This window comes from Nocardia sp. NPDC051756, from assembly GCF_040681495.1.
Taxonomy (GTDB): domain Bacteria; phylum Actinomycetota; class Actinomycetes; order Mycobacteriales; family Mycobacteriaceae; genus Nocardia.
Genome location: NZ_JBFAYV010000006.1, coordinates 798,781 through 853,320, shown reverse-complemented (window position 1 = coordinate 853,320; position 54,540 = coordinate 798,781). Strand labels below are relative to the sequence as shown.

The 54,540-nt window shown below is 67.8% G+C and carries 61 protein-coding genes (2 of these 61 cut by a window edge); 27 read left to right on the top strand and 34 right to left on the bottom strand.

The features are described from left to right. The 8 genes from AB0M22_RS30110 to AB0M22_RS30075 form a co-directional block, all read right to left on the bottom strand. On the bottom strand, positions 1-1,199 hold the 5' portion of the coding sequence (locus tag AB0M22_RS30110) for a GuaB1 family IMP dehydrogenase-related protein (protein ID WP_364733921.1). The gene continues 241 nt to the left of window position 1, outside the view; 1,199 of the gene's 1,440 nt are visible here — the first part of the coding sequence; it begins with the start codon at positions 1,197-1,199; the stop codon falls past the left edge of the window. Between the two features lie 456 nt (positions 1,200-1,655). Beyond that, a complete protein-coding gene (locus AB0M22_RS30105; protein ID WP_364733918.1) occupies positions 1,656-2,501 on the bottom strand; it encodes a DMT family transporter in 846 nt (281 codons plus the stop codon). A 5-nt stretch (positions 2,502-2,506) separates the two neighbouring features. Then, positions 2,507-4,150: a DEAD/DEAH box helicase gene (locus AB0M22_RS30100; protein WP_364734060.1), complete on the bottom strand. Its 1,644-nt coding sequence runs from the start codon at positions 4,148-4,150 to the stop codon at positions 2,507-2,509. A 216-nt stretch (positions 4,151-4,366) separates the two neighbouring features. Further along, entirely contained in the window at positions 4,367-5,305 is a 939-nt protein-coding gene (locus AB0M22_RS30095; protein WP_150401656.1) for a M56 family metallopeptidase, read from the bottom strand. 40 nt (positions 5,306-5,345) lie between these two features. Then, positions 5,346-5,735: a BlaI/MecI/CopY family transcriptional regulator gene (locus AB0M22_RS30090; RefSeq protein WP_150401655.1), complete on the bottom strand. Its 390-nt coding sequence runs from the start codon at positions 5,733-5,735 to the stop codon at positions 5,346-5,348. A 78-nt stretch (positions 5,736-5,813) separates the two neighbouring features. Continuing rightward, positions 5,814-6,686, bottom strand: a complete 873-nt coding sequence (locus tag AB0M22_RS30085; RefSeq protein ID WP_364733913.1) for an ABC transporter ATP-binding protein — start codon at positions 6,684-6,686, stop codon at positions 5,814-5,816. Next, complete coding sequence (locus tag AB0M22_RS30080; protein ID WP_364733910.1) at positions 6,683-7,765, bottom strand: iron chelate uptake ABC transporter family permease subunit; 1,083 nt, start codon at positions 7,763-7,765, stop codon at positions 6,683-6,685. Before AB0M22_RS30080 ends, AB0M22_RS30085 begins: the two co-directional genes overlap by 4 nt. Beyond that, positions 7,762-8,808, bottom strand: coding sequence for an iron ABC transporter permease (locus tag AB0M22_RS30075; RefSeq protein ID WP_364733907.1), 1,047 nt, complete (start codon positions 8,806-8,808; stop codon positions 7,762-7,764). Before AB0M22_RS30075 ends, AB0M22_RS30080 begins: the two co-directional genes overlap by 4 nt. Before the next feature lie 107 nt (positions 8,809-8,915). Here AB0M22_RS30075 and AB0M22_RS30070 point away from each other — a divergent pair, with 107 nt between their 5' ends. The 5 genes from AB0M22_RS30070 (at position 8,916) to AB0M22_RS30050 (ending at position 12,790) form a co-directional block, all read left to right on the top strand. After that, positions 8,916-9,626 carry a hypothetical protein gene (locus AB0M22_RS30070; protein WP_364733905.1) on the top strand — a complete coding sequence of 237 codons (711 nt, stop codon included), beginning with the start codon at positions 8,916-8,918 and terminating at the stop codon, positions 9,624-9,626. A 242-nt stretch (positions 9,627-9,868) separates the two neighbouring features. Next, positions 9,869-10,258, top strand: a complete 390-nt coding sequence (locus tag AB0M22_RS30065; RefSeq protein WP_364734057.1) for a PaaI family thioesterase — start codon at positions 9,869-9,871, stop codon at positions 10,256-10,258. 82 nt (positions 10,259-10,340) lie between these two features. Continuing rightward, complete coding sequence (locus tag AB0M22_RS30060; RefSeq protein WP_107656465.1) at positions 10,341-10,643, top strand: urease subunit gamma; 303 nt, start codon at positions 10,341-10,343, stop codon at positions 10,641-10,643. A gap of 84 nt (positions 10,644-10,727) precedes the next feature. Continuing rightward, positions 10,728-11,045, top strand: coding sequence for an urease subunit beta (locus AB0M22_RS30055; protein ID WP_364734054.1), 318 nt, complete (start codon positions 10,728-10,730; stop codon positions 11,043-11,045). A gap of 23 nt (positions 11,046-11,068) precedes the next feature. Next, positions 11,069-12,790: an urease subunit alpha gene (locus AB0M22_RS30050; RefSeq protein ID WP_364733901.1), complete on the top strand. Its 1,722-nt coding sequence runs from the start codon at positions 11,069-11,071 to the stop codon at positions 12,788-12,790. Here the strand turns inward: AB0M22_RS30050 and AB0M22_RS30045 are convergent. Beyond that, positions 12,787-13,317: a DUF3558 family protein gene (locus AB0M22_RS30045; RefSeq protein ID WP_364733898.1), complete on the bottom strand. Its 531-nt coding sequence runs from the start codon at positions 13,315-13,317 to the stop codon at positions 12,787-12,789. The genes AB0M22_RS30050 and AB0M22_RS30045 overlap by 4 nt on opposite strands. Positions 13,318-13,410: 93 nt before the next feature. After that, positions 13,411-13,749, bottom strand: coding sequence for a metalloregulator ArsR/SmtB family transcription factor (locus AB0M22_RS30040; protein ID WP_364733895.1), 339 nt, complete (start codon positions 13,747-13,749; stop codon positions 13,411-13,413). A 391-nt stretch (positions 13,750-14,140) separates the two neighbouring features. Here AB0M22_RS30040 and AB0M22_RS30035 point away from each other — a divergent pair, with 391 nt between their 5' ends. From AB0M22_RS30035 to AB0M22_RS30025, 3 genes are read left to right on the top strand one after another with little or no spacing between them, the layout of a single operon-like run. Further along, positions 14,141-14,329, top strand: a complete 189-nt coding sequence (locus AB0M22_RS30035) for a hypothetical protein (protein WP_364733893.1) — start codon at positions 14,141-14,143, stop codon at positions 14,327-14,329. Between the two features lie 2 nt (positions 14,330-14,331). Continuing rightward, positions 14,332-15,276 (top strand): CorA family divalent cation transporter, encoded by a 945-nt coding sequence (locus tag AB0M22_RS30030; RefSeq protein ID WP_364733890.1) that lies wholly within the window; start codon positions 14,332-14,334, stop codon positions 15,274-15,276. 57 nt (positions 15,277-15,333) lie between these two features. Continuing rightward, on the top strand, positions 15,334-16,062 hold the full coding sequence (locus AB0M22_RS30025; RefSeq protein ID WP_364733888.1) for a TetR/AcrR family transcriptional regulator: 729 nt from the start codon (positions 15,334-15,336) through the stop codon (positions 16,060-16,062). Here AB0M22_RS30025 and AB0M22_RS30020 read toward each other — a convergent pair whose 3' ends face one another. The 6 genes from AB0M22_RS30020 to AB0M22_RS29995 all read right to left on the bottom strand — a co-directional run bounded on the left by AB0M22_RS30020 (position 16,063) and on the right by AB0M22_RS29995 (position 22,324). Further along, entirely contained in the window at positions 16,063-17,106 is a 1,044-nt protein-coding gene (locus AB0M22_RS30020) for a ferredoxin--NADP reductase (RefSeq protein ID WP_364733885.1), read from the bottom strand. 11 nt (positions 17,107-17,117) lie between these two features. Beyond that, entirely contained in the window at positions 17,118-18,059 is a 942-nt protein-coding gene (locus AB0M22_RS30015) for an SDR family NAD(P)-dependent oxidoreductase (protein WP_364733883.1), read from the bottom strand. After that, the gene (locus tag AB0M22_RS30010; RefSeq protein WP_364733880.1) at positions 18,056-19,594 is read right to left on the bottom strand and encodes an NAD(P)/FAD-dependent oxidoreductase; all 1,539 of its coding nucleotides are present in this window, start codon (positions 19,592-19,594) and stop codon (positions 18,056-18,058) included. The genes AB0M22_RS30015 and AB0M22_RS30010 overlap by 4 nt, the downstream gene beginning before the upstream one ends. Beyond that, the gene (locus AB0M22_RS30005; protein ID WP_364733878.1) at positions 19,591-20,454 is read right to left on the bottom strand and encodes a metal-dependent hydrolase; all 864 of its coding nucleotides are present in this window, start codon (positions 20,452-20,454) and stop codon (positions 19,591-19,593) included. Before AB0M22_RS30005 ends, AB0M22_RS30010 begins: the two co-directional genes overlap by 4 nt. A 42-nt stretch (positions 20,455-20,496) precedes the next feature. Next, positions 20,497-21,375, bottom strand: coding sequence for a metal-dependent hydrolase (locus AB0M22_RS30000; RefSeq protein WP_364733876.1), 879 nt, complete (start codon positions 21,373-21,375; stop codon positions 20,497-20,499). 124 nt (positions 21,376-21,499) lie between these two features. Next, positions 21,500-22,324, bottom strand: a complete 825-nt coding sequence (locus AB0M22_RS29995) for an amino acid-binding protein (RefSeq protein ID WP_364733874.1) — start codon at positions 22,322-22,324, stop codon at positions 21,500-21,502. A 167-nt stretch (positions 22,325-22,491) separates the two neighbouring features. Here AB0M22_RS29995 and AB0M22_RS29990 point away from each other — a divergent pair, with 167 nt between their 5' ends. From AB0M22_RS29990 to AB0M22_RS29980, 3 genes are all read left to right on the top strand, one after another. Further along, positions 22,492-22,872, top strand: coding sequence for a VOC family protein (locus AB0M22_RS29990; RefSeq protein WP_364733871.1), 381 nt, complete (start codon positions 22,492-22,494; stop codon positions 22,870-22,872). Between the two features lie 225 nt (positions 22,873-23,097). After that, positions 23,098-23,385: a hypothetical protein gene (locus tag AB0M22_RS29985; protein WP_364733868.1), complete on the top strand. Its 288-nt coding sequence runs from the start codon at positions 23,098-23,100 to the stop codon at positions 23,383-23,385. Between the two features lie 238 nt (positions 23,386-23,623). Beyond that, complete coding sequence (locus tag AB0M22_RS29980; RefSeq protein WP_364733866.1) at positions 23,624-24,544, top strand: trypsin-like peptidase domain-containing protein; 921 nt, start codon at positions 23,624-23,626, stop codon at positions 24,542-24,544. A gap of 122 nt (positions 24,545-24,666) precedes the next feature. Here the strand turns inward: AB0M22_RS29980 and AB0M22_RS29975 are convergent, their stop codons facing one another. Further along, positions 24,667-25,347 carry a TVP38/TMEM64 family protein gene (locus AB0M22_RS29975; RefSeq protein ID WP_364733863.1) on the bottom strand — a complete coding sequence of 227 codons (681 nt, stop codon included), beginning with the start codon at positions 25,345-25,347 and terminating at the stop codon, positions 24,667-24,669. A 182-nt stretch (positions 25,348-25,529) separates the two neighbouring features. Between AB0M22_RS29975 and AB0M22_RS29970 the strand changes: the two genes are divergently transcribed. The 3 genes from AB0M22_RS29970 to meaB are packed head-to-tail and all read left to right on the top strand — an operon-like array spanning position 25,530 to position 30,813. After that, a complete protein-coding gene (locus tag AB0M22_RS29970; protein ID WP_364733860.1) occupies positions 25,530-27,407 on the top strand; it encodes a methylmalonyl-CoA mutase family protein in 1,878 nt (625 codons plus the stop codon). After that, a complete protein-coding gene (gene scpA / locus AB0M22_RS29965) occupies positions 27,407-29,701 on the top strand; it encodes a methylmalonyl-CoA mutase (protein ID WP_364733857.1) in 2,295 nt (764 codons plus the stop codon). Before AB0M22_RS29970 ends, scpA begins: the two co-directional genes overlap by 1 nt. Continuing rightward, a complete protein-coding gene (gene meaB / locus AB0M22_RS29960; protein ID WP_364733855.1) occupies positions 29,698-30,813 on the top strand; it encodes a methylmalonyl Co-A mutase-associated GTPase MeaB in 1,116 nt (371 codons plus the stop codon). The genes scpA and meaB overlap by 4 nt, the downstream gene beginning before the upstream one ends. Before the next feature lie 10 nt (positions 30,814-30,823). Here meaB and AB0M22_RS29955 read toward each other — a convergent pair whose 3' ends face one another. Together AB0M22_RS29955 and AB0M22_RS29950 are read right to left on the bottom strand one after the other, a co-directional pair. Further along, complete coding sequence (locus AB0M22_RS29955) at positions 30,824-31,231, bottom strand: type II toxin-antitoxin system VapC family toxin (RefSeq protein ID WP_364733853.1); 408 nt, start codon at positions 31,229-31,231, stop codon at positions 30,824-30,826. Next, positions 31,228-31,530 (bottom strand): type II toxin-antitoxin system Phd/YefM family antitoxin, encoded by a 303-nt coding sequence (locus AB0M22_RS29950; RefSeq protein WP_364733850.1) that lies wholly within the window; start codon positions 31,528-31,530, stop codon positions 31,228-31,230. Before AB0M22_RS29950 ends, AB0M22_RS29955 begins: the two co-directional genes overlap by 4 nt. A gap of 352 nt (positions 31,531-31,882) precedes the next feature. On the opposite strand from AB0M22_RS29950, the gene AB0M22_RS29945 reads away from it, so the two are divergent. Then, complete coding sequence (locus AB0M22_RS29945; protein WP_364733848.1) at positions 31,883-32,350, top strand: hypothetical protein; 468 nt, start codon at positions 31,883-31,885, stop codon at positions 32,348-32,350. Position 32,351: 1 nt separating this feature from the next. Here AB0M22_RS29945 and AB0M22_RS29940 read toward each other — a convergent pair whose 3' ends face one another. Then, a complete protein-coding gene (locus tag AB0M22_RS29940; RefSeq protein ID WP_364733845.1) occupies positions 32,352-32,846 on the bottom strand; it encodes a MarR family transcriptional regulator in 495 nt (164 codons plus the stop codon). A gap of 106 nt (positions 32,847-32,952) precedes the next feature. Here AB0M22_RS29940 and AB0M22_RS29935 point away from each other — a divergent pair, with 106 nt between their 5' ends. The 3 genes from AB0M22_RS29935 (at position 32,953) to AB0M22_RS29925 (ending at position 34,734) form a co-directional block, all read left to right on the top strand. Further along, on the top strand, positions 32,953-33,594 hold the full coding sequence (locus AB0M22_RS29935; RefSeq protein ID WP_364733842.1) for an NAD(P)H-binding protein: 642 nt from the start codon (positions 32,953-32,955) through the stop codon (positions 33,592-33,594). A gap of 67 nt (positions 33,595-33,661) precedes the next feature. Further along, entirely contained in the window at positions 33,662-33,982 is a 321-nt protein-coding gene (locus AB0M22_RS29930) for a hypothetical protein (protein ID WP_364733839.1), read from the top strand. 2 nt (positions 33,983-33,984) lie between these two features. Further along, positions 33,985-34,734, top strand: coding sequence for a hypothetical protein (locus tag AB0M22_RS29925; protein ID WP_364733837.1), 750 nt, complete (start codon positions 33,985-33,987; stop codon positions 34,732-34,734). A gap of 21 nt (positions 34,735-34,755) precedes the next feature. Here AB0M22_RS29925 and AB0M22_RS29920 read toward each other — a convergent pair whose 3' ends face one another. The 3 genes from AB0M22_RS29920 to AB0M22_RS29910 all read right to left on the bottom strand — a co-directional run bounded on the left by AB0M22_RS29920 (position 34,756) and on the right by AB0M22_RS29910 (position 38,100). Beyond that, on the bottom strand, positions 34,756-35,664 hold the full coding sequence (locus AB0M22_RS29920; protein WP_364733834.1) for an amidohydrolase family protein: 909 nt from the start codon (positions 35,662-35,664) through the stop codon (positions 34,756-34,758). After that, positions 35,657-36,679, bottom strand: coding sequence for a nucleoside hydrolase (locus AB0M22_RS29915; RefSeq protein ID WP_364734051.1), 1,023 nt, complete (start codon positions 36,677-36,679; stop codon positions 35,657-35,659). Before AB0M22_RS29915 ends, AB0M22_RS29920 begins: the two co-directional genes overlap by 8 nt. Positions 36,680-36,753: 74 nt before the next feature. Then, on the bottom strand, positions 36,754-38,100 hold the full coding sequence (locus tag AB0M22_RS29910) for a CoA transferase (protein ID WP_364733832.1): 1,347 nt from the start codon (positions 38,098-38,100) through the stop codon (positions 36,754-36,756). A gap of 40 nt (positions 38,101-38,140) precedes the next feature. On the opposite strand from AB0M22_RS29910, the gene AB0M22_RS29905 reads away from it, so the two are divergent. Continuing rightward, positions 38,141-38,914, top strand: coding sequence for an alpha/beta fold hydrolase (locus tag AB0M22_RS29905; RefSeq protein WP_364733829.1), 774 nt, complete (start codon positions 38,141-38,143; stop codon positions 38,912-38,914). A 34-nt stretch (positions 38,915-38,948) separates the two neighbouring features. On the opposite strand, the gene AB0M22_RS29900 is transcribed toward AB0M22_RS29905, so the two are convergent. After that, entirely contained in the window at positions 38,949-39,338 is a 390-nt protein-coding gene (locus AB0M22_RS29900) for a DUF2784 domain-containing protein (protein ID WP_364733827.1), read from the bottom strand. Positions 39,339-39,354: 16 nt separating this feature from the next. Beyond that, positions 39,355-40,134, bottom strand: coding sequence for a class I SAM-dependent methyltransferase (locus AB0M22_RS29895; protein ID WP_364733824.1), 780 nt, complete (start codon positions 40,132-40,134; stop codon positions 39,355-39,357). A 313-nt stretch (positions 40,135-40,447) separates the two neighbouring features. Between AB0M22_RS29895 and AB0M22_RS29890 the strand changes: the two genes are divergently transcribed. The 4 genes from AB0M22_RS29890 to AB0M22_RS29875 are packed head-to-tail and all read left to right on the top strand — an operon-like array spanning position 40,448 to position 42,911. After that, on the top strand, positions 40,448-40,780 hold the full coding sequence (locus tag AB0M22_RS29890) for a WXG100 family type VII secretion target (protein WP_364733822.1): 333 nt from the start codon (positions 40,448-40,450) through the stop codon (positions 40,778-40,780). 52 nt (positions 40,781-40,832) lie between these two features. After that, complete coding sequence (locus AB0M22_RS29885) at positions 40,833-41,135, top strand: WXG100 family type VII secretion target (protein WP_364733819.1); 303 nt, start codon at positions 40,833-40,835, stop codon at positions 41,133-41,135. Further along, a complete protein-coding gene (locus tag AB0M22_RS29880; RefSeq protein ID WP_364733816.1) occupies positions 41,132-42,610 on the top strand; it encodes a hypothetical protein in 1,479 nt (492 codons plus the stop codon). The genes AB0M22_RS29885 and AB0M22_RS29880 overlap by 4 nt, the downstream gene beginning before the upstream one ends. A gap of 10 nt (positions 42,611-42,620) precedes the next feature. After that, on the top strand, positions 42,621-42,911 hold the full coding sequence (locus AB0M22_RS29875) for a hypothetical protein (RefSeq protein ID WP_364733814.1): 291 nt from the start codon (positions 42,621-42,623) through the stop codon (positions 42,909-42,911). A gap of 125 nt (positions 42,912-43,036) precedes the next feature. Here the strand turns inward: AB0M22_RS29875 and AB0M22_RS29870 are convergent, their stop codons facing one another. The 5 genes from AB0M22_RS29870 to AB0M22_RS29850 all read right to left on the bottom strand — a co-directional run bounded on the left by AB0M22_RS29870 (position 43,037) and on the right by AB0M22_RS29850 (position 48,102). Beyond that, the gene (locus AB0M22_RS29870; RefSeq protein ID WP_364733811.1) at positions 43,037-44,467 is read right to left on the bottom strand and encodes an SDR family NAD(P)-dependent oxidoreductase; all 1,431 of its coding nucleotides are present in this window, start codon (positions 44,465-44,467) and stop codon (positions 43,037-43,039) included. A 95-nt stretch (positions 44,468-44,562) separates the two neighbouring features. After that, complete coding sequence (locus tag AB0M22_RS29865; RefSeq protein WP_364733808.1) at positions 44,563-45,354, bottom strand: hypothetical protein; 792 nt, start codon at positions 45,352-45,354, stop codon at positions 44,563-44,565. A 45-nt stretch (positions 45,355-45,399) separates the two neighbouring features. Further along, positions 45,400-46,923 (bottom strand): hypothetical protein, encoded by a 1,524-nt coding sequence (locus tag AB0M22_RS29860; protein ID WP_364733806.1) that lies wholly within the window; start codon positions 46,921-46,923, stop codon positions 45,400-45,402. Next, entirely contained in the window at positions 46,920-47,135 is a 216-nt protein-coding gene (locus tag AB0M22_RS29855; RefSeq protein WP_364733804.1) for a hypothetical protein, read from the bottom strand. The genes AB0M22_RS29860 and AB0M22_RS29855 overlap by 4 nt, the downstream gene beginning before the upstream one ends. Positions 47,136-47,172: 37 nt before the next feature. Next, positions 47,173-48,102 (bottom strand): alpha/beta fold hydrolase, encoded by a 930-nt coding sequence (locus AB0M22_RS29850; RefSeq protein ID WP_364733802.1) that lies wholly within the window; start codon positions 48,100-48,102, stop codon positions 47,173-47,175. Between the two features lie 210 nt (positions 48,103-48,312). Between AB0M22_RS29850 and AB0M22_RS29845 the strand changes: the two genes are divergently transcribed. The 3 genes from AB0M22_RS29845 to AB0M22_RS29835 all read left to right on the top strand — a co-directional run bounded on the left by AB0M22_RS29845 (position 48,313) and on the right by AB0M22_RS29835 (position 50,931). Continuing rightward, a complete protein-coding gene (locus AB0M22_RS29845) occupies positions 48,313-49,002 on the top strand; it encodes a TetR/AcrR family transcriptional regulator (protein ID WP_364733800.1) in 690 nt (229 codons plus the stop codon). Between the two features lie 131 nt (positions 49,003-49,133). Beyond that, positions 49,134-50,279 carry an acyl-CoA dehydrogenase family protein gene (locus AB0M22_RS29840; RefSeq protein ID WP_364733797.1) on the top strand — a complete coding sequence of 382 codons (1,146 nt, stop codon included), beginning with the start codon at positions 49,134-49,136 and terminating at the stop codon, positions 50,277-50,279. Beyond that, positions 50,263-50,931, top strand: a complete 669-nt coding sequence (locus AB0M22_RS29835; RefSeq protein ID WP_364733795.1) for a helix-turn-helix domain-containing protein — start codon at positions 50,263-50,265, stop codon at positions 50,929-50,931. Before AB0M22_RS29840 ends, AB0M22_RS29835 begins: the two co-directional genes overlap by 17 nt. A 19-nt stretch (positions 50,932-50,950) precedes the next feature. Here the strand turns inward: AB0M22_RS29835 and AB0M22_RS29830 are convergent, their stop codons facing one another. Next, a complete protein-coding gene (locus tag AB0M22_RS29830) occupies positions 50,951-51,304 on the bottom strand; it encodes a hypothetical protein (RefSeq protein WP_364733793.1) in 354 nt (117 codons plus the stop codon). A 195-nt stretch (positions 51,305-51,499) separates the two neighbouring features. Here AB0M22_RS29830 and AB0M22_RS29825 point away from each other — a divergent pair, with 195 nt between their 5' ends. Next, complete coding sequence (locus AB0M22_RS29825) at positions 51,500-52,264, top strand: DUF4190 domain-containing protein (protein ID WP_364733790.1); 765 nt, start codon at positions 51,500-51,502, stop codon at positions 52,262-52,264. A 4-nt stretch (positions 52,265-52,268) separates the two neighbouring features. Here AB0M22_RS29825 and ligD read toward each other — a convergent pair whose 3' ends face one another. The 3 genes from ligD to AB0M22_RS29810 all read right to left on the bottom strand — a co-directional run. Beyond that, on the bottom strand, positions 52,269-53,270 hold the full coding sequence (gene ligD, locus AB0M22_RS29820; protein ID WP_364733788.1) for a non-homologous end-joining DNA ligase: 1,002 nt from the start codon (positions 53,268-53,270) through the stop codon (positions 52,269-52,271). Next, a complete protein-coding gene (locus tag AB0M22_RS29815; protein ID WP_364733786.1) occupies positions 53,267-54,346 on the bottom strand; it encodes an ATP-dependent DNA ligase in 1,080 nt (359 codons plus the stop codon). The genes ligD and AB0M22_RS29815 overlap by 4 nt, the downstream gene beginning before the upstream one ends. A gap of 126 nt (positions 54,347-54,472) precedes the next feature. After that, positions 54,473-54,540, bottom strand: the 3' portion of a protein-coding gene (locus AB0M22_RS29810) for a cold shock domain-containing protein (RefSeq protein ID WP_364733783.1). Its footprint extends 337 nt past the window's final position; only the last 68 of its 405 coding nucleotides appear in the window; the start codon falls outside the window, past its right edge; it ends in the stop codon at positions 54,473-54,475.

Genomic DNA, 54,540 nt, shown 5'->3' with positions numbered 1-54,540 from the left:
TCGGTGGCGGTGCGGGCGGCGACGGCGCGCTTGGAGGCCATGCCGAAGCTTTCCTTGTAGGCGTTGCCGTCGCGGTCGGTGCGCAGGTCACCGGGGGATTCGTAGGTGCCGGCGAACCAGGAGCCGATCATCACGTTGGACGCGCCCGCGGCCAGCGCGAGGGCCACGTCGCGGGGGTGCCGCACGCCGCCGTCGGCCCAGATGTGCACGCCGAGCTCCTTGGCCGCGGCGGCGCACTCGGCGACCGCGGAGAACTGCGGGCGGCCGACGCCGGTCATCATCCGGGTGGTGCACATGGCGCCGGGTCCGACGCCGACCTTGATGATGTCGGCGCCCGCGGCGGCCAGGTCGCGAGTGCCCTGCGCGGACACCACGTTGCCCGCGACCAGCGGCACGCCGAGGCCGAGATCGCGGACGGCGCTGAGGGATTCGAGCATCTTGGCCTGGTGGCCGTGCGCGGTGTCCATGACCAGGACGTCGGCGCCGGCGTCGACGAGAGCCTTGGCCTTGGCGACCACGTCACCGTTGATGCCGACCGCGGCGGCGACGCGCAACTGGTTGCGGGCGTCGACGGCGGGCTGGTAGATCCCGGCGCGGACCGAGCCGGTGCGGGTCATCACGCCGGCCAGGGTGCCGTCCTCGGCGGTGAGCACCGCGAGCTGGGCGCGCTTGGTCTCCAGCAATTCGAAGATGTCGCGCGGGGAGGTGCTGGCCGGGGCCTGCACGAAATCGGTGATCGCGACGTCACGCAGCCGGGCGAACCGGTCGACGTCGGTGCACGAGGCCTCGGTGACCACGCCGATCGGACGGCCGGTCTCGTCCACCACGACGACCGCGCCGTGGGCGCGTTTGTGCATCAGGGCGACGGCCTCGGACACCGAATGCTCCGGGCCGAGGATGACCGGGGTGTCGGCGGTGAGCGAGCGGCTCTTGACGAACGCGATGGTGTCGGCGGCCGCGCTGATCGGCAGATCCTGCGGGAGGACCACGATGCCGCCGCGCCGGGCGACCGTCTCGGCCATCCGGCGACCCGCGACCGCGGTCATGTTGGCCACGACGATGGGAATGGTGGTGCCGGACCCGTCGACGGTGGAGAGGTCGACGTCGAACCGCGAGGCGACTTCCGTCCGATTCGGGACGAGGAAGAGGTCGTCGTAGGTCAGGTCATACGGCGGCTGATGGCCAGGGAGAAACTGCACTTAACCGATGATAACCAAGTCCGGGCGGTAGCGCGCAATTCTCCAGCACTCGGCGGAGACGAAGTTCACAGTGGGTGGGGCCTGCGTTGGCTGCGATGACGGGCCGGTTGGGCGGACCACTGCCGCCCCCGATGTCCGGCGTGCCCGCAGCGAACCCGGTCGCGTGGCACGCATGAATTCGCCTGTGGCGCGCAGACCCGCCGGCAATAGTGTCCGCGCCAGGCAAATAATCGCGGCGGGAGCGAACCGGTGCGCGAGCGGGTGGCTGGGGCAGTTCCCTCGCCGGCGATTCGGCGTGTCGGCGACGAAGCGACTCGCATGCATACGATTCGCCTGAGCGGCCGGCCGGCAATGTCTTGCGCGCCAAGGTAAGTGACCGCGCGGCCCGCGTCCGTTGGCGCTCGTGTCCGCTTGGCGCGGTCTGCATTGTCGGGCGGGGAGGGCGCGGCGGTTGGGTCAGGTGGCGGCTTGGGCGCGGGAGAGGCGGATTGTGGTGGCGCACATGACGATCACTGCCAGGGCGGTGATAACGAGGCCGAAGGTGTTGGTGCGGAAGCGTTCGTCGAGAACGGTGACGCCGATGAAGGCGGCGGCGAGGGGTTCGGCGATGGTGACGGCCGGTAGTGAAGCCGAGAGCGGTCCGGCTTGGAACGCACGCTGTTGCAGGTAGACACCAGTGATACCGGCGGCGACGAGGGCCCAGGTCTGCCAGCTGCCGAGTACTTCGCCGAGGCCGTGTTCGAACAACGAGGTGACGTAGGAGGTCAGCGCGGCGGCCAAGCCGTAGAGGGAACCGCTTGCGGCGCCGAGGAGTAGGGCACGCCGGCCGGGGTCGGCGCTGCTGCCGCCGACGATCGTGGCCGCGGCGATGAGGGCGACCAGGATGATCAGCGGAAGCAGCCAATCATCCAGGGGCGCATTGGTATTACCCTCGGAGGGATTGCCGACGACGAGGAAACAGACCAGCGCTGCGACGAGTGCCAGCGCGGTTGCCCAGGTGCGGGCGGTGATCCGGCGGCCGTTGAGTCTGGCCGCGAGCGGTAGGGCGAAGACCAACGCACTCACCAGGATTGGCTGCACCAGCAGTACCGCGCCCAACGCGAGCGCGGCGACCTGCATCGCGTATCCGCCGATATCGCCGACGATTCCGGCCCACCAGCGTGGGTTGCGCAGCAGTGCGCGAACGAGCGAGTCATCCTCGGGGACGGCCGCTGCCGCGCGCTGCTGCGCGACCGCCGCCACCGCGAAGAACAGCGCCGCCACCAGTGCGCAGACGATCGCGCCCACGGGATGGTTGGACACGACCGTCAGTTTGCCCCACGATTGCGGGTCCCCGGCGCGTGCTCCGGGCGCACGGCGCGTCGCCGTGCATTCCCGGGCGTGTCGCCGCTGGTCGCGCCGCCCGAGCGGCCGGATCCGCGTGCGGCACCCGATGGCCCGACCTTCGTCACACCCGTACCGCGTGTTCCGCCCCCGGTGCCGCTGTTCGCCGCACCTGCCCCGCGTGTCCCGGCTCCGGTGCTGCCGCTTCCCGAACCTGCCCCGCGTGCGCCGCCGGACCCCGCGCCGGAACCGCGCCCGCTCGTGGCGGACTTCGACGAGCCCGTGTCCCGCGAGGAGCCTTTGATGGACCCGTCTTTCCGGCGTTCACTCGCCGAGGCCTCCGCCCGCACGGGCGCACCGCCACCGCGAGTCTCCGTCGACCGCCGCCCCGAACCACCACGCCGCCGACCGGTCCCCGCCTTCGAAGTGCCTTCCGCCACAGGCTGCTTCGGCGGCGCGGGCGCGGCCACCGGAATCCCCGACGGCTGCCGCGCGCCGGTGATCTCGATCAACCGCCGATCCCCGGGCTGCACCTCGACGCCGACGATCTCGACGCCCGCCTTGCGGGTCATCGCCTCGACCTCGCGCCGCTCCTCGTCCATCACCAGCGTGACGACCACCCCGTCCTCACCGGCCCGCGCGGTCCGCCCGGCCCGATGCAGATACGCCTTGGACTCCGCCGGCGGATCGACGTGCACCACAAGGGAAATGTTGTCGACGTGAATGCCGCGTGCCGCGACATCGGTGGTCACCAGCACCGGAATCGAACCGTCGGCGAACGCCGCCAACGTGCGCGTCCGGTTGTTCTGCGCCTTGCCGCCGTGCAGCGCGCCGGTCGCGATGCCGGCCCCGCGCAACTGCTTCGCCAGCCGATCGGCCCCGTGTTTGGTGCGCACGAACATGATGGTCAGCCCGTCTCGCGCGGCGATCTCGGCGGCGACGGCCCGCTTGGCCAGCTTGTCGCGCACGAAGAGCAGGTGGTGGGTCATCGTGGTGACCGACGCGGACGCGGGCGCGGTGGAATGGGTGACGGGGGAGCGCAGGTAGCGCTTGACCAGCTTGTCCACCTCGCCGTCCAGCGTGGCCGAGAACAGCAGGCGCTGACCGTCTTTCGGCGTCTGATCGAGCAGCTTGGTGACCTGCGGCAGGAAGCCCATGTCGGCCATGTGATCGGCCTCGTCCAGCGCGGTGATCTGCACGTCGCCGAGCCCGGCGGAACCCTGGGCGATCAGGTCGGCGAGTCGTCCCGGCGTGGCGATCAGCAGGTCGACACCGCGCGCGAGCCGCTCGGCCTGTCGCCGGATCGGCGCGCCGCCGACCACGGACGCGACCCGCAGGCCGACCGCGAGCGCGGGCGCGTCCAGTGCGCGTTCGATCTGCGCGGCCAGCTCGCGGGTCGGCACCAGCACCAGACCACGCGGGCGGCCCGGCTTGGTCGACCCGGTGGCCAGCCGGGTGAGCATGGGCAGCCCGAAGGCCAGCGTCTTGCCGGAACCCGTCGGTCCGCGGCCGAGCACATCCTTGCCCGCCAGCACATCCGGAATGGTCGCGGCCTGGATCGGGAACGGTGCCTCGATGCCGTCGTTGCGCAGTGCTTGCACGAGCACGGCGGGCAGGCCCAGGTCCATGAAGGTCACGGGCGCAGCGGCGACAGGCGTCGAGGGGGTCACGGGTGGTGTGTGCCTTTCGTAAGACGACGCGCTCGGGCTGGTGAGCGCGCTGTTCGGTGGTTCGGCGACCGGCTCGGTGCGCCGCGCGCCGCGACGGAATCAGGGTGCGGCGCGAAAAGGCGAGGAGGCCGGCCGGGTAGCAGGCCAAGTGTTCAGGATACGTCCTACGACTGTCTAGCTGCGGAAGAGTCGGCCCAGCTCGACGAGCCAGGGCACCGCGACGGCCATGGTCGGCACGACGAGAATGGCGGCCGAACCGAGGTAGGCGGCGCTGGCGACCCGGACGTCGCCGATCCGCCCGGTCAGGCGCTGGATGCGAATCAGGGTGGTCGGCCCGCCCGCGGCGAGCGCACCCTGCGGCGCGGTGGATTTCGAGCAGGCGACGAGGGCGCGGGCCAGCGGCTTCGGGCCGGTCACCTTGACCGCGGAGTCGTCGGCGAGCAATTCGATGAGCAGTTTCACCGAACCGAGCGCGGCCTTGCTCCGGACGAATCGTGGAAACGCTTCGTGCACAGCGGTAAACGCTTCCAGCACAAGGTCGTGCCGGGCTCGCAGGTGCGAGCGTTCGTGGCTGACGATCGCGGTGATCTCGGCGTCGTCGAGGTTGGTCAGCGTGCCCTCGCTGATCACCACGCGCTGGCGCAGGCCGGGTAGGCAGTAGGCGATCGGCTCGGTCGCGGCGAGCACCCGGATGTCCGAGGCGCGCCGGCGCGGACCGCTCTGATCGAGCAGGTCGACCAGCATCCGATGCCGCGCCCGGCGCCGCCGCGTGTGCACGCCGACCCGCACGATGGCGTAGCAGAGCCGCGCACCGACCAGCAGCGTCAACGCGAACACGAAGACGTAGGCCAACCACAGCGGCAACCCGAGCGCGTCGATCTCGCGCGTGGGCTGGGTGGTCGGCCGACCGTCGGGACCCGGCACCAGCAGCTCGGCGGCGATGGCCAACCCGGACCCGAACGCGCTGAGCACGGCGGCCAGCGCGATGGCCTGCCAGAGCACGAGCGCGGCGCGGGGCGTCCGGTAAGTCCAGGTCGCCCGGCTGAGCAGGGCCGGGGCAGGCCCCGCGAGAAGCAATGCGAGTCCGGCGAATACCGGCGCGGTTGCGTTCATCGACTCAGCTCACTGCGTTGGGGGCAAGGTCGCGAGGAGTCTACTGCGGGGGCGGCGTGTCCTCGGTTGCTTCGAGCTTAGCGAGTGCCTCCCGCAAGGCGTCAGCCTCATCCTTGCCGACCTGTTCCACGAAGTGCACCAGCGCGGCGGCGCGGCTGCCCGCGGCGTCGGCCTGTTGCAGTGCGTCCACCATGAGGCTGGCGACCAATTCATCCCGGGTGTGCACCGGCGCGTAGCGATGAGCGCGGTCGTCGCGCTGCTGGACCACGAGATTCTTCTTCGCGAGTCGTTGCAGCACCGTCATCACCGTGGTGTACGCGAGCTCGCGGCGTGCGGCCAATGCCTCGTGCACCTGCCGGACTGTCTGCGGTTCATCGGTCGACCACAACTGGTCCATGACCGCTTTCTCGAGTTCACCAAGTCCTGCCATCCCACAATTTTACGGACTCAACGACGCGCATGCGTACTACAGGGTGTCGTAACTATGGAATAGCTGGTGTGTCATTTGTCATAGCGGCGCGGATTCGGGCATGACGGGCCCGCCTGCCTTGCCCATGACGTGCCGTGTTCCGATCGGCACCACCATCGGCCTGCCGGAGACCGGATCCTCCAGAACCGAGGCGTCGAGGTCGAAAACCTCGCGCAGCAACTCGACGGTGATGATGTCGGCGGGACGGCCCTGCGCGACGATCCGTCCGTCGCGCATGACGATCAGTTCGTCGCTGTAGCGGATGGCCAGATTGAGGTCGTGCAGCACCATCACCACGGTGCGTCCGAGTTCGGCGTGCAGCCGGTCGACCAGGTCGAGCACGTCGACGGCATGCGCGAGGTCGAGATAGGTGGTCGGCTCGTCGAGCAGCAGGATGTCGGTGCCCTGGGCCAGGGCCATGGAGATCCAGGCGCGCTGGCGTTGACCGCCGGAGAGTTCGTCGAGCGCGCGGTCGGCCAGGTCGGCGATGCCGGTCTGGGCGAGCGCGGACATCACCTCATCCTCGTCGGCGGCCGACCACTGGCGGAACCAGGACTGATGCGGATGCCGCCCGCGCGCCACCAGATCGGCGACGGTGAGTCCCTCCGGCGCGACCGGCGCCTGCGGCAGCATGCCGATCACCTGGGCCACGTCCTTGGTCTTCATGGTCGAAATGGCCTTGCCATCCAACAACACTCGGCCCTGCTGCGGACGCAGCAGCCGGCCGAGCGAACGCAGCAGGGTGGACTTGCCGCAGCCGTTCGGGCCGATCACCGTGGTGATCACGCCGGGCGCGATGTCGAGGGTGAGTCCGTCGATGATCACCCGGTCGCCATAGGCGAGCGTGACGTCGTCGGCGGCGAGCCGGCCGGGCTCCGGCGCCGCGTTGGTCGCGGTGTCCGTGGTCGTCACAGCGTCGCCTTCCGATTCATTCGCACGAGCAGATAGAGCAGGAACGGTCCGCCGAACGCCGCGGTCACGATGCCCACCGGCAGGTCCACCGGGAAGATCGTGCGCGACGCGATATCCGCGCCGACCACCAGGATGGCGCCGACGAGGGCCGAACCGATGAGGGGTTCACCGGGGGTGCGCAGCAGCCGCCGGGCGATCTGCGGCGCGGCCAGCGCGACGAAGCTCACCGGGCCGACCGCCGCGGTCGCCACCGAGGCGCCGATCACCGCCGAGCCGATCAGGATCGCCTGCTGGGTCTGGATTTTCACGCCGAGCGAGCGGGTGGTGTCGGCGCCCAGCCGCAGCGCGGCCAGGGTGCGGGCCGAGCCGAGTGCCACGACCACGACCACGGCCAGCGCGAATGCCGCGGGGAGCAAACCGGATCGATCGGCGTTGTTCAGTGATCCGCTGAGCCACAACTGCGCTCGTTGCGCGTCCTGCAAGGTTGCACGGGTGAGCAGCCAGCTGATGCCGGCGATCAGCACCGCGTTCAGGCCGACCCCGATCAGGACCAGGCGCAGTCCGGTGACGCCGCGATCGCCGGTCGGGCTGCGTCCCCAAGCCAGCAGATAGATCGCCGCGGCGGTGAGGAGCCCGCCCGCGAGCGCCGCCAATGGCGCGCCGAAGGTCGCCAGCATTCCGGTTCCGCCGCCGCCGACGACCACCACGACCGCGCCGAGGCTGGCGCCGGAGGTGATGCCGAGCATGTCCGGCGCGGCCAACGGGTTGTGCAGGATGGACTGGGTGATCGCGCCCGCAAGTCCGAGCGCCGCGCCGACGACCACCGCGGTGAGCGCGCGCGGCAGCCGGGAGTCGAGCACGATGAATCGCTGGGATCTGGTTCCGCCGCCGGTCAATACGTCGATCACCCGGCCCAGCGGGATGTGCGATTCGCCGGTGGCGATGTCCAGACAGAACAGCAGCAGCAACAATGCGGCCAGTGCAACGACGATGAACACCATCACCGGACGCAGCACCACCGACACCGGACCGACCCGCAGCGCCGGTCGCACACCCTCGGTCTTCAGCAACGCGGTCACAGGCTCACCAACTTCCGTCGCCGCACGAACGCGATGAAGAACGGCGCGCCGATCACCGCCAGCATCACCCCGACCTGCAATTCGCCGGGCCTGGCCACGACCCGTCCGAGGATATCGGCGAGCATCAGCAAGATCGCGCCGATCAACCCGGAATAGGGGACCAGCCAGCGATAGTCCGGTCCGGTGATGAACCGCGCGACGTGCGGCACTACCAATCCGAGGAACGCGATCGGCCCGACCGCCGCGGTCGCCGCGCCGGACAGCAGCACGATCGACGCCAGCCCGAGCGCGCGACTGCGCCCGATATTGACCCCGAGCCCGCGCGCGACATCATCCCCGAGGCTCAGCAGATTCAAACCGGGCGAGGCGATCACCGCGAGCAGCACGCCGAGCGTCAGGAATGGCAGTACCTGCCAGAACACCGTCACATCGCGGCCGGCGACCGTGCCGACCACCCAGAATCGGTAGGTGTCCAGCGCCGCGGGATCCAGCAGCACAATGGCATTCGTCATCGCCTGCAAAAATGCGGAGACTGCCGCGCCGGCCAGCACCAGGCTCAGCGGACTCGCCTTGCCGCCGCCGACGGCCGACGCGCTGAACACCACGATGCCCGCGATCAGCGCCCCGGCGAAGGCGAACCAGATGTACTGCTCCGGCGTGGTGAACGCGAACAGATACATGCTCAGCGCCGCGAGGAAGGCCGCGCCCGCGTTCAAGCCGAGCAGTCCGGCGTCGGCGAGCGGGTTGCGCGTGTAGCCCTGGATCAGCGCGCCGGCGATGCCGAGCGCGAGCCCGGTGACCAGCGCCAGCGCCGTGCGCGGCAGCCGGAGTCCACGTACGATCTCCTCGGCGGTGGAACCGGCCGGGCAGTTGAACGGCCCGCCCTGGCAGGCGAGCGCGTTGTGCACGGCGTCGTAGACGGTGCCCGGCGACAGCGACCTGGTCCCGATCGCCACACTCGCGACGACGGTGAGCAGCAGCAGGACGGCCAGCAGGAAAAGGCCGGACAGACGTCGCCGCCGTAGGTTGCCGAGCATGGTCACGGTGACGAACTACTCCTGAGATTCGTTGTAGCAGAGAACCGGTTGGTCTGGTAAGCCTAACCTATCTTGCGGTACGCACCGCTACGGCCAATCCTCGAGGAGGTTCGATGCCCGAGCTCATGACCACCCGTCCGCCGCGCCATAACCAGCTGGCGTTCGACCGCACATGTGACAGGTTGCGTGCGCTGCAACCTGAGCATCCGCGGGTGTATGCGGTGGCGGCGATGGTCGAGCAGGGCAAGCGCCGATGGTGGCGGCTGGCCGACGGGGTACGCGAGGGTCGGATCGAACGGATGTATCGCCGGCATGCCGCGGAGATGATCCGGGCCGATGTCGCGGCGGAGGTGGTGGCGACCGCGTTGATCCACGCCGTGGTCGGTCGGGTGATCGCGCTGCTGGTGGCCGAGGGGCGCGCCTGGGACCCGGGCCTGGAGAACCTCTGGATCCACACCGACAACGACGGCGGCATCGACTGGGCGGGCTTGGGCGACACCACGATTCGCGTGCTCGACGGCGATCCGCTGGCCGAGGAGTCCGGCGCGGTGAGCCTGCCGTGTGAGGGCGCGATGTACGTCTGGCTCGCGCATCGCTGCGAGCCCTCGCTGGCGCTGATCCAGTCGAGCATGGCCCGCTACTCGGGGCTGAGCGCGCGCCGGTTCTGGTTGCTCGTCGGCGAGTCCATCGCGGGCGCTTCGACTTACGTGCCAGACCTGGCCGGCACCGACGCGGTGGTCGGCACCCGCCGTGGTCAAGGCCTGTTGGCGGCACTGGAACAGCGCGGATTGCCGGTTCGTCGCGCGACGGCCTTGCTTAGTTAGGTAAGCCTGACCTATACTCATAACCGGCGTTAGGATTGGTCGAGAGTCCCGAGGGCTGCGGTGACCCCCGATCCATGCCGCGGTGGGCCCCGCTTCTAGCAGTGGGGCCCACCGCTTTGTCTTCCGGGCGGGATCAACTGAGCCAGCGGTAATCGGCCCCGAGTCGCTGTGCAAAAGTGGACCACATGACAGATCAGCAGACCCCGCCCGCCGACTGGCTGGCGACGATCACGCCCGAGCAGATGACCAAGGTCAGCGAAGGCACGTTCAGCGACCTGATCGGCCTGCGCTACACCGAGATCAGCCCGGACCGGGTGCGCGGCGAATGGACCGTCAAGCCGCACCTGTACCAGCCCGCGGGCCTGCAGAACGGTGGCGTCTGCTGCACCGTCGTCGAAACGCTCGCCAGCGTCGCGGGCGGGGTCTGGTACGGCGACCGGGGCTCGGTCGTCGGGGTGAACAACAACACCGACTTCCTGCGCGCGGTCCGCGACGGCAACCTGTACGGCGAGGCGACCCCGATCCATCGCGGCGGCATGCAGCAGCTGTGGCAGGTGGTGATCACCGACGAGCAGGAACGGGTGATCGCGCGCGGTCAGGTCCGGTTGCAGAACCTGCCCGTCCGGCGCTGACCAGGCGCGCTCGTCCCGCGTTCCCGGAACGGTCGTGCCAGAATGACCGTCACCCATTCACCCGACCCGGCGAGGAGCCCGGATGCGATTGTCGCCGCATGAGCAGGAACGCCTGCTGCTGAGCTACGCGGCCGAGCTGGCCCGGCGCAGGCAGGCGCGCGGGCTCAAGCTCAACCATCCGGAAGCGGTGGCGCTGATCAGCGATCACGTGCTCGAGGGCGCGCGCGACGGCCGCTCGGTCGCCGAGCTGATGTCTTCGGGGCGAACGGTTCTCACCCGCGCCGACGTGATGGAAGGGGTGCCGGAGATGATCCACGACGTACAGGTCGAGGCCACGTTTCCGGACGGCACCAAGCTGGTCACCGTCCACCATCCGATCGGCTAGGAGACCTGGATGAGCGAGCAGCGCGAAGTGGCCGAGGCGGTGCCCGAGGCCGAAACTCCGGTGGGCGACGACCCCCGTCCACGCATGATTCCCGGTGAATACCTCTGTGCCGAGGGCACTATCGAGCTGAACGCCGGTGCCGAGCGAATCGAACTCGACGTGGTCAACACCGGCGACCGCCCCGTGCAGGTCGGCAGCCACGTGCACTTCCCGCAGTCCAACGCCGCGCTGCGCTTCGACCGCGCCGCCGCGCACGGTCACCGGCTCGATATCCCCGCGGGCACCGCGGTGCGCTTCGAACCCGGCCTGGGCCAACGCGTTTCGCTGGTCCCCCTCGGCGGCACCCGCGAGGTCCACGGCATCAGCCTGCCGCCCCCCGGCCACCTGGACGAGACGCAGTGACCATGCAGAGCAGGAGGCCCTGAGTGAGTGAGTTGAGCCGGGCGCGATACGCGGAGCTGTTCGGGCCGACGACAGGCGACCGGATTCGGTTGGCGGACACCGACCTCTTCGTCGAGATCACCGAAGACCGCAGTGGCGGACCGGGACTCGCGGGCGACGAAGCCGTCTTCGGCGGCGGCAAGGTGCTGCGGGAGTCCATGGGGCAGGCCCGCGCGACCCGCGCGGACGGCGCGCCGGACACGGTGATCACCGGCGCGGTCATCATCGACCACTGGGGAATCATCAAGGCCGACATCGGCATTCGCGACGGCCGCATCTGCGCGATCGGCAAGGCGGGAAACCCCGACACGATGAACGGGGTGCACCCCGACCTGGTGGTCGGCCCGTCCACCGAGATCATCGCGGGCAACGGGCGCATCCTCACCGCCGGCGCGATCGACTGTCACGTGCACTTCATCTGCCCGCAGCTGATGGATGAGGCGCTCGGCGGCGGCATCACCACCCTGATCGGCGGCGGCACCGGCCCGGCCGAGGGCAGCAAGGCGACCACCGTCACGCCGGGCTCCTGGCACCTGGCGCGGATGCTGGAGGCCACCGACGGGTGGCCGATGAACATCGTGCTGCTCGGTAAGGGCAACACGGTCAGCGCCGAGGCGATGTGGGAGCAATTGCGCGGCGGCGCAGCGGGATTCAAGCTGCACGAGGACTGGGGCTCCACCCCGGCCGCGATCGACGCGTGCCTCACCGTCGCCGACGCCGCGGGCGTTCAGGTGGCGCTGCACTCGGACACGTTGAACGAGGCCGGTTTCGTCGAGGACACCCTCGGCGCGATCGCGGGCCGCGGCATCCACGCCTATCACACCGAGGGCGCGGGCGGCGGTCACGCACCCGACATCATCACGGTCGCGGCACATCTCAACGTGCTGCCCAGCTCGACCAACCCGACCCGCCCGCACACCGTCAACACCCTCGACGAGCACCTCGACATGCTCATGGTGTGCCATCACCTCAGCGCGTCCATCCCGGAGGACCTCGCGTTCGCCGAGAGCCGGATCCGCCCGTCCACCATCGCGGCCGAGGACCTGCTGCACGACCTCGGCGCGATCTCGATGATCGGCAGCGACTCGCAGGCGATGGGCCGCATCGGCGAGGTGGTCATGCGCACCTGGCAGACCGCGCACGTGATGAAGCGCCGCCGCGGCGCGCTGCCCGGCGACGGCGCCGCCGACAACGCCCGGGTCCAGCGCTACATCGCGAAATACACCATCTGCCCGGCCGTCGCGCACGGCCTTGACCACGAGATCGGTTCGGTCGAGGTCGGCAAGCTGGCCGACCTGGTGCTGTGGGAGCCCGCGTTCTTCGGCGTCCGCCCGCACGCGGTGCTCAAGGGCGGGGCCATCGCCTGGGCCGCGATGGGCGACGCCAACGCGTCCATCCCGACCCCGCAGCCGGTGCTGCCGCGGCCGATGTTCGGCGCCGCCCCACTCGTCGCGGCAGCCACCTCCCTGCACTTCGTCTCCGAACAGGCCATCGACGACGGACTGGCCGATCGGCTGCGGATCAACCGAAAACTGGCCCCGGTCAAGAACGTTCGCGATCGCAAGAAGACCGACATGCCGCACAACGACGCCATGCCGCGCATCGAAGTCGACCCGGACACCTTCACCGTCCGCATCGACGGCGAGGTCTGGACCGAGCAGCCCGCCACCGAACTCCCCATGGCCCAGCGCTATTTCCTGTTCTAGGGCGAGAGGTCGACCATCATCGTGGCCAGTGCCAGCGAGGCCGCGCACGGGTCGAGTGCCGTTGTGCGCGAACGGTTCTGGACGCGCCAGGTGATCGCGCCGTTGGCGGCGGCGGTGACCGCGCAGTCGCCGGGGTCGTGCGGGTTGCGGATGTAGAACGCGGTCGCGGTGACCGTGCCGAGGACGTGCTTGGTGATCACCATGTGCTCGGTCTGGAAACCGTCGGCGCGGGCGCGGTCCCACAGCTGTTGCAGCGAGTCCTGCGCGGAGTAGGTGAAGCTGACGGTGGCGTCGCCGTCACCGACCTGCGCCTCCCAGTAGCAGACCTGGGGCGTGTGGTGGGTGGTGAGGTTACCGGCCCGGACCGCGTCGCTGATCTGCTGGTTGGTCAGCGGCGCGCAGTCGGCATACGGGTTCGCGGACGCCGCGGGGGCGGCGTCCGGCGTGCTCGCGCTGCTACATCCCGTCACCAATCCGGCCAGGGCAATAACGGCAAGTCCGGCATTACGGACAGAGAACGGGTGCATCACCGCTCCCTTTCTGGATCATTAACGGGTCAGACCAGGTCACGGTACCCAGTGACCTGCTGAGATGCGACTCGAGCAGGGGCGATCTTGCTCTCAGTCCAGCCCCTCGGGCAGCTGGCCGCCGTGCAGCCGGTGATGCCGGAATGCCAGGCGCACGATGTCGGCGATGCCCGGGTCGGCGATCGTGTAGACATTGCGCCTGCCCTCTTTGCGCATGTGGACCAGACCGGCCAGTTTGAGTTTGGCCAGATGCTGACTGACCGCGGGCACGGTCTGACCGATGTCGGTGGCGAGCGTGCCGACGTCGCGTTCGCCCTGACCGAGCAGCCAGAGGATCTGTAGCCGGGCGGTCGCCGCGAGCATGCCGAAAACCGCTGCCGCGTCATGCAGTTGAGCCGCCGGGATGGGGCCCGGTTCGCTGTCGTCGGTCACGTCCGCCCTCCAACCTGACCGTAGCGTGGCATGCAGTCGAATACTTGCGCAACTGATTGACGAACCCACGGCGGCGGGTTTCTAATAATGGGTGCGCAATTCTGCGTAGCGGAGCAACCAACGAAGCGGGGTGAGCGGCTGATGCCGGTTGACAGTATCGACGTCTCTAGCCGGACCGCCTTAGCGAAACGGGTTGTGCCGGTTCGTCGTTGATCTGCCCGCGCGATCCGTGGCCGAGCTGAGCGGCCGGCCGATCGCCTGACGCGGCACCGATTCTCAACATTCTTCGATCCCGTCCGGACGCGGCTGCCTGCTGTGCGCGTCCGGACGCCCGGCCCGCGCGGTATGCGGGCGCTGTGACCATCAGACGTACGAGCATTGGAGTTCCGCCATGGCGATCATGTTCAAGAGGGTCGAAACACCGCACCGCGCACCGAATCTGGAGCGCCAGTCGATCTGGTTCACGGTCGGGCTCTATCTGCTGATCAGCGCCGGACTGCTGACCATGCACTACGCCCACCCGCAGGCGCCCGTCGGCTCCTCGTCGGTCTCGCCCGCCCACTCCTCCTACGGCCGGTAGCGATGCGTGCCATCGCCGGCTCCGTGCCCGCCGACCGGTTCGATACCGAAGTCCTGCAACAACATTGGATCCCCCTGGCCGCCGCCGACGCGGACACCGCCGCGGTGCTGCGCGAGCGGCTCGGCGTCGACTTCGCCGCCGCGCGCAACCGGGTCTGGGAAACCGACAACTTCCTCTACCTCCCGGTCGTCGCCAACTACAAGCGCGGCGACGCCATCGAACGCGAAACCATCGTGTTCGCACTGGGTTCGGAGTTCCTGGTGACCCTGCAACCGGACGAGCACTTCATCCCGTTCGACAAGGCGATCGCGAAGATGCGCCGCAACCCGACTCTCACCGGTTCCGCGCACGGCGTGATGTACGCGCTGCTGTGGGCGCTGAACGAGGCCTCCGAGCGGGTCATCTACTACGCCAGCGACGCGCTGGAGGCGATGAACGACGACATCGAGATGGCCACCAACGGTTACGACGCGCGCGGCCGCGAGATCGGCGTCGCCGACATGCGCGGCACCATGTCCCGGATGAACGCGGCCGAGGAGATCGTCTCGCGCACCCAGGAGACCCAACTCCAATTGGCCCGTGCCGCACGGCATCTGATGGCCGACATCACCGTGCACAGCGCCGACCTGGAGAGCCTGCTGGCCATCCTCATCGCCGACGTCGACGGCGTGAAGCAGCACGCGGGCTTCGAGCACGACAAGGTCCGCTACCTCCAGCAATCGGTGATGACCTGGCTCGACGTCAAACAGAACCAGATCGTCAAGGTGTTCACCATCATCACCGCGGTGTTCCTGCCGCCCACCCTGATCGCCACCTTCTACGGCATGAACTTCACCTGGATGCCCGAACTGGAATGGCAGCACGGTTTCCTCGCCACCACGCTCATGACCCTGGTGGCCGCGGTCATCCCGCTGGCCTACATCAAACGAAAGGGCTGGCTGCGCTGACCGCGGGTGTGGCCCCGAACCGCGTGGCCGAGGTCGGGATTCAATATCATGACAAGCATGACGGCCGCCGGTAGCAGCTCGCCCGCTTCACCCGCGGAGCCGCGCCCGGATGCTCGGACCGAGCGCTGGCGGGCGCATCGGGAGCAGGTGCGCGGGGAATTCGTGGATGCCGCGTTCCGCGCGTTGGCCGAACACGGTCCCGACGTGAGCATGGACGATATCGCGCGGGCGGCGGGCTGCGCCAAGCCCAAGCTGTATCGGCACTTCGCGGACAAGACCGACCTGTACCTGGCGATCCTCGAACGGGTGCAGAGCATGCTGTGGGAGCGGGTGCTGGCGAAGATCAGCCTGACCACCGATTCGGTGGCCGAGCTGATCCGCACCGCCATCGCGGAGTATGTCGCCGTGGTGGAGGAGCAGCCCGACGTGTTCCGCTTCCTGGTGCACAGCCGACTGGCCCAGCAGGCCGAGCAGCCGGAACGGGCCATCGAGGTGGCGCAGCGCTCGGCGCTGCTGGCGGCGCAGATGATCGAGGAGCGGCTCGAAGGGCAGAACGTCGACACCGGCAGCCTGGAACTGACCGCCTACGCCATCTTCGGCGCGGTCGGCTCGGCCACCGACTGGTGGCTCGGCGCCAACCGGACCAAGGCCGAGCCGATGTCGACCGAGCGGTTCGCCCAGCATGTGAGCATCATCGCCAGGAACATGCTCGACGGCGTCGCCGAGCTCAACAACCTGCCCCTCGACGTGGAGAAGCCGGCGCACCTCGCGTTCGAACCGGAGTAGTCACTGGTCGAACGCGATGTGCACCCTGGGGGACTCCGGGAGGGTTTGGCAGGCGAGGGTCAGGCCGAGGGCGATCTCGTCGTCGATGAGGGCTTCGTTCTGCCGCATCCGGGTGCGTCCGTCTTTCACCGAGCAGACGCAGGTGCCGCAGGCGGACTCGCGGCAGACGTAGGGAGCGTCGATTCCGTTGTCCAGCAGCACATCCAGCAGGGGAGTCTGTTTGGGCCAGTCCAGGACATGGGTTTCACCGTCGATGTCCACCTCGACCACCGCGGAGTCGCCCAACGGTGGTGCGGGCGCGGCGCGGACGGGTTCGTCGAACGGATTCTGTTGCAGCGAGCGATATTCCTCGGTGTGGACGCGGGAGACGCGCAGCGCGGTGGCCGCGGCTCCGGCCACCGTCATGAAACCGGCAGGCCCGCAAAGAAACCAGTCCCGATCGGAATACGGACGCACCAGGTCCATGAGCGAATCCGCAGTCGGTAACCCACGTTCCGATTCGAGCCAGTGCAGCACCTGTAGCCGATCGGGATAACTGCTCGCCAACTCGTCGAGCGTGTCCGCGAAGATCACCGACTGCCGATCTCGATTGGCATACAGCACAACGACATTCCCGCTCCCGCCGATCATCGTGGATTTGATGATCGACAGGATCGGGGTGATGCCGCTGCCTGCCGCGCACAGCAGGACCTCCGTATCCAGATCGCGCGGCCCGAACGCGCCGGACGGCTCCAGCACGGTGATGAGGTCACCGACCGCGACGGTGTCGCAGATCAGGTTCGAGGCGTACCCGCCCGCGGTTCGCTTGACCGTCACCGCGATCCGGTCGTCGCAATGCGGACTGCTGCACAGCGAATAGCACCGGGCCACCGAACCCGTACGCGCGCTGGGTATCCGAAGGGTGAGGAACTGACCGGGCCGGTACCGGAACCGTTCGGTCAGTCCATCGGGCACCTCGAAGACCAGCGTGCGAGCATCGGCCGTCTCCTCGATCACCGCGCCGACCTTCAGCACATGGACGCGCACACCGTTGTCCGCGCTCATCGTCCTACCCCTCATACCTCGATCGGTGTGGAAACCGGCTGCGTCTTGACCTGATTCGCCGACGCCGGATCGATCAACCGGAGCACCCGCCGCCCGAGCCGTTCGATCCGCTCGACATCCAGCGGCTGGGTGATTCGCCGATTCACCCCCGGCGCGATGCGCAGCATGAAGTACCCCAGCCACGCCTCGGCCCGCACCGGCACCACCGCGAGGTCGTACCGCACCGCCCGTTCCGCGGCCCGCGCAACCAGATCCGGGCTCAACGGCGAGAACGGGAGTTGCGCGGCGATGTCCTGCACCCGGCGCGCCAGCTCCTTGCCCCGCGCGACCAACTCCTGATCGACGCCGACCGTCACGGCATGCTCGCCGATATTGGTGTTGATCACCCCGGGGCAGATCGCGCTGACCCCGATTCCCTTGGGCCCGAACTCGAGTCGCAGGCACTCGGTGAGCATCTTCACCCCGGCCTTGGACACCGAATACGCCGACATCACCGGCGTGGGCGTAAACGCCGCCGCCGACGCGATATTCACGATGTGCCCGCGCTTGCGGTTGTCGATCATCTGCTGCCCGAACGCCCGGCAGCCGTGCACCACGCCGAGCAGATTCACGCTCAGCTGCCGATCCCAGTCGGCCGGCGTCAGATCCACGAACGCGCCGCTGACCAGCATGCCGGCATTGTTGACCAGCACATCCGGCACGCCGTGATCGGCCAGTACGTCCCGGGCGAACGCCTCCCACGCACCCGGATCGGTCACATCGAGCCGCGCCGCCGAGGCCCGCCGGCCGCGCGCGTGGATCATCGCCACGGTGGCCGACGCGGAATCCAGGTCCAGATCGGAGACCACCACGTGTGCACCGGCTTTGGCGAACCGGATCGCGATGGCCCGGCCGATGCCGCTGCCCGCACCGGTCACCACCACCAGTTCGGGGCGGATGTTGGTGAGTTTCATACCGATTCCTCGAGGATCGCGCCGGTCCGCGGAGCGGGTACGGGCTGGCGGTAGTGGTAGTCGTCGAGATCGAAATGCCGGTTCTGCCAGTACATCTCGCCGTGCGTGGACGGGCGGAACGGCGAATCGCCGTGACTGTTGATGTAGTAGGTGTTCGACCCGGCGCACGCGGAGGTGAACAGGAAGTTCTTCTCTTGGCGGCGAAGGCATTTGGCGAAGTACTCGTCGTGCGCGTGCCTGCTGATCTCGCACTCGGTCGCGCCGCGCCGCTTGGTCTCGGCGATGGCCCGGCTCAGATGCGCGGCCGTGGCCTCGATCATCCAGATGTAGGAACCCAGCACGAAGCCGTAAGGCCCGGTGATGGTGAACATATTCGGGAAACCGGGCACCGAGACGCCGTGGTAGGCCTGGAACCGATTGCGGTCCCAGAACTCGGCGAGATCGAGTCCGTCGCGTCCGGTCACCGGGAACGGCGGTATCGAATCCTTCTCCCACAGTTTGAATCCCGTGGCACAGATCAGCACGTCGACCGGATGCTCCACGCCGTCCTCGGTGATGATGCCGCGCTCACCGATGAAGCCGATCGGGTCGGTGACCAGACTGACATCCGGGCGATTGAACGTCGAGAGGTACTCGTTCGACATCGACGGCCGCTTGCAACCGAGCCCGTACGCCGGGATCAGCTTTTCGCGGATGACCGGATCGTGCACCTGTTTACGCATCCATCGCCGCGCCGGGATCTCGGCCAGCCGACGACCGGCGTCGGACAGCCAGGTCGGGCCTGCCACCATGCCGCCCATCCCGATCTCGGTCGCGATGGTGCCAACCATGCGAATACCCGAGCGCACCCACGGTCGTTCGAGTACCGCGCGCCCGAGCGGCCCCACCGCCGCATCGGTTTTCGGGAACACCCAGATCGGCGTTCGCTGGAACACGCTCAGATGCTCGACCTCGTCGACGATGGCGGGCACCAGTTGCAACGCGGTCGCGCCGGTCCCGATCACCGCGACCCGCTTACCGGTCAGCGCGACATCGTCGTCCCACAGCGCGGTGTGGATCAGGGTTCCGCCGAAGTCTTGCAGGCCCGGGATGTCGGGCATCTTCGGCCGTTCCAGCCCGCCGATCGCCATCACCACGTAGCGCGCGGTCATCGTGCGCCCGCCGTCGGTGCCGAGCAGCCACAGGCTGTCCTCGGCATCGAACACCGCCGAGACGATCGTGGTGTTCAACCGCAGCTTCGGCCGCAGGCCGTACTTGTCAACCATGCCCTCGGCGTAGTCGCGCAACTCGGTGCCTGGCGCGAAGATACGCGACCAGTCGCCGCGCTGCTCGTAGGAGAAGCTGTAGATGAACGACGGGATGTCCACGGCCACACCGGGATAGGTGTTGGCGTGCCAGGTCCCGCCGACCCGATCCCACTTGTCCACTATGACGAAATCGTGGATACCTCTGCGTTGCAGGGCGATCGCGGCACCGATGCCGCCGAAGCCGGCTCCGACCACGATCACTTCATGGTCGGGCTGCGCCGCGCTCATCGGACGCGATCCACGAGCGCGCCTTCGGCGCCGAACAATTCGGTCTGCCACTGCCGCAGCAAGGCCCCGGTCTCCACATCGTCCGGGTGGAAGCCCGGTTTCAGATACACCTGGATCTCGCTGAGCAGCCCGCGCACGATGGGTCCGCGGATCAGCCGATAAGACTGCCGCGTCACCGTGATCGGTTGCCAGGCCGGGGGATCGGCGAGGATCGAGGCGAGCACCCCGAGCCCGACGACCGGAATAGTGAACGCGTAGAGCACCGACATGATCGCGATCCGCAGCCACTCCGGGCCGCCGACCGAGCGATAGACGTCGAAGGCGACCGACTTGTGTTCCAGCTCTTCGAACGCATGCCAGTTGAGCAGGTTGCGCACCTCGGGATCGCCTGCCAATTCCTGGATTTCGGGACTGGAGAGCACCCGAGCCGCCAATACCGCGGTGTAGTGCTCGGCGGCGGCCGTGATGGCCAGGTGTGCGGCCGGCGGGGCCAGCCGCTCGGCGCGCTGCACGAGTTCACCGCGCCGGCTGACGAATCGGGGGAGGGGATAGCCGAGCGCGAACAGCTGCTCGTTCAATTTGCCGTGCTGCTGGCCGTGCACCGCCTCCTGGCCGATGAACGCGGCGACCCGCTTCTTCAACACCGGATCGGTGATCTGGTCGGCGAATCGGCGCACCGACCGGATAAACGATTCCTCGCCGGGCGGGAAGGCGGCCGAGAGCAGCGCGACCAGGTGGCTGAGCACGATGTCGTCGCCCGCGTAGTACTTGGTCATCGGTTCCGGCTCGCCGAAGCGGAATTTCATCCGCCGCACCTTCGGGTAGCCGCCCTCGCCGTTTTTCTGCACGCTGGTAGTCATGTGAATCTCCGTTGATTCCGGGGTTTTTCGGTTGGGGATGGGCTACTTCAGGTGATCGACGAGGCTGCCCTCGGTGCCGAAGAGCTCTTTCTGCCAGCGCTCCAGCAACTCTCGTGAGTCGATGTCGTCGGGATGGAACCCCGGCCGCAGATACAGCACCAGCTCGCGGCCGATGCCGCGGAACACCGGGCCGCGGAACAGCGTGAACGCCTCCTTGACCAGGCTCAGCGGGTAGCGCCGGGCGTCCGGGTCGCGGCTGATCGATGCGGTGAGCGTGACCGCGGTGAGCGGGAGGGTGAGCGCAACCAAGGTCGCCATCGTCAGGATGCGCATCGTCTCCGTCCCGCCCACCGCGCGATACACGTCGAAGGCCACCGACTTGTGCTCGAGTTCCTCGAAGGCGTGCCAGTTCAACAGGTTTCGGACTTCATCGTCACCGGCCAGGGCCTGGATCTCCGGGCTCGACAGCACGCGTTCGGCCAGCACCGCCGTGTAGTGCTCGGCCGCCGCGGTGGCGGCCAGATGCAGGCGGGCGGGCAGGCGCTGTTCGAGGCGCTTCTGCCGTTCGACCACGTCCGGCGCGTCCAGCCATTCGATGGCGTAGCCCATCTCGACCAGCTTCTCGTTGAGCCGCCGGTGTTCCTGGCCGTGCATCGCCTCCTGGCCGATGAAGCCGGCGACCCGCTTCTTCAGTACCGGGTCGGTGATCTGGTCGGCGAATCGGCGCACCGACCGGATGAACGACTCCTCGCCGGGCGGGAATCCCGCGGACAATCCGGCGATGAAGTGGCTGAACACCATATCGCCGCCGGCGTAATACTTCGACATGGGTACCGGCTCGCCGAAGCGGAATCTGATTCGCCTCGCCCTCGGGTAGCCGTTGCCCGTGCGTTCCTTGCTGCGCACACTTTGCTCGGTCATCTCGCACCTCATTGAGCTCGGTACCGTCAGTATGCGGTACTACTAGTACGATACCGTCTCAGACGGATAGAGCAAGAGGTGTTTGCGATACCGCAGGTAGGCGGAATTCTGTTGCGACTGTTCGTCAGCGGTGTCTGGTGACGCTGCGGGCGAGATCGGTGAGGCGATGCGCGCGGGCGTTCTCGGCCGGCGTGAACGGCTCGTCGGGCCGGGTGAAGATCAGCGGCCGATCCGCCTGCCACGGCACGACCAGGGTGGTTCCGTCGAACGTGAGATCGCGGTGCGCGTAGGTGCCGGGGGTGAGGTAGCGGGCGCCGAGCAGTTCGGCGATGGCGAGGGGGAGTTCGTCGGGATCGGCGGCGACGCGGGCCGCGATGCCGAGCGCCTTGGTCTGGCCGTCGATGAGCGCGAAGGCGGAGGCGGGCCAGATGCGGACCGACGATCCGCCGCCGTGCACGATCGCCGAGGACAGCGCGTCCGGGGTGACGCCGGCCGGCGCGGCGACGACCAGTTCGTCGAGAACGCCCGATTCGAGTTGGTGCACATGGACATTGAGGATGTTCGCGCCGCGGCGGGCGAGGTGCCGGGTGAGTGCCTCGAGCTGTCCGGGGCGGTCGTCGACGCGCACGCGGATGCGCCACAGGGTGGGTGCGCGGTCGACGTCGTCGCGGGTGCGGAGTTCGGGGGCGTGCAGCCACGCGCCGAGCACGCGGGTGGCGGAGGGTTCGACGACCCAGATGATGAGCACGGTCGTGCTGATAGTCAGCAGCGCGACCGTCAGCAAATAGGGCGGGTGGTAATGCACGACCAGTGCGTGCAATATGAGTTCGACCGGGAACACCGCGGCCAATTTGGCCAGCGTCAAGCGTGCCCGGTGTGGATGCGGCAACCGGCCGCAGACGTCACACGCCAGCACCTGGACACGATGTCGGGCTCGGATCGGACGCATGCGCTCAGCGTCGGCGGTGATCATTTCCGATCCGGTGCCGAATGTGTAACGCCGCAGTGAAATCGGTACGGAAAGCCGTTGAGCGGCAGGGGTTTACGTCGTGATGCTGGACACAGGACGAGCGCTGCGTGGCCCCGGGCACAGTTACGGATACGTACACTTACGCCATGGCTGCCCGCATTACCGAATTGGTTCTCGACGTCGCCGACCCCGAACGGCTCGCCGCATTCTGGTGTGACGTTCTCGGTTATGTCGAACTCGACCGGGAAAGCGACGGAAGCATCGAGATCGGGCCGGCCGAAGGATTCGGTGGACCGCAGCCCACGCTCATCCTCAGCCCGAGCGATGAACCGCGGAACGGGAAGCTTCGGCTGCACATCGACATCAATCCCACCGACCGTGATCAGGATGCCGAGTTGGAGCGGTTGCTGGCCCTCGGTGCGAAACCGGTCGATGTCGGACAGGGCGACGACGTGAGCTGGCATGCCCTCGCCGACCCGGAAGGCAATGAATTCTGCCTGCTGCGCCGCCGGCTCCCGCAACTCTGACCCGGCCCTGGTTCGGTTTCGACACGCCTGGTTTCCTGCTGTTTCCGGTCGGCGAGCCCAGGCCGTGACAGAATGTTTGCTCAAATGTTGCGGAGTCGCGTTCCTCGGGTTAGATTCAACCAAAACCGATAGTCGTAAGTGCCCTGCCTGTTGAGTAATACCGGGAGCGTCCGATGCGGAACCGACTTGTAGCTGCAACATTGCCTGTGATGGGACGTGCGTGAAATGACCATAATGATCACGCCGGACGACAACTTGCTGGCCACGAACGAGTTCCTCCGGGACGGCGTCCGTATGAGCGTCGCCATCGGCCGTCCCCAGCCATACCCCACCGGCTCCGGCTGGCGCTGCCGGGTCCGCGTCGAATGCGGCAACACCCGCCTCGAGCAATCCCAGGTAGTGGCGCCCACCGCGCAGGAAGTCCTGCGCCTGGCCCTCGAACTCGTCACCACCCGCCTCGGCATGACCGAGTCCGAGTTCTTCGAGGGCGCCACCATGAGCCCCGCCGCCTGACCCCGAATCACGCTGGTTCCCAACCCGTTCCGGCCCGACTTGGCGTACGTAGCACCCTCTTGACGCATGTAGCAGCGTGCGTCAAGAGGGTGCTACGTACGTCAAGTCGGCTGCGGCCGTTGAGGTGACGGCGGGCGGTCTGTTTGGTTGCGGCTCTGGGGAACACGGTGCGCTGTGGGCGGAGTGGGGGCATGCTGGAGGGGTTGGTGTAGACGTGTAGTCAGGGGTGGTGGTCGACGTGGACGATGACGCCGCGATGGATGCCTATTCACGCACGGTGATCCGGGTGGCCGCGTCGGTTACGCCGCATGTGGCCAGCGTGCGCACGCCGCCGAGCACGTGCCCGACGATGTTGTTCACCGATGACGGATTCATGCTGACCAACGCGCACGTCATCGGGTCGGCCACGAACGGCGAGGTGGTGTTCGCGGACGGGGTGGAAGCCAAATTCGATGTCGTCGGGATAGATCCGCTGTCGGATCTCGCGGTGTTGCGCTCGCGTAATGGCGCGCCTGGGGCGGTCACGCTGGGGGATGCGGACGAACTCGTCGTCGGCCAGCTGGTGGTTGCCGTGGGCAGCCCGCTCGGACTCGCCGGTTCGGTCACCGCCGGTGTGGTGAGCGCGCTGGGTCGCGCGGTGCCCGTCGCCTCGCGCCGCGCAGGCCGCGTGATCGAAGACGTTATTCAAACCGACGCCGCCCTCAATCCCGGCAATTCCGGTGGCGCACTGTCGGATTCGGCCGGCCGCGTGGTCGGCATCAACACCGCCGTCGCGGGAATCGGTCTCGGCCTTGCCATTCCGATCAACGCCACCACTCGCCGCATCATCGGCACCCTGCACACCGACGGCCGCGTCCGTCGCGCCTACCTGGGCCTGGTCGGCATGCCCGCACCGCTCCCCGCCACTGTCGCCGCCCGCACCGGCCAAGCCGCCGGCGTCCGCATCATGGAGGTCGTCCGCGGCGGCCCCGCCGAGCTGGCCGGCCTCCGCCGCGGCGACCTCGTGCTCAGCGTCGCCCGCGCGGAAGTCCGTGACGCCCAAGGCATTCAACGCCAGCTCTTCGCCGACGCCATCGGCATCAAACTCCCCGTCACCGTCCTGCGCAACGGCGCCATGGTCGACGTGATCGCCGTCCCCATCGAGCTGACCGTCGACTGAACACCCCGCCGCACACTTCCTGACGTGCCGCATATCGATTCGCATGCGATTGCGTGTGCGGGAAATCGAAGGGTGTGCGGCTGGGATCGCCTGTGGCCGGGTTGTCACCGGCGGGCGGGTGGTTACTTGGGGACGGTTACGGGTTCCTCGGTGAGCGGGACGGCGTCGGTGTTCCAGCGTGCGTCGACCACCAGGCCGATCACGCCGACGGCGATCAGCACCGCGGAGAAGACGATCAGCGCTGGGTGGGTGGTGCCGGTGAGGGCGTCGCCGAGGATGACGGTGCCGATGGTGCCGGGGAGCACGCCGATCAGCGTGGCGATCATGTACGGCCAGAAGCGGATCGAGGACAGTCCGCAGCAGTAGTTGATCACCGAGAACGGGACGGCCGCGATCAGGCGCAGCGAGCCGACGGCCAGCCAGCCGCGCCGCTGGAGGCGATCGTCGACGGCGCGCACGGCCGGGTGGGTGAGACGGGAGGCGACCTGTTCGCGGTCCAGCGCGCGCACCAGCAGGACGGCGAGCGCCGCACTGACTGTGGTCGCCCCCACCGCGAGAGCGATGCCGAGAACCGGACCGAACAGCAATCCGGCGCTTACCGTGAACACTGTGCGCGGGATCGGCGCGACCGTCACCAGCGCGTGCACCACGAAGAACAACAGCGGAAAGACCGGGCCGACCGAGGTCGCCCAGTCCTGGATCTGGCGCGGGCTCGGTAGCGGGACCAGCATCGCGGCGACGAACAACACGACGAGGCCGGCGAGCAACGCCAGCACGCGCGGGTCACGGATCAGCCTGGTCACCGGGGCCAGGTTACCGGGTGGTACTGGTACTAGGGGACAACACGTTGCAGTGCGCCCGCTAGCATCAGAAGAAACGGGACGAATGCTCGTTAACCAAAGTAGTCGCTGAACTGGGCGAATGCGACGGTTGCGGCAAATATGACGGGTGCGCCTGCAGTCGAGTGGAAGAGGAACAGCAAGCTATGCCGATTGCTTCAGAGCCCGGACCGGGAGCGGCGCCCACGGGCGCGGATCCGGTTCCGCAGTTCGCCGCGTGGCGCAAGGGTGTGGCCGGGGTGCTGGCGAAGGTCCGGCGGGTCGAGATCGCCGAACTGCCCGCGGAACCAGAGCACCTGCTCGATGAGACGACGTACGACGGGCTGACCATCGCCCCGCTGTACACGCGCCGGGACGAACTGCCCGAGCAGCCGCTGCCGGGCGCGTATCCGTTCGTGCGCGGCAGCGACGCCACCCGCGACGTGCATCGCGGCTGGCACGTGAGCGCGCACTTCGACGGTCACGACGCGGCCGCGGTGAACCGGGAGATCATGGCCGGCCTGGGCAACGGCATCAGTGCCGTGTGGCTCGGGGTCGGCGAAAACGGCGTGCCTGCGGCGGAATTGCCCGCCGCGCTGTCCGGGCTGCTGTTCGACCTGGCCCCGGTGACTCTGGACGCGGGAACCGCGACCGCCGATGCCGCCGCACAGCTCTACACCGCCCTCGACGGCTATGAGGCCGCCTCCCGCAAGGACATTCACGTCTGGCTGGGTGCGGCGCCGCTCACCAGCCGATTCGCGGGAGTCGCCGATATCGAGCTGGCGGACACGGTCACCCTGGCCGCCAACGCGGTAACGCGGGCCGAGACGGTGCGCGCGATCACCGTGGACGGCACCGTATTCCACAACGCGGGCGCCTCCGACGCCCAGGAACTCGGCGCCGCCGTCGCCGCGGGCCTGGCCTACCTGCGCGCCCTCAGCGAGGGGATCGACATCGCGGATGCGTTGGAGCAGTTGACCTTCCGCTTCGCCGCCACCGACGACCAGTTCGCCACGGTGGCCAAATTCCGGGCCGCCCGCCAACTCTGGGCCCGCGTCGCGCACGTCTGCGGCGCACCGAATTTCGGCGGCGCACCGCAGCACGCGGTGACCTCCGCGGCCATGATGACCCAGCGCGACCCGTGGGTGAACCTCCTGCGCACCACCCTCGCGGCGTTCGGCGCCGGCGTCGGCGGGGCGGACGCGGTGACCGTGCTGACCTTCGATTCGGCGTTGCCTCCCGGCGAACTCGGCGTCTCGAAGTCGTTCGCGGACCGGATGGCTCGCAACACCCAGCTGCTGCTGCTCGAGGAATCCCGCCTGGGTTTCGTGCAGGACCCGGGCGCTGGTTCCTGGTTCGTCGAGGACCTGACCGGCGCGCTCGCCGCGAACGCGTGGGAGTTCATGCAGGAAATCGAGGCCGCGGGAGGCTATCTCGCCGCGCTGGATTCCGGCCTGCTCGCCGAGCGTATCGCGGAGACCAAGGCGGCCCGCGATGCCGATGTCGCACACCGGAAGACGTCGGTCACCGGGGTGAACGAGTTCCCGAACCTGGCCGAGCGTCCGCTGTCCGAGGCGGCGCGCGCAGACAATCGGGTGGCGCGCTACGGCGCCACGTTCGAGGCGCTGCGCAACCGGTCCGATGCCTATCTGGCCGAGCACGGCGTCCGGCCGAAGGCGCTGCTGGTGCCGCTCGGTTCGGTGGCCGAGCACAACGTTCGAGTGACCTTCATCGCAAACCTGTTGGCCTCCGGTGGAATCGAGTCCGTCAATCCCGGACCATTGGCCGTGGACGCCATCGCCGCGGCGGCCACCGAAGCGGGTGCGCCGATCGCGGTGCTGTGTGGTTCGGACAAGCGCTACGGCGTGGAAGCCGGTGCGGCGGTGGAGCAGTTGCGCGCCGCCGGAGTGCAGACGGTGTTGCTGGCCGGCGCCGCGAAGGCGGTGGCCGAGCTGGCCGAGGCGCAGCGTCCGGACGGATTCCTGGCGGCGAAGATCGATGCGGTCGCCGCGTTGTCCGGCCTGTTGGAGAAGGTGGGAGCCTGATGACTACTCGTGAAATCAAGCACGTGATCGGCAATTTCGCCGAGGTGCCGCTGACCGAGCACGCGCCCGAGCCCGCCGACGTGGACTCCGCGCAGGTCGACGCCTACATCGGCGCGGCAGCGAAGGCGAATCACTACGCGCCCGAGCAGCTGGTGTGGTCGACGCCCGAAGGTATCGACGTGCCACCGGTATTCACCAAGGCCGATCGGGATGCCGTTGTGGCGGAGGGTTATCCGCTCGACAGCGTGCCCGGCGTCGCGCCGTTCGTCCGCGGGCCCTACCCGACCATGTACGTCAACCAGCCGTGGACCGTCCGGCAGTACGCGGGCTTCTCCACTGCCGCGGACTCGAATGCCTTCTACCGCCGCAACCTTCAGGCCGGGCAGAAGGGCCTTTCGGTCGCCTTCGACCTGGCCACGCACCGCGGTTACGACTCCGATCACCCGCGCGTGCAGGGCGACGTCGGCATGGCCGGCGTGGCCATCGACTCAATTCTCGACATGCGCCAGCTCTTCGATCACATCCCGCTCGACCAGGTCAGCGTGTCGATGACGATGAACGGCGCGGTGCTGCCGATCCTCGCGCTGTATGTCGTTGCGGCAGAAGAGCAGGGCGTCGGACCGGAGCTGCTGGCCGGAACCATTCAGAACGACATTCTGAAGGAGTTCATGGTCCGCAACACCTACATCTACCCGCCGAAGCCCTCGATGCGGATCATCTCCGACATCTTCGCCTTCACCAGCGCGAAGATGCCGAAGTTCAACTCGATCTCCATCTCCGGCTACCACATTCAGGAAGCCGGCGCGACCGCCGACCTGGAGCTGGCCTACACCCTCGCCGACGGCGTCGAGTACATCCGGGCCGGCATCGACGCGGGCATGGAGGTGGACAAGTTCGCGCCGCGGCTGTCGTTCTTCTGGGCCATCGGCATGAACTTCTTCATGGAGGTGGCCAAGCTGCGCGCCGGGCGGCTGCTGTGGAGCGAGCTGGTCGCGAAGTTCGAGCCGAAGAGCTCGAAATCGCTGTCGCTGCGCACTCATTCGCAGACCTCCGGGTGGTCGCTGACCGCGCAGGACGCCTACAACAACGTCGCGCGCACCTGCATCGAGGCGATGGCCGCGACCCAGGGGCACACCCAGTCGCTGCACACCAACGCGCTGGACGAGGCGCTCGCCCTGCCGACGGACTTCTCCGCCCGCATCGCGCGCAACACCCAGCTGCTCATCCAGCAGGAATCCAAGACCACCCGGCCCGTAGATCCTTGGGGCGGTTCGTATTACGTCGAGTGGCTGACCCATCAGCTGGCCAACCGCGCCCGTGCGCACATCGCCGAGGTGGAGGCGCATGGCGGGATGGCGCAGGCGATCGGCGAGGGCATTCCGAAGCTGCGCATCGAGGAGGCCGCCGCGCGCACGCAGGCGCGCATCGACACCGGGCAGCAGCCGGTGATCGGCATCAACAAGTACCAGGCCGAGGAGGACCAGCAGGTCGAGGTCCTCAAGGTGGAGAACTCGCGGGTGCGCGCGGAGCAGATCGAGAAGCTGCGCCAGCTGCGCGCCGACCGGGATTCGGCCGAGGTCGAACGAGCGCTGGCCGAATTGACCCGTGCGGCAAGCTCTTCCGCAGGCGGCATGGAGAACAACCTGCTGGCCCTCGCGATCAACGCCGCGCGCGCCAAGGCGACGGTCGGCGAGATCTCCGACGCGCTGGAGAAGGTGTACGGCCGGCATCAGGCCGAGATCCGTACCCTGTCCGGTGTGTACCGCGACGAGGCAGGGAAGGTCAGCAACATCACCAAGGCGAGCGATCTCGTCGAGGAGTTCGCCGAGGCGGAAGGTCGTCGCCCGCGTATCCTCGTCGCGAAAATGGGGCAGGACGGTCATGACCGCGGCCAGAAGGTGATCGCCACCGCCTTTGCCGATCTCGGCTTCGACGTGGACGTGGGCCCGCTGTTCCAGACCCCCGAAGAGGTGGCGCAGCAGGCGGCGGACAACGACGTGCACGTCGTCGGCGTGTCCTCGCTGGCGGCCGGTCACCTCACGCTGGTGCCCGCCTTGCGGCAGGCGCTGGCCGATGCGGGGCGACCCGACATCATGGTCATCGTCGGCGGCGTCATCCCGCCCGGTGATTTCGACGCGCTGTACGAGGCGGGTGCGGCGGCGATCTTCCCGCCGGGGACCGTCATCGCGGATGCGGCGATCGATCTGCTGAAGAAGCTGGCCACCGAACTCGGTCATCCCGAGTTGGGTTCCGAAAGCGGCCGCGGTGCCGAGGATTCCGCCGAGGGCGAATGAGCGAGCACAACTCGGTGGCTCCCTCGGCCGACGGCGACCTTCGCTCGGATTCGTCCGGTGAAGGTCGCCCCGGTGCGTCCGCTGACAACGGCCGTCGGTCGGCGGGGCGGGGACGGGCGATCGATGTCGAGGCGATGGCGGACGCCGTGCGCGCGGGGGAGCGGGCCGCGCTGGCGCGGGCGATCACCCTGGTCGAATCGACCCGTGCGGATCACCGGGATCTCGCGCAGCAGTTGCTGCTGAGGCTGACGCCGGACAAGCACAGCTCCGCGAACGCCGTGGTGTCGAATCGCGTTGGCATCACCGGTGTTCCGGGTGTCGGCAAGTCGACGTTCATCGATGCGCTCGGCATGGATCTGATCGGCAAGGGGCATCGAGTCGCGGTGCTCGCGGTCGATCCGTCGTCCACCCGCACCGGCGGTTCCATCCTCGGCGACAAGACCCGGATGGCGCGACTTTCGGTGGAGCGCAACGCCTATATCCGTCCGTCGCCCACCGCGGGCACGCTCGGCGGCGTGGCCAAGGCGACCCGCGAGACCATCGTGCTGCTCGAGGCCGCCGGTTACGACGTGATCCTGGTGGAGACCGTCGGCGTCGGCCAGTCCGAGGTCACCGTCGCGAACATGGTCGACGTGTTCTGCTTCCTCACCCTGGCCCGCACCGGAGATCAGTTGCAGGGCATCAAGAAAGGCGTGCTCGAACTCGCCGACCTGGTCGCGGTCAACAAGGCCGACGGCAAGCACGAGCTGGAGGCCAAGTCCGCCGCCCGCGAACTCGCCGGCGCGTTGCGGCTGATCCACCCGCACGACGCCCTCTGGCGCCCCCCGGTGCTCACCATGAGCGGCCTGGAAGGCATCGGCCTGGACAAGTTCTGGTCGACCGTCCTCGAACACCGCCGAGTCCTCACCGACGCAGGCGAATTCGACGAGAAACGCCGCCGTCAGCAGATCAACTGGACCTGGACCATGGTGCACGACCAACTCCTGCGCCGCCTGGCCGACAACCCCCACGTGAAAGCCATTCGCGCCCAAGTGGAAAGCCAGGTCCGCGACGGCACCCTCACCGCCGCCCTGGCCGCCGAAGAACTCCTGCGCGCCTTCGACACCCACTGATCCGCGGTGCTCACCCGAACGGGTTGAGCACCGCGGCCCCGGTCTCCTCGAAATGCTTCACGTTCCGCGTGACCACGGCCAGGCCGTGCACCAACGCGGTCGCCGCGATGAGCCCGTCGGCCATATCGATCGGTTGCACGCTGATCCGCGCCCACACCCGCACGACCTCGGTGGTGACCGGCAAAATCCGGTCGCCATGCCGAGTTTCGAGGTCCGCGATCGCCTGCTCGAACTTCGCCGCCCGCGCGACACCGCCGCGATGCCGCAGCAGTGCGACGCCTCGGCGTAGCTCACCGACGGTAATCACGCTGAGCCATTGCTCGGCGTTGCGGGTCTGGCCGAACCAGTCGACGACCGCGGGCGCCGGCTTCGGCCGCATCACTTCGGACAGGACGTTGGTGTCGAGGAGGTAACTCACTCTGCCGGGTCCTCGAACACATCGACCTCGCGCGGCATGCTGTGCTGCCGCTCGCTCTCGACCTCGTCGATCACGTCGGCCACCTCGTCGCCCAGCTCCGCGAAGGTCACCAAGAGCCGGTCGACAAAGCTGATGTCCGGTGGCATCAGCCTGCGGTACTCGTTGATATCGATGACCACGGCCACCGCATCCCCGTGCCGGGTGATGGTCTGCGGCCCGTCCGACTCGGCCGCGCGCAACACCTCCGAGAACCGCTGCTTGGCCTCCTGAACCTGCCACTGCACCGTCGCTGTCTCCATCTCTAGCTGCATCCGCCCCATTTGGACAGTCTAGACAGACTCCAACCCCGTGTCGACCATCCGCGCGCAATCGGACTCGGCGGGACACATCGCCCGTTCCGGCGGGACCGTGCGGAGCGCTGCTCGGTCGCCAGTCGGCCGGGGCGGCGGTCTGTCCGTCGGCTCGTGCGGCCGGTCTACCTGCAGAGACATCGCGCTCGATCGATATTTGCTGACCGTCTGCTAGTTGTCGAGCCGTATTGACGAGTAGTAGATTGGAAGGTTCCTCAGCTGGCGATGATGCGGCGACGGGGACTCGCCAGCCGATGTGTGCGGGGGGATCCTTCCCTCGGCAACGGCGAAGGAGGTGCTGGTGATGTCCGATGACGAGATCGATCGGCCGTTCGAACCTGACGGGGGTCGGCCGAAGGGGGCTTCCGGGCCGGAACCGCCTGTTCCGCAGTGGAATTCGTTTACGCCGACGCCGGTGCTGGTGACCGTGGGCGATATCGGGTGCACGGGGACCCGGGTCATGACGCCGTCGGGGGAGCATCCGCTGGCGGGTACCACGTGGATCGTGACCAATCAGACCAGTGTGGATCGGCGGATTCCGTCGTACGCGATCGTGCTGGCCGTGCTCCTGATGGTGTTCTGCCTGCTCGGCTTGGTGTTCCTGGCGGTCAAAGAGGAGAAAATCCAAGGTTTCGTGCAGGTCAGCGTCCAAGGTCCCGGCTTCTACTACGCGACCCAGGTCAGGATCACCGACCGCGCGCAGGTCTTCGATACCGAGCAGCGCGTCAACTACATCCGCGGACTGGTCGCCGCGCTGCCTGTCGCCTGAATCAGGTTGCGTCGCCGAGTGATTCGAGCAGCACCCGCAACGTGTCGGCGAGCGCGGCGCGCTGCTTCGGGGTGAGCGGAGCGAGCAGCCGCTCCTCGGTGGCGACGTGGTCGGGGAGCGCGTCATCGATGAGCTTGTGACCCTCGTCGGTCAGTGAAACGCGGACGCCACGGCCATCGGATTCGCTGGGCGACCGGCGCACCAGACCGCGTTCCTCGAGGCGATCCAGCCGCTGAGTGATGGCCCCCGACGTGACCATCGACGCGTGCATCAGCTCGGTCGGGGTCAGGCTGTGCGGCGGCTCGCTGCGTCGCAGCGTGGCCAGGACGTCGAAGGATGCGGCGTCGAGGCCGTGCGCGGCGAAGGTTTTGCGTAGCTCGGCACCGGTGAACTGCGTCAGTCTGGACAGCCGCCCGAACACGGCCATGGGCGAGACGTCCAGATCGGGACGCTGAGCCTGCCATTGCGCGAGAACGCGGTCGACATGATCGGTCACCACCGCACTCTAGCGAATACCTCAACGGTGAGGTATCTCATGCGGGAATTCCTCATCGCTAAGCTAAGTTACTTAGAGCTAAGCAACCAAATGAGGAGGGCGAATCATGCGCATCACGGTGTTCGGCGCGACCGGGGACGTCGGCAGCAGGGTGGTGGCCGAGGCATTGGCCCGCGGTCACGAGGTCGTCGCGGTGATCCGCGACCCGGCCCGCGCAGCCGCCGTGCCCGCCGCGGCCGAGGTGCGGATCGGCGACGCGGCCGACCTCGATGATGTCGTAACGCTCAGTGCCGGACAGGATCTCGTGATCACCGCGACCCGGCCGCCGTTCGGTCAGGAACACGAACTGCCGGCGCTCACCTCGGTACTATTGAAAGCCTTGGCGCACAACGGAGTCCGCCTGCTGGTCGTCGGCGGCGCGGCGACGCTGCTGGTACCGGACGCCGCTGGTGCGACGTTGCACGAAACCCCGGATTTCCCGGCACAATTGCGTCCGATCGCCCAGGCCTGCGCGGATCAGCTCGCCCTGTGCCGAGCCGAAACCGTCACGGACTGGACGTATGTGAGCCCACCGGCCGAGCTCATCCCAGGGGAGCGCACCGGCACCTACCGCCGCGGTCTCGATGAGCTGCTCACCCGCCCCGACGGCACCTCGACCATCTCGATGGAGGACTTCGCGGTCGCGCTCCTCGACGAGGCCGAACAGCCGGTGCATCGCCGCACCAGATTCACCGTGGTGGCAGCCTGAATCCTCGTTCCCCAGTTGCCGGTCTCCACTCGGAATAGCGGTCGCAGAGGTGGTCCCCCTTGGTCTGATGAATGCGTTGAATGTCAAGCAGTCCGGGGCGGTTGGTTACGACCTGACGGTCAACGAAGTGAATCTGCCGGACGAGACGTATTCCGGTCAGTACGTGAACTTCGGGGCACTGCCGGACCAGATCAAACTCAACCGTGCCTATACCGACTCATATACTCCGACGCAACGTCGGGTAGTGCTCGTCCATGAGTTGGGACACGCACTCTGGCTTGACCATTCGTGCGATTCACAGATCATGGGGCCGTCGGACTCGAGCCGCAAGGTCAGTACGTTGCAGGATCTCGACAAGGCCGTGTATCGCTACAAATGGGGATGGTGACGATGACCGTGAAGCGGAGTCAGCGATCGGCGGGGTGGGTGGCGCGGGCGGTGCTGTCGGTCTCGGCGGCAGGGACCGTGCTGGTTGCGGGCGGGGGATGCGCGACCGAGGAGGGGCCGCCCATCGTGCCTGGTACGGCGCCGCCGTCCACGTCGTATCTCAATTCCAGCAGCGTGATCGACCGCGACAATCCGGCGGCGGTGGCCGGCGCGGCGACCGACATCTTTTTCGCTCAGGTCGTCGAGTCGATGGGCTCGACCGAACGCCGCGGGCAGCTCGAGTCGCAGTTCGGGATGGAGGTGACCGAGCGATTGAAGGGTGCGGCGACGGGTCGGGTCACGGTCAATCAGCGAGGTGGCCTGAAAGATCGGACGGTGGTGGTCGAAAACGGTGACGAACTGCTCGTAATGGGCCAGTCGTATCTGATCGCGGCGCGTTACAGCGAAGACCAGGACTGGTACACGTTGATTCCGGTGGCCGGCGACATCCCCGTCACCGGGGGCAGTTCGCCGCGCAGCACCGTGCACCGACGGCCGGAGGAGCGTGCGGAGGTGCGTAACCGGATGAACGATGCGATCACGCGCCAAATCCCGTTCACCCCATCCGGATCCACCGGCAAACCCGACCCGCCCGGAACTCGGCCACCGGCGACCGCTACGCCGCCGAAGACTCCGAGCTCGACTACCGGCCCGAACATTCCGCCGACGACCTCCGCCGGTAAAACGAGCAGTTCGCCACCGCCGACCTCGTGAATGCCCATGCCGGGCGCGGCGCTATGCGATGCCGAACAGGTCGGCCGCGTTCTGATAGCAGACCTTGCGCAACCATTCATCGCCGAGGTCGAGCCGCTCCAGCGCCTCGACGGCGTGCCCGTAGGTGTACGGGATGTTCGGGAAGTCGCTGCCGAACAGGATCCGGTCGCCGAGCGAATGCAGCCGGCCGCGTTCACCGGCCGGGAACGGGTCCACTTCCTCGAAGAAGTCGGTGAACGTCATGGTGGTGTCGAACCGGATGTCCGGGTATTTCTCGGCCAGATCGAAGAATTCGGTGTACTCGGGCGCACCCATGTGCGCGACGATCAACGGCAACCGTGGAAAGCGCCGCAGCAGAGCGGCAATGGGTCCGGGCCCGGTGAATTCGCCTGGCACCGGCCCGGACCCGCAGTGGGTCACCACCGGAATCCGCGCGTCCTGAATCAATCCCCACACCGGGTCGAGCAACGGATCGCCGGGATCGAACCCACCGACCTGGACGTGCACCTTGAACAGTTGCGCGCCACGTCGAATCGCCTCTGCGACATAGCTTTCAGCAGCGGGCTCGGGGTAGAACGTCGCGGTATGCAGGCAATCCGGGGTCCGCTCGGCGAACTCGGCGGTCCAGGCGTTGAGCCAGGCGCCCATCTCCGGCTTGTGCGGATAGACCAGCGAGCTGAATGCGCGAACACCGAAGTCGCGCAACGTCTTCAACCGAACCTGCTCGTCATCCCGATAGGCGATGGGCCAGGTGCGGGCGGTGAGCGGACCGGCCGAATCGAAGTACGCCCACACCTTCCGCATCACCGGCTCCGGCATGAAATGCGTATGCACGTCGATGATTCCGGGCAACCCGAGCCGATCGCGGAATGCGGCGAGGTAGGCGTTGTCGTCCTTGCCGCTGGGCACGGCGGTTCCGGTCTCACACATCCTGCGGGTACACCGTCCGTGCGAAGTCGCCGACCCGGGTGATCAGCCGATCGAAGAACAACTCCTGATCGGTGCCGATCACGATGTCCGCGTTGGGTTCCCGGCCCCACATGCCCGCCCAGTCGGCCACCGTGGTCGCCCGCGTCAACGTTCCGGCCAGCTCCACATCGACGGTCGCCGGACGAGTGACGGCAAGCGCCGGGTCCAGCGCAACCGCGGCCGCGAACGGATCGTGCATGTGCGCGAGATACCCGAGGTCATACAGCCGATGGAAGTCGAAGTAGAACCGCACCGCGTCGGTCGCGTACCGGACGATCGGATTACTCGCCGCCGACCGCGCCTCCGGCGGATCGGCCTCCGAAACCGTCTCCACCGGAACGCTGCCCGCGCGCTCGGCCAGCTGCGCCAAGTGCTTCGGCCGCATCTCGATGGTCTCGGTGATATCGAGCGCGCAGACGATCGGCCGGCGATCCTGCGGTGCGGCGGAAAACGCGTCGAACACCTCCTTCGCGGCCTCCGGATCGACGTGCACGTTCCATTCGTTGGTGGGCGTGGTGTTTCCAGGGTGATTGAACGCGCCACCCATGATCACCAGCCGGCGCAACAGCGTCGGCAGCGCAGGCTCCAACCGCAGGGCCAACGCCAGATTGGTCAGCGGCCCCGTGCACAGCCCGACGATCTCACCGGGATGCGCCCGCACCAGCTCGACCCACATCTGCGCGGCCGAACGCGCCGACAGCGGGCGCGCGGACGGCGGCAGCTCGGCATAACCGACCCCCTGCGGCCCGTGCGTGTCCTCGGTGGTGCGCAGCGGGATCGCCAGCGGCTCGGCGGCCCCGAGGGCTACCTCGATCTCCGGCGCCCGGCACACGTCCAGCCACGCGAGATTGTTCGCCGCCACCTGCGGGGCAGGCACGTTCCCTGCGGTCGACGCGATCCCGACGATCTCGGCCTCCGGTGATGCGAGGAGGTAGAGCAGCGCGAGGGAATCGTCGACCCCGGTATCGACATCCATGATGATCTTCTGCCGCACCCGACGAGACTATCCGCCGGTCTCCTGGCGCAGCGGGCCGAGGTGTGCGCGGGCGGTCAGTGCGTCTTCAACGGCCAGGCCGGGCGATCACCGCCGAACGTGGGAGCCGGCCAGCTGTAGGCCGGGTACTCGGCGATGGCGGGTGTGGCGGTGATGACCTCGCCGTACGACATCACCTCGGTGGGATCGGGCAGCGCGGCGGGTGGGTGGCGCGGGGTGCGACCCGGTGCGGCGAGCAGCCAGGAGGCGGTGCGCGCCAAGGAAACTCGCACGTCCCGCCCGACACCGTCGGACGCCCGCGCGGCCAGCGCATCGATCACGCCGGCGGCGAGCAGGTACCCCGAGGCATGGTCGAGTGCCTGCGCGGGCAATGCGCTCGGCACCGACGGCGCGCCCTCGGCGATCGAAATCCCGGACGCCGCTTGCACAATGCTGTCGAAACCACGCCGCTCCGCCCACGGCCCGGCCTCACCCCAGGCGCTCACCCGGCCGTGCACCATCCCCGGCCGCATGGCGGCGGTGAGTCCCGCGCGCTCCAGCGAACCCGGCCGATACCCGGTCACCAGCACATCGGCCGAAGCCAGCAGATCCCGAACCAGCGGTAGTTGCGCCCATAGGTCGACCAGCGTCGACCGCTTACCCTGCCCGGTATCCGCGTACTGCCAAGAGATTTCGGGCAACTGCGGCGGATCCACCCGCAGCACATCCGCGCCCAGCAACGCCAAAGTCCGGGTTGCCACCGGCCCCGCGATCACCCGGGTCAGGTCGAGCACCCGCAGCCCACGCAACGGCTGGAACGGCGCGGCGCCCACGGGCAATCCGGGCTCCCCGCGATCGGCCCGCCGGTCGATCGCGACCAACGGCCCCATCGTCGCGGCCCACCCTTCGGCGCTGCCCAGCCACTCCTGCTCGGTCCGCACCCGCACCGCGATCGCCCCGTGCGCGGCGGCGTGATCCTCGATGTCGGCCGCGCGGCTCATCGCCATCTGCGCCACCGCGAGATCGAACGGCGCGTCGAGCGGCAACCCGAGCGCGGTGAGCAGCCGATCGCGATGGTGGGCATAGTTGGCGTGCGTGCGCACCCACCCGTCGAAGGTGGGGAAGAATCCGGACAGGTCGCCGAACATCGTCGCGGGGCGACCGCTGATGCTGAGTAACCGTTCACTACAGAACGCGGCCGTGATGCGCGCGGGATCGATGCGGTGCGCCACGGGATCGAGCCCGCGGACGCCGCGGATCCGGTTCGCGGCGGCGATCAGCGCGGCGACCGACCCGGCGGCCAGCGACCAGACCGGCAGTGTCGCAGCCAGATTGCTGCCAGGATCGGGTGAGGGCGTAATGGCAGAGGGGGTGACACCGATTCCGGCTTCGTAGTCGTGGACCAGCCGTGTGTGCGCGTTCACGCGAAAGAGCGTAATAGTTCCGTCTGAGAAGGAGTTATACATGGGCAGATCCATCGAGTCCGGTGACTGGCTGCGGAGCCTGCGCCCGGACGCGACTCCCCGACACCACCTGCTGTGTTTCCCGCCGGGCGGCGGTCCGGCGACCGCCTATCGAGATTTGGCGAAACAGTTCGGTCCGGGCGTCGAGGTGGCCGCGGTGCAGTATCCGGGGCGGCAGGATCGGCTCGGCGAAGCGCCGATCACCGAACTCGAAACGCTCGCCGAGCGGATTGCTGAAGAGGTGCTGAAGCTCGGAATCATCGACGGATTAGCGCTTTTCGGTCATAGCATGGGTGCAACAGTCGCGTTCGAGACCGCGCGCCGGCTGGAGAACAAGGGGCAGGCGTTGACGACATTGTTCGTCTCCGGCCGTCCCGCACCGACTTTCGTGGAGACCCAGCGCATCCACGTCGGCACCGACGCCGACCTGATCGCCGAGTTGCAGCGGTTGGCCGCGGACCCCGCGCCGATCCAAATGCTGCTCGACGAACCAAGTCTCGCGGAATTGGTGCTGCCCGCCGTGCGCGGCGACTACCAGGCCGTGGAGACCTATCGCTACACCCCGGGCGCCCCGCTGGCCGCCGACCTCGTCGCGCTGGTCAGCACCGAGGACCCGACGATGACCCCGGACCAGGCCGACGAGTGGCGCGAGTTCACCACCGGAACCTTCGACCGCGCAACGTTCCCCGGCGGTCACTTCTATCTGGACGAGCGGCCCGCCGAGGTGGCGAAGGTGGTCGCGGAACAGCTCGCGCGCGACCGCTCACGTGCCTGAAAACAGCTGTCGGCCAATCTATTTCGGTGTGTAGCTAGTGGGATGCCTGAAGGCGGGTGGTCGATCCGGCCGCCCGTCGCCGCAGCCATCCGTAGCCCACCCAGGACACCACCACGCACACCGCGACGAGCACCCGCACCAACCCGAGCGCGTTCTCCGGATAGATCACCCCGGTGATGTAGTGGTCGATGAACCCACTCGACGGCAGCCCGGCCTCCCCGGCCCGATGCCGCGCCCAATTCTCCAAATGGGTCAGCGGACATTCCTGCCCGAACAAGATCGTGCTGAATCCCCAGCCGAACGCGATCAGGTGCAGCCAGATGCTGCGCGGCCGGCGCCACGCGATAAAGCCCCCGACGACCACGTATGCCACGAACGCGAAATGCGCGACGGCGGTGGCGTCGGCCAACAGCCGATACAGCATCCCACCAGCGTAACCGTCAGCCGAGGTATTCGGATTCGAGCACGAGATCGGCGACCAGGGATTGGTATTCGAGGTGGGTCTTGTGTTCGGTGGTGCGCCAGCTCGAACCCTCGTGCTCGCGCATGTAGCGCCGATAACCGGGCGCTCCCGGGATCCGGACGTTGTCGGCCACCACGACGGTTCCCGGATGCAGCCAACTCGCGGCCAGAATCGACTTCAGATCGGGGAGGTACGCGGTCTTGAGATGATCGATGAACACGAAATCAACTGCACCGGGTCCGAAGTCGTGCTCGATGGCGAGGTGCCGCATGGTCGCGCCGCCGTCGCCGATCATGCCGACCACCACGGTGATCCGATCGGCGAAGCCTGCGTGTTCGATGACGGCACGGGCGATTTCGGCATTGGCGGCGCTCGCCTCCACCGACACGAGTCGCGCGCCGTCCGGCATCGCGCGGCCCGTGCGCACGGCGCTGTATCCGCAGTAAGCCCCCAGTTCGAGCAGTAGCGTCGGCTCGGCCCGCTGGATGGCGTTGTCCAGGATCAGGCCCTTTTCGTCGCCGACATTCATCAGCAGACTGCGGTTCCTGGCGAAGTCGTCGATCGCGGCGAGCACACTGTCCGGATCGCCCGCCGCGGCGGTGGCCAGGACATGCTCGAGCAGCGCCTGTTCGCGCCCGTCACCCACCTGCCCGGTGCGCAGCACGCGGCCGATCCCGAGCCCCATCCGGATGGTCGACCAGCGCAGGAACGGCAGCCGATCGTGCACCAGCGCACCGAGCCCACTCTGATTCGTCATGCCGCCCCTCGTAGATCGGTGTGCGGCCGATTCTGCCCGGGGCGCCGCCGGATTACCAGGGCGAGGGCCGTAGTCCTTGAGGAAGCAGCCGTGCAGGTCGACGCCGTGCAAAGCGGGAGATTTCCGAAGATCAGCTATATGTGACGGCTATTTTGATGGGATGACCGGCCCGCCGCGAGATTCCTTGCGGTGTAGCCTGATAACTCGCTTTCCTGCGTGAACACCAGTCATTTCAAATGAAATCTTCAGGCCGGTTGGTGCGTCAGAGGAGCCAAGAGCAAAACTTAGTCCAGGGGGACACCTGAGGAGCCAGATGTCTGATACCGCGTCATCGGCGCATACGCCGAGCGATTTGACCGTCATGCCTGAGCATGTCAGGGCAGCCGGTCAGTACATACAAACCACTGCACAGAACCTCATCAGCAGCGTTCGCTCCACATCCGCCGAGGTCGCCGGTCTCGAATCGAGCTGGCACGGCCGCGCCGCTACCGCGTACGGGTCCGCATGGGACACCGTTCACCGCGGAGCGCTCGATGTATTCGAGGCACTCGCCGACATGGGCGATCTGTTGGGCGTGGTCGTAGACCGCACCGTCGCTCAGGACAACACCACCGCGAACACGGTCAGCTCTCTCGACCTTCCCTGAGCACTCGCACACTCTCGCTATTCCGATCCAATCCCACTGGGGGACAACGCCTATGACTGATCAATACCGAGTAGACCTGGATCATCTCGACGCGGTCACGGCCAAGGTCGCGGCACTCAATTCGTTCGTGGCCGACGCCCTGGTCGAGCTGGATCAGCGCATCGCCGCCATGCAATCGACCTGGGACGGGGCCGCCGCCGACGCGCACGCGACCGCGCACGCGGAGTGGACCGCCGCCGCCGCCAAGATGGCCGACGGGCTGGAGAGAATGCGCGCTGCTGCTGCGTCGGCGCGCGCCTCCTACAACGCGAGCACCACCGCGAACCTGTCCATGCTCGGGCGGTCGGGCCAGTGACCGGCACCGTTCTCGACGTCGACACCAGCGTCTACTACGACGCAGCGACCAAAATTGCGGCCGCTGCGTCGGCCTGGTGGTCCGATATCGACGCGCGGTGGCCGGAGCTGGCAAAGGCTACGCACATGGCGGGCAGCTACGACGACGCCGTAGCCTGGGCCACCTCCTACGACAAACGCGCCACCGAGATCCTGAAAATGGTGGAAGGCGTTGCCACCGCCGCGCATTCGTACGCAGTGGTGCTCAACGAGATGGGTTTCCAGCGAGCCATGGGGGAGTACAACGCGACGATCGATGCAGTCTCGGCTCCGGTCAAACCCGCGGCCCCGCTCAATTCGGTGCTGGTGTGCCGGGTGCCGCTGCCCAGCGCGGGCGGCCCCGGTCAGGGCCTGGTCGACGGAGGGCTCGGCCTGGTCGCAAAGATCGGCCTCACCGTGCCGGACGGCAACGCCACGCTCATCTCCAATGCTGCGCTGACCTGGGACGGTGCGAAGGATTCGGCCGGCGCGGCGGGCTTCCCGGCCGTGCTCGAGGCGGCCGCGGTCGCGTTTCAGGACATTATTGCCCCAGAAGCGGCTTTCATCGATGAGGACCTGCGCGCGCTGAAAACGTCGGCGGAATCGACGCTGGCGGCGATGGGTGACCTGGCGCAGTCGTGCCGCGATCACCGTGTCGCGCTCGATGAGCTGCGCGACCTACTCAAACAACAGCTCGAGATGGTGCGCGACGCGCTGATCCAGGAATTGGCGATCACTGCCACTATGTCGGTCGCCTCGAGTTTCATCACCTTCGGAGCCGGAGCCGCAATCGGACTGGCCGCGACCGCCGCCATCTGCGCCCGCTACGCCAAGCCCATGCGCCTGATCATCGAAACCTGGCGCAACAACCGCAAAATCGCGGCCGGAGTGAAATTCGACCGAGACCTATCCCGCGCTCTCCAAGAGGTGAAACGACTCGAAGAACTCGCCCCCGGCGGAATTCTCAAAGCACGGCCGCCGATCTCCCCGACCGCTACGACGCTGACGCAGGCCGAGCGCGACATTCTCACCCAAGGCATCAACGATCCCCGCACCGGGGCTTCACTTTCGCGACTACTGCGCAAGGGCGATGACCTCACTCCCGCGCAGGCCAAACAGGTCGAAGACTTGACCAAGGCACTGGAGAAGCTGCCCAAACATGAGGGGCCGGTGGTGCGTCATACGAATATGCGCCCGGAATCCCTGGACGAATTCATACCCAACCAGCCCTATAGCGACAAAGGATTTATGTCCGCGAGTGACAAGCTGGAAGGCTCGAACGAACTGCTGGTCAACAGCTCAAAAGTGGAAATGCGGATCGTGAGCAAAAGCGGCCGCGAATTCAGCCAATATGGAACCCCCGATGAAATCGTGTTCCCACCGGGCACCAATTTCATGGTACACGAAAAAACGCCGCTCAAAGACGGGCGTATCCTTATCACCATGTCGGAAATGTAGGGAGGGCATCATGCCGAAAGAAGTAGGCGGGAAGATCTTTTACACCCGCGAAGAAGCAGAAGCGGCTGGAATGAAATTGCCGACCCCGGAAGAATTCGCGCGCAACCAAGCAATTCTCGATCAGTTCGACGCCGACATCCGCGCAGCGAAACCGGCCCCGCAAGGGACCGCCCCGGCAGGATTCGGCGGCCGGTTCTCCGATGATCTGGAGGGAACCGAATGGGAGGGCTGGACTGTCAAGGGCGGCCAGTGGTTCGACCAGAACGGAAACCCCGTCGACGAGGGAGAGCAGGGGAGATGACCAGCACGGACGAACCGATCGGGGCCGCGGGCACCGCACCTGCACGACTGCTTCGTATCGACACCTGATCACCGAATACGGGAAGGTGCTAGTGTGCGGCCGATTCTGCCCGGGGCGCCGCCGGATTACCAGGGCGAGGGCCGGTAGTCCTTGAGGAAGCAGCCGTGCAGGTCCACGCCGTTCTCGCCCTGCACGATCGGGTCGTAGACGCGGGCCGCGCCGTCCACCAGGTCGAGCGGCGCGTGGAAGCCCTCCTCGGCGAGCCGGACCTTCGTGTAGTGCGGGCGCTCGTCGGTGATCCAGCCGGTGTCCACCGCGGTCATCAAAATGCCGTCGGCTTCGAGCATTTCGCCCGCGCTGGTGCGGGTCAGCATGTTCAGCGCGGCCTTGGCCATGTTGGTGTGCGGGTGACCCGGTCCCTTGTAGGCGCGGGCGAACTGGCCTTCCATCGCCGAGACGTTGACGATGTACTTGCGCCGGGCCGCTGCCGCCGCCATGGCCGGGCGCAGCCGCGAGACCAGGATGAACGGCGCGACCGAATTGCACAGCTGCACTTCGAGCAGTTCGGTCGGATCGACCTCGGCGACGGTCTGCACCCAGCTGTTGGTGTGCGCCAGATCCGGCACCAGGCCGCCGGCGTCGATCGCGATGCCGCGCGAAATGCGTTCGGGCGTGGCCGATCCCGCGACCAGCGCGAGTTCGGCGATGTCGGCCGCGGACAGGGTCGGGGTGAGCGAGGCGGTGAGCGCGGTGGGGTGCGCCTGCATCGTCTTGCCGAAGGTCACCACGTCGGGCAGCGCGCCGGCGGGCAGCGGACCGGACTCGGCGTCGACCAGCGCGCTGTACGAGCCGGGGGAGCGGCGCACGGTCTGCGCGGCGTTGTTGATCAGGATGTCGAGCGGGCCCTGCGCCGCGACGTCGTCGGCGAGCGCGACCACCTGCGCCGGATCGCGCAGGTCGATGCCGACCACGCGCAGCCGGTGCAGCCAGTCGCCGCTGTCGTCCATGGCAGCGAAGCGGCGGATGGCGTCGTTCGGGAAGCGGGTGGTGATCGTGGTGTGCGCGCCGTCGCGCAGCAGCCGCAGCGCGATGTACATGCCGATCTTGGCCCGCCCGCCGGTGAGCAGGGCGCGGCGACCGGTCAGATCGGTACGAGCGTCCCGCTTGCTGTGGCTGCTCGCGGCGCATTCCGGGCACAGCTGGTGGTAGAACGCGTCGACCTGCGTGTACGGCTGCTTGCAGATGTAGCAGGGCCGCGCCCGGATCAGCGTGCCCGCGGTCGCCCCGCGGGCGTTCGAGGCGAGCGGGATGCCCGCGGTCTCGTCGTCGATCCGCTGCGGCGAACCGGTGGCGGTCGCGGCGATGACCTCGCGGTCCGCCTCGGCCACGGCCGTCCTGGCTTCGATCCGGCGGCGCTGCTTGAGCTTCTTGAACATGTGGCCGACCGCGCGCTGCACCGCCACCGAGTCGGGATGCTCCTTTTCCAGCTGCCCGGCCTGGTCCAGTACCCGCAGACAGGTCGCGAGCTCGTCCGGATCAATCATGCTTTCGGCCATCGGTGGTACAGGCATCCTTCGGTGAGCTGGGAAATCGACCCGACCATTGTCGCAAACTCCGCGACCTGGTTGCCGCCCGGTTACCTCTCGGTGGCCTACGCGCGCAGCAGCGCCATGGTGGTGGCGGCCGTGTGCTTCAGCAATTCGACGACTTCGGGCACCGTGATGTCGGTGGTGGTGCGCACCGAGGGCGGGTGCAGCCAGCTGATCTCGAAGGTGGTCCAGCCGTCCCGAATGGCCAGTGTGACGCCGGTGTTCTGGGCGTGCTCGGTCTCCTTGCGCACGAGGTAGGCCTCGTCGCCGATTCCGTCCAGCTTGCTGACCCGGTCGTCCTCGGCGAGTTCGGCCTGCGTCCAGGTCTCGAACCGGGCGGTGAACTCGGGCGCGGGATCGGCGCGCTTGTGCACCGCCGCGTTCACCATGAGCGTGGTGTCGTCGGCGCGCTCGCTCGGTCCGGGCGGGGCCAGGCGGATCGTGCAGTTCATCGTGTCGAGGGCGGGGTGCAGGCGGGTTTGGTGCAGGGGGTAGCGCAGCGTCGCCGAACTGGACGGGGCCAGTACGAATCCGGCGTGCAGGTAGGGCGCGGTATCGGTGATCGCACAGAGGTTGTCGACGTAGTGATAGCCGCGCAGGTCGGGTTCCGGCGCCGCGGGGTGGCTGTCGGAAACGCCGAGCACCGCGACGACCGCCAGCGTCGAGACGCCGGCCAGCGCGCCGAGCTTCCAGCGCCGGCCCCGGTTGCCGCCCGGCTGTTTCCAGCGGCCGAGCGGTTGCGGCGGCACCGGCCCGTCCGGGTACGGGCGCATCGCGCCGATCGGCGTCAACGGTTCGTGTAGCCATCCGGCGTTGCTGAGGCTAGGAGGCCTCTGACCAGCCGGTCCCATCATGGGGCGAAAGTATCACCTCGGCGCGGGTGTCGCCCGGCGTTCGAGTCAGGCCGGATCCGCGCGCAGTCCGTCGGCCGCGGTGCCGCGGCCGCAGGTGTCCGCGCGTTCGGCCAGCCGGGTGCGCAGGGCGTCGGGGATTTCCGCGCGCACCTCGATCAGTCCCTGCCACACCACATCTGGGGTGTCCGGGGTCAGCGCGGCGAGGAACTCGTCGAGATCGTCCATCCCGTCGATGAGGTCGAGCACCCGCGCCCGGCCTTCGGGATCCTGCGCGAGCGCGATATCGACCAGGGTGTCGATGTTTTCGCTGCGCGCGGCGACCAGCACCGCGGCGAGCAGTTGGTCCTTGCTCAGCTCGCCGATGCACGACGCGAGGATCGGCGTCGCGGAGTCGGGCAGCGCGTCCACCAAAGGCAGTGCCTGCGACCAGAGTTCGTGCTCGGCGGTGGTGCCGATCACCGCGCGCAGCACGTCGGGGTTCTGCATGATCGGCAGACCGGCCATGCGGCGGCGATCGGTGTCGGTCATGGCGAACGCGATCGGCAGCATGGAATTCCACAGGCCCGCCGTATCCGCCTGGGCGACAAGCTCGCCCAGCTCCGCGTCGGACTTGTCCGCCAGCCGCGCGGCCAGAATGGACAGCTGGGCCGGCTGCAGATGCACGACCAGCGGCAGCAGATCGAGCCAGAAGCCCTTGTTCAACGCGGCGTTCATGATCGAGGCGAGCACCGATTCCTCCTGTACCGCAGGCCTTTCGGCGAATGCGCGCAAGCTGTCCGCGTTCATCGCGCTGGTCACCGGCAGCAGCGAGTCCCAGGCGTCGAGCGTCCGGACCGCCTCGATCAGGCCGTCGAGCACCTCGCCGCCGAGCCCGGCCGCGATATCGCCCAGGGCGGCGCGGTTTTCGTGGCCGACGCTGTCGAGCAGGTCGATGCCCTCGGCCCAGAGGTCTGCTTCGTGTGCGGTGCGGATGACCCCGGCGAGCCGGTCGGTGACCAGTGCCATCAGCCGGTCCAGCGCGGATTTGTCCTCCATGAGGAAGCCGACGCGCAACAGGTCCGCGTCGCCGAGCACCGGCACGGCGGCCCGCATCGACTCCTCCGGGACCACGCCGACGAACCGGCTCATCGTCACATGGTCGTTCTGGCGCAACAGTTCTCGCGCCACCTCGACGACCAGTTTCGCGGGCACCGCGGCGATGATGTCGGCGGTGCGCCGCGGATCGAGCTGGATCGCGGTCTCGGCGAGGAACCGGGCGGGCAGCGCCTTGGCGATGTCCACCGCGCGCGACGGCTCGACCGAACCCGCGACGGCCGCGCACAGCACCGGGCCGAACGCGCGCTCGGCCGCCTTGGCGCTGATCGCGGTCGGCACCAGCTTCGTCGCCGCGGCAACGCGTTTCATCCGCGCGGCATCGCGGTCGAACAGTAGATCGGTGGCGCGTTCGCGGAAGCTCCGAATCGCCTCCGGGGAAAGGCCGTTGAGGAAGTCGAGCGCGGCCGGGTCGGAAATGTCTAGCAGGCGGGCGAGTTTGGTGGTCTCTGCCCGCGCCATCAATTGCGCACTCACAGCCCTAACGCTCGTTTCACCGTCGGGCGCATCAGCCGGGGGATGAGCTGGAGCGAGGATTCGACCGCCGCGCCGAGGCGTTCGCCGCGCGCGGTCACCGCGTTGCGCAGCAGGCGGTCGAGTTCGGCGAGATCGGAGTCGCTGAGCCGGTCGAATTCGTCGGGCAGGGGTGCGCCAAGGGTGCGGATCAGCGGCTGGGCTGCGTCCGGCATGGGATCTCCGTATCGGTTATGGGGGAGTGCAATGAGGTCAGCTGCTGCGCGGGGTGATCGCGGCGTGGTCGGCGCGCATGTCGTCGACGAAGTTGGCGATCGCCTCGGCGACCAGCAGTGGCTCGGTAACCGGCAGCCAGTGATCGGCCGGGACGGCACAGCGCCACAGCCGGTCCACCCAGCGCGTCGAGGTGTCGTAGATGGAGACGGGCACGAACGGGTCGGTGGTGTCGACGAGCAGCTGCACCGGCACCGCGGTGCGGCGAACCCGCGGCCTGCGCAGATGATGCAGCAGGTTGGCCTGCGCGATCCGGCCGCCGGCGAGTAGATCCGTGCGCCAGGTGCGCGCGATCCGCGCGGGCAAGGGCGAGAGACCGCCGAGCCGTTCCACCACCAGCGTGCGCACCCGCGGCGGATAGAGCCTGCGCGCCACCGGAATCGGGCGCAGCGTCCAGCGCACCCCGCTCCACCACCAGCCGAGATCGCCCGCGCGCAGCTTGGCGTGCGGCGCGACGGCCCGCAGCCACAGGCCGAGATGATCGAGGTTCGGGCCGGAAATCGCGGTGAACGAGGCGATCCGGGTGTTCGCCCGCGGGTCGCACACCGCCTCCCACAGCTGCACCGCGCCCCAGCCGTGCCCGCAGGTGTGCACCGGGCGCTTCGGACTGGCGGCGTCGATCACCGCGAAGAAGTCGGCGGCCAGCCGGTCGAGCCGGAAGTCCGCGAGCAGCGCGGGGGTGGCCGAACGGCCGTGGCCGCGCACGTCGTAGGTGATCACCCGGAAACCGTCGGACAGCAGCGCGGCGACCGTGGCCCACACGCGATGGGTGTCGGTGAGGCCGTGCACCAGGACCAAGGGTGCGGCGGCGGGGTCGCCCCATTCGTAGACGGCGAGTTCGGTGCCGTCGGCGGTCACCGTCCACTGCCGATCCGGGCGGGGCGTATCGGTGTCGAGCTGGTTGGTCATCTTGTTGCCTCGTTCGGGTGCGGGCTGCCGGACGGTGATGCAGTGGTCGGCCGGGCACTCGTGTGGAGTGCTGGAACGCTCGACCCGTACCGCTAGTACGTTTTCCGATACTGACAGTACGAAGAAATCCGCGAATGCGGGAGGGCTAGCCGCAGACTATGGCGTACCTCACGCCAATATCCGTACCACCGGTACGTGTATGCTGCGGTCGTGCCTCGTCCCAGCGTCCGTTCGACGACCTTCCGTGCGGAGATCGTCGACGCCGCGATCCGGGTGATCGACCGGGACGGGCCGCGGCCGAGCATGGACGACATCGCCCGCGAGGCCGGCATCACCAAGCCCCGCCTGTACCGGCAGTTCGCCGACAAGGCCGATCTCTACACCGAGATCGGCAACCGGATGGCCAAGGCCGCCGCGGCCGCCGCGGGCAACGATCTGACGCTCATGCTGCAACCGCCGCGGATCGCGCTGCGCCGGGTGCTCACCGGATACGCCGACAGTATTCTGCAGCATCCCAACGTTTTTCGCTTCCTGGGCCAGGCGCAGGTGACCCAGCAGTCCGACGGAACGGTGTTGCAGTTCGACCTCGGCCGGGCCGCATCGGACCGCTTCGCCCGGCAGGCCCGCGACATCGCCGAGTCGATTCCGATCGATACCGCGGGCATCGACTACCTGTCCCGCGCGGTGGTCGGCGTCGTCGTGTCGATCACCGACCTGTGGCTGGCGGACACCGTGGTGCCGCATCCGGAGCGCACCGCCGAGTTCATCGATCAGGCCACCGACTTCGTCTGGGGGCTGATCGACGGATTCCTGCGCAGGCAGGGCATCTCGGCCGATCCGGAGACGCCGATCTTCACCTCGCTCGCCGCCGTCAATCAGGCGCAACAACCCGCAAGCTGACCTCTGCCAGCGCTTATCGCTGTCGGTGATTCGTTGCGTGCCGGTCTTGTTGACACTCTGCCAATAGTGCGACAATCTGTTGGCGAGGACCGGCACGGGCGCCGGGAGAGTTGCGAGCAAAGGATTCGATGATGGCACGCGCCGCATGGAGTGACGACGAGGTCGAGGCGGTCCGCGACCTGGCGAAGGCGTTCTTCGAGAAGGAGGTCGTCCCGCACGAGGAGAAGTTCGTCGCGCAGGGCCACCCCGATCGCGCGCTGTACAACCGGGCGGGCGAGCTGGGCCTGCTGTGCACCGCGATCCCGACCGAATTCGGCGGGGGCGGCGGTACTTTCGCGCACGAAGCGGCGATCATCGAGGAGCAGTCCCGGGCCGGCGACGGCTCGATGGGCATGCCGGTGCACAGCTCGATCATCGCGCCGTACCTGAAGGAATTCGGTTCCGCGGAACTCAAGCAGCGCGTGCTGCCCAAGGCGGCCAGCGGCGAGATGGTGCTCTCCATCGGCATGACCGAGCCCGGCACCGGCTCCGATCTACAGAACATCAAGACCCGCGCGATCCGCGAGGGCGACGAGTACGTCATCACCGGCTCGAAGATCTTCATCACCAACGGCTGGCTCTGCGACGGCATCATCATCGCCGCCAAGACCGACCCGACCAAGGGCGCGTCCGGCGTCTCGCTGATCTTCGCCGACGTCTCCGACGACACCCCCGGCTTCAAGCGCGGCCGCATCCTGAACAAGATCGGCGGCAAGGCCCAGGACACCGCCGAGCTGTTCTTCGACGGACTGCGGGTACCCGCCTCAAACCTGCTCGGCGAGGCCGAGGGCCAGGGTTTCTACCAGATGATGCAGATGCTGGCCCAGGAACGACTGGTCACCGGCATCATCGCGGTCGCGATGATGGAGCAGGCCGTGCAGCTGACCATCGACTACACCAAGGGCCGCGAGGCGTTCGGCAAGCCGCTGTTCGCCATGCAGAACACCAAATTCGAGCTGGCCGAGTGCGCGACCATCGCGAAGATCAGCCGCACGTTCCTCGATGACTGCATCGTCAAGCACCTGCGCGGCGAGCTGGACATTCCCACAGCGGCGATGTCGAAATACTGGCTCACCGACCAACTGGGTATCGTGGTTGACCGCTGCCTGCAACTGTTCGGCGGCTACGGCTACATGACGGAGTATCCGATTTCGCAGCTCTACACCGGCGCCCGCGTCCTGCGCATCCTCGCGGGTAGCAACGAGGTGATGAAGGATCTCATTGCCCGGTCTCTCTGATACGACGAGCGAGCCCACCGCTCGCCGGACAGCCGACGATGCCGCGTTGCCGCGGCGCCGCCGGCTCGAACCCGACGAGCGGCGGGCGCAGATCCTGGCGTGCGCGATCGACATGTTCGGTGAGCGCCCGTACGCGGCTGTCTCCACCGCGGAGCTGGCGCAGCGTGCCGGGGTGGCCCGCGGGCTGATCAACCACTACTTCGGCAACAAGCGCGACCTCTACCTCGCGGTGGTGCGCCGGATGGTCACGTTGCCGAAGCTCGACGACATGATCGTGCCGACCGGCACCGAGCGTGAGCGCGTGGACGCAAGCGTGCACTGGCTGCTGGACACCATCGCCGAGCACGGCAGCACCTGGGTGAAGGTGACCAGCCACGAGGGCGTCGGCGACGATCCCGAGGTGCAGCAGATCCTCGATCAGGCCGACGACGCGGCGGCCGAACGACTGCTGCTGATGGTCGGCCTCGCCGATTCTGCACGCAGTGCGGCATTGCGCGCGATGGTCCGCGCCTACGGTGGTTTGGTGAAAGTGGCGGGGCGCGAATGGATCACCCGCGGCACGCTGACCCGCCCGCAGGTGCACGAGTTGCTCGCCGACATGCTGATGACGCTGGTCACCGAGTCGCTGCCGAAGGTGGACCGCCACACCTGAGCGCGGCGGTCCGTGCGCACTAGGTGAGCGCCTCCGGCGCGGTGTCGCCCGGTTCCATGCTGTAGCGCACCGGCCGCCGGTGGCCCGGTGCGTGACCGAGCCTGCCGTACTTCAACTCGATCACCTCCTCGCGCCGATGCTCGACCACCAGCGCGCCGATGCCGAGAATCCACAGCGCGGCGGTGATGATCGCGCCGGTCTGGGTCCAATCGTCGAAGCCGTATCCGGCGGCGGTGAGCGTGCAGGCCAGCGCGACGATGCCGAGCGCGCACAGAATGAGGCCGGGAACGTTGTAATTGTCGCCGAGTAGATCGCCGGCCTGAGCGTGCCAAGGCCGATTTTCCCGGCCTTCGGAGGTGGTGCTACCGAACATGGATCCTCCTAGGGAGTCAGCACAAGATCAGTGACACTTTCCGATCAGCATGAACCTATGGCGGGGAAAACGGCTAGTAATTGGACGTTTCAGATGATGTCGCGCCGTCAGGCCCCTATTGTTGGTCGGGATATCGGGGCGGGTCCGGGCAGTCCGAGGTTCCTGCACGGTGGTTGGTGTGGAGAGGGACCTGGCATGGCACGGGCGGAACGCCGTGAAAGTGAACGTTGGCCTGCGGCAGAGCCGGACGATCGGTGGCCCGCGGCGGGCGAAGAAGAACAGTGGGTCGAGCAGGAACCCGAGGAACGCTGGCCGGAACCGGCGCCGAGCCGACGCCGGACCGGTCGATTGCGGGTGGAGATTCCGCCGATCGTGAATCCGTACGCGATCGTCGCGTTGGTGGCGGCCTTGGTCGGATTGTTTCCGGTCGCCATCGTTTTCGGCTTCATCGCGTTCTCCCATCCGCGCGGCCGGGTGATGGCGATGTTCGCGTTGCTGATCGGCGTCGCGGAGGTGACGGCGCTGGCCGGGTTGGTGGTGGTGTCCGGAAACATGTTGCCCGACTCGCTGACTCGCGCGGACAAGCCCGCGGCGAGTCTCACGGCGCAGTCGACCGTGGATCAGGTGCCGCAGCCGACCGTCCCGGCCGCGCCGAGCGCGGTGGTGACCACGACGGCGAGTCCGTCCACGACGAGCCAGAGCAACCTGAAAAAGGGTGCGTCGTGCACCGAGGGGCAGGTCGGTCAGGTCGGCAACGCCGCGGACGGTAGCACGCTGATCTGCTTACTCAGTTCCGGCAACTACCAGTGGGCCGGTCCGTACACGGTGTCCACGGTGGTGCAGCAGGCCGGCTCGAAATGTGATGGGAGCGCGGCGAAAACCGCCCGTACCTCCGACGGCCGCGCGCTGGTCTGCGAGAGCGCGGGCCGCAGCGGCACCTGGGTGTTATGGACCGAGTAGCCCGCTACTCCTCTTTCTTGGCTCGACTCGGCTGAACGCGCGGCGGCTCGTTCGGCATCTTCGGATACTGCGGCGGCCACGGCGCGTCCATCAGGCCCGAGGCCATATCGCGTTCCGACATCTCCAGCAGCGGGGCGATCGACTGCGGTGCGCGATCGGCCCACGGATCGCCCAGCTCGGCCAGCCGGGCGGGGACGGTGGCGATGGTCAGTTCGTCCGGCACCACGGTGTCCAACTCCGACCAGGCGATCGGCGTGGACACCTGCGCGCCGACCTTCGGCCTGACGCACCACGCGCCGAAAACCGTTTTGTGCGGGGCGTTTTGGTTGAAGTCGACGAACACGCGGTTGCCGCGCTCTTCCTTCCACCACTGCGCGGTGATCTCCTCGGGATGGCGGCGTTCCAGCTCCCTGGCCAGCGCGACGGACGCGGCACGCACCTGGTAGCCGTCCCAATTCGGTTCCAGCGCAACGTAAATGTGCAGACCGCGCGAACCCGAGGTCTTGATCCTGGACTCGATGCCCAACTCGACGAACAACTCTCGGGTGAGCACGGCGGCGTGCTTGAGGTCGTCGAAGGTGATGCCGGGGGAGGGATCGAGGTCGATGCGCAGCTCGTCGGCGATCTTCAGGTTGTCCGCCCGATTCGGCCACACGTGAAAACCCAAGCAGCCCTGGTTGACTGCCCACAGGATGTGCGCGAGATCGTGCGCGACGAGCGCGTCCGCCGTGGTGCCGTTCGGCGTGGACACCTCGACGGTGTGCAACCAGTCCGGCGCGGATTTCGGCACCCGCTTCTGAAACCAGGACTTTCCGGAGGCGCCGTCGGGATAACGTTCCAACAGCAGCGGCCTGCCGCCGACCACATTCAGGAACGGTTCGGCGACCGCCTGGTAGTAGTGCACCAGATCGAGTTTCGTGTCGCCGCGCTTGGTGAAATACACCTTGTCGGGATTGCTGATGGCGACGGTGCGCCCATCCACCTCGATATCGACCGACGGACTCACTTCGCCTCACTGAAGATCGCGCTCAATTCCGCGGGCGGCGCCTCGTCGAGCTGAGCATAAGTACACGATTCCGGCGTGCGGTCGGTGCGGAAGCGGACCAGCCTGCCGCCGTGGCGCAGCCGCCCGGACTGCACGTGTTCGTAGCGAACCTCCGCGACCAGTTCGGTGCGCAGCGCTTCCCACGACAGGTCTTTGCCGCCGGTCCAGCGGCTGACGCCGCCCGGCATCTTGCCGTCGGCCCTGGCCTGCGCGGCGGCGTCGGCCCATTCGCGCCACGGGTGGTTTTCCAGCGCGTTCTCGCGCAGCGGGGCCAGTTCGTCGACCAGTTCCTTGCGCCGGGCCGCGGTGAAGCTGCTGGCCACGCCCACATGGTGCAGGCTGCCCTCGTCGTCGAACAGGCCGAGCAGCAGCGAGCCGACGCCCTCGCCGTCCTTGTGCCAGCGGAATCCGGCGACCACGCAGTCGGCGGTGCGCTCGTGTTTGACCTTGAGCATGACCCGTTTGTCTTGCAGATAGGCCAGGTCGTCGGCCTTGACCATGACCCCGTCGAAGCCGGCGCCCTCGAATCGGGTGAACCAGTCCTCGGCGACCGCGGGATCCCGGGTGATCGGAGTGAGATGCACCCGCGCGAGCTCGGTGTCCAGGATGGTTTCCAGCAGCCGCCTGCGCTCGGCGAACGGTTCCTCGGTCAGGTCCTTGTCGCCGAGGGCGAGCAGATCGAAGGCGACGAAGCTGGCCGGCGTCTCCACGGCCAGCTTGTTCACCCGGGAGGCGGCCGGATGCAGCCGGTTCTGCAAGGTGTCGAAGTCCAGGCCCTCGTCGGTGACGATGACGATCTCGCCGTCCACCACGCACCGATCCGGCAGCGCCTGCTTCAGCAACTCCGCGACCTCGGGAAAATACCTGGTCAACGGGCGGTCATTGCGCGAACCGAGTTCCACCTCGTCCCCGTCGCGGAAGACGATGCAGCGGAATCCGTCCCACTTCGGCTCGTAACTCAGCCCGGCCTCGTGTGGCACCCCGGACGTGGTCTTGGCCAGCATCGGTTTGACGGGCGGCATCACCGGTAGGTCCACGCGATCCTCCTCGGATTCGGTTCTCACCGGTACCGACGGCCTGACCGCGCAGAACTCATCGGTACTTGCCGATGATCGTAAGCGCCGCATCCGACAAGATCGCGGATGCGGCGCAACGAGGCTGGTTCAGGCGTCCAGCCAGCCGTGTTGTTCGGCGAACACGGTGAGCCGGTCGCGGATGGTGAGGATCTCGC

Coding starts and splice junctions, on each gene's coding strand:
- AB0M22_RS30020 (WP_364733885.1), bottom strand. CDS start 17,106: ATGAGCGCGGACAACGGTGTGCGCGTCCATGTGCTGAAGGTCGGCGCG.
- AB0M22_RS29885 (WP_364733819.1), top strand. CDS start 40,833: ATGACTGATCAATACCGAGTAGACCTGGATCATCTCGACGCGGTCACG.
- AB0M22_RS30095 (WP_150401656.1), bottom strand. CDS start 5,305: ATGAACGCAACCGCGCCGGTATTCGCCGGACTCGCATTGCTTCTCGCG.
- AB0M22_RS29855 (WP_364733804.1), bottom strand. CDS start 47,135: ATGCCGGACGCAGCCCAGCCGCTGATCCGCACCCTTGGCGCACCCCTG.
- AB0M22_RS29870 (WP_364733811.1), bottom strand. CDS start 44,467: ATGGCCGAAAGCATGATTGATCCGGACGAGCTCGCGACCTGTCTGCGG.
- AB0M22_RS29865 (WP_364733808.1), bottom strand. CDS start 45,354: ATGATGGGACCGGCTGGTCAGAGGCCTCCTAGCCTCAGCAACGCCGGA.
- AB0M22_RS29950 (WP_364733850.1), bottom strand. CDS start 31,530: ATGGAGACAGCGACGGTGCAGTGGCAGGTTCAGGAGGCCAAGCAGCGG.
- AB0M22_RS29850 (WP_364733802.1), bottom strand. CDS start 48,102: ATGACCAACCAGCTCGACACCGATACGCCCCGCCCGGATCGGCAGTGG.
- AB0M22_RS29920 (WP_364733834.1), bottom strand. CDS start 35,664: ATGTGTGAGACCGGAACCGCCGTGCCCAGCGGCAAGGACGACAACGCC.
- AB0M22_RS30060 (WP_107656465.1), top strand. CDS start 10,341: ATGCGATTGTCGCCGCATGAGCAGGAACGCCTGCTGCTGAGCTACGCG.
- AB0M22_RS29825 (WP_364733790.1), top strand. CDS start 51,500: ATGGCACGGGCGGAACGCCGTGAAAGTGAACGTTGGCCTGCGGCAGAG.
- AB0M22_RS29925 (WP_364733837.1), top strand. CDS start 33,985: ATGACCGTGAAGCGGAGTCAGCGATCGGCGGGGTGGGTGGCGCGGGCG.
- scpA (WP_364733857.1), top strand. CDS start 27,407: ATGACTACTCGTGAAATCAAGCACGTGATCGGCAATTTCGCCGAGGTG.
- AB0M22_RS30010 (WP_364733880.1), bottom strand. CDS start 19,594: ATGAGCGCGGCGCAGCCCGACCATGAAGTGATCGTGGTCGGAGCCGGC.
- AB0M22_RS29905 (WP_364733829.1), top strand. CDS start 38,141: ATGGGCAGATCCATCGAGTCCGGTGACTGGCTGCGGAGCCTGCGCCCG.
- AB0M22_RS29990 (WP_364733871.1), top strand. CDS start 22,492: ATGGCTGCCCGCATTACCGAATTGGTTCTCGACGTCGCCGACCCCGAA.
- AB0M22_RS30100 (WP_364734060.1), bottom strand. CDS start 4,150: ATGGACCTGGGCCTGCCCGCCGTGCTCGTGCAAGCACTGCGCAACGAC.
- AB0M22_RS30005 (WP_364733878.1), bottom strand. CDS start 20,454: ATGACTACCAGCGTGCAGAAAAACGGCGAGGGCGGCTACCCGAAGGTG.
- AB0M22_RS30055 (WP_364734054.1), top strand. CDS start 10,728: ATGATTCCCGGTGAATACCTCTGTGCCGAGGGCACTATCGAGCTGAAC.
- AB0M22_RS29995 (WP_364733874.1), bottom strand. CDS start 22,324: ATGCGTCCGATCCGAGCCCGACATCGTGTCCAGGTGCTGGCGTGTGAC.
- AB0M22_RS29890 (WP_364733822.1), top strand. CDS start 40,448: ATGTCTGATACCGCGTCATCGGCGCATACGCCGAGCGATTTGACCGTC.
- AB0M22_RS30030 (WP_364733890.1), top strand. CDS start 14,332: ATGCGTGCCATCGCCGGCTCCGTGCCCGCCGACCGGTTCGATACCGAA.
- AB0M22_RS29900 (WP_364733827.1), bottom strand. CDS start 39,338: ATGCTGTATCGGCTGTTGGCCGACGCCACCGCCGTCGCGCATTTCGCG.
- AB0M22_RS30025 (WP_364733888.1), top strand. CDS start 15,334: ATGACGGCCGCCGGTAGCAGCTCGCCCGCTTCACCCGCGGAGCCGCGC.
- AB0M22_RS30070 (WP_364733905.1), top strand. CDS start 8,916: ATGCCCGAGCTCATGACCACCCGTCCGCCGCGCCATAACCAGCTGGCG.
- AB0M22_RS30035 (WP_364733893.1), top strand. CDS start 14,141: ATGGCGATCATGTTCAAGAGGGTCGAAACACCGCACCGCGCACCGAAT.
- AB0M22_RS29830 (WP_364733793.1), bottom strand. CDS start 51,304: ATGTTCGGTAGCACCACCTCCGAAGGCCGGGAAAATCGGCCTTGGCAC.
- AB0M22_RS30090 (WP_150401655.1), bottom strand. CDS start 5,735: ATGGCAGGACTTGGTGAACTCGAGAAAGCGGTCATGGACCAGTTGTGG.
- AB0M22_RS29935 (WP_364733842.1), top strand. CDS start 32,953: ATGCGCATCACGGTGTTCGGCGCGACCGGGGACGTCGGCAGCAGGGTG.
- AB0M22_RS30045 (WP_364733898.1), bottom strand. CDS start 13,317: ATGCACCCGTTCTCTGTCCGTAATGCCGGACTTGCCGTTATTGCCCTG.
- AB0M22_RS29930 (WP_364733839.1), top strand. CDS start 33,662: ATGAATGCGTTGAATGTCAAGCAGTCCGGGGCGGTTGGTTACGACCTG.
- AB0M22_RS30065 (WP_364734057.1), top strand. CDS start 9,869: ATGACCAAGGTCAGCGAAGGCACGTTCAGCGACCTGATCGGCCTGCGC.
- AB0M22_RS29875 (WP_364733814.1), top strand. CDS start 42,621: ATGCCGAAAGAAGTAGGCGGGAAGATCTTTTACACCCGCGAAGAAGCA.
- AB0M22_RS29985 (WP_364733868.1), top strand. CDS start 23,098: ATGACCATAATGATCACGCCGGACGACAACTTGCTGGCCACGAACGAG.
- meaB (WP_364733855.1), top strand. CDS start 29,698: ATGAGCGAGCACAACTCGGTGGCTCCCTCGGCCGACGGCGACCTTCGC.
- AB0M22_RS30015 (WP_364733883.1), bottom strand. CDS start 18,059: ATGAAACTCACCAACATCCGCCCCGAACTGGTGGTGGTGACCGGTGCG.
- AB0M22_RS29915 (WP_364734051.1), bottom strand. CDS start 36,679: ATGGATGTCGATACCGGGGTCGACGATTCCCTCGCGCTGCTCTACCTC.
- AB0M22_RS29970 (WP_364733860.1), top strand. CDS start 25,530: ATGCCGATTGCTTCAGAGCCCGGACCGGGAGCGGCGCCCACGGGCGCG.
- AB0M22_RS29895 (WP_364733824.1), bottom strand. CDS start 40,134: ATGACGAATCAGAGTGGGCTCGGTGCGCTGGTGCACGATCGGCTGCCG.
- AB0M22_RS29840 (WP_364733797.1), top strand. CDS start 49,134: ATGGCACGCGCCGCATGGAGTGACGACGAGGTCGAGGCGGTCCGCGAC.
- AB0M22_RS30000 (WP_364733876.1), bottom strand. CDS start 21,375: ATGACCGAGCAAAGTGTGCGCAGCAAGGAACGCACGGGCAACGGCTAC.